The sequence below is a fragment of the Kribbella caucasensis genome (assembly GCF_004361855.1).
GTDB lineage: Bacteria > Actinomycetota > Actinomycetes > Propionibacteriales > Kribbellaceae > Kribbella > Kribbella caucasensis.
Map to the genome: position 1 here is coordinate 114,586 of NZ_SNWQ01000005.1, position 50,925 is coordinate 165,510.

Below are 50,925 nucleotides of genomic sequence, written 5' to 3' on the forward strand. Positions count from 1 at the left end.
GCAACCACGAGTGCAGCCCGACCGCGACGATCCCGGTCAAGGCGCCGGCCGACCGGACGTACGACCCGGCTGCCGCCGGCGGCACCAGCACCCTGGTGGTGGACCGGCACAACCACACCACGAGTGAGTTCGTCAGCCTCGGCGGTTCGGCGATCAACTGCTCGGGCGGTCCTTCCCCGTGGCGCACCTGGCTCACCTGCGAGGAGACCGAGCTCAAGGCCGGCCAGAGCGGCTACACCAAGGACCACGGCTTCATCTTCGAGGTCGACCCGTACGACAACCGGCGCAACGTGGACCCGACCCCACTGACGGCGATGGGCCGGTTCCAGCACGAGGCGGTCGCGATCGATCCGCACACCGGCATCGTCTACGAGACCGAGGACGCGTTCGTGGCGCCGCTGGGCAGCTTCTACCGCTTCCTGCCGAACCGCCCGCGGGGTGGCTGGGGCAGCCTGCGCGCCGGCGGCGAGCTGCAGGCGATCCGTGTGCCCGGCCTGCCCGACCTGTCCGTGGTCCAGGAGGCCGGCCCGACCTTCGGTGGCGTCGAGTGGGTGAAGGTGCCGGATCCGCTGGCCACCACCGAGTCGGTCCGGGCGCAGGACTACGGCAAGCAGATCACCGGCGGCTACAAGATCGAGGGCGCCTGGTGGGGTGCGCGCGACCGCTGCGCCTACTTCGTCTCCTCGTTCGCCCGGACCGAGCTCGGCCCGGCCCAGGACCACGACGGCCAGGTCTGGAAGTACGACCCGCGGCAGGCGACGTTGCGCCTCGAGGTGATCTTCACCAGGCCGGCCCCGGGCTCCGACAACCCGGAGTACGACGCGCCCGACAACATCACCATGTCGCCGTACGGCGGGCTGATGATGTGCGAGGACGGACTCGGCGACCAGCACATGCTCGGCACCACCGAGGACGGCCAGGTCTTCAAGTTCGCCAAGAACCGGGTGAACAACGGCACGCCCGAGGCCCCGGAGTACGGCGAGCTGGCCGGCGTCGGCTTCTCTGCCGACGGCAGGACGATGTTCTTCAACATCTACAACCCCGGCATCACCTACGCGATCACCGGCCCCTGGCGCCGCCGCCGCTGAGCTGTCGCCGGGCCGGGTGGACCCTCGCGGTCCACCCGGCCCGGCCCCTACTGGGCGACCTTGAACAGGTCGTTGAGCTGTCCGTTCAGCTTCGTCAGGGAAGTGATCGGCGAGCTGCCGATGTAGACGGCATCGAAGCGGGGAGCCATCAGCGCCGCGATGTCGGCGGCGTTCGTCGTCACGGGGAAGAGGAACGTCGTCTTCTCCTCGACCTGCTGGGTGAACGGGGTGACGTCGAGCTTGCGCTCGTTCTTGTTGAAGGCGATGGCCAGCTCCGTACCGGCGGGCCGGGCCGGGAAGACGACCCCGGACTGGCCGATGATGTTCTGGCACTCCTCATCAGAGAGGAACTTCACCCATTTCGCCGAGTTCTCGGGCTGCTTGGACAAGGTGGTGACCGAGTCGGCGAGGCCGTTGAACATCGACGCCCGTTTGCCGGTGGGTCCGATCGGGGTGGGCGCGATCCCGATGTCCAGCTTCTTGCCGCCCGCGTCGGTGAGCTTGCTGAAGGTCGAGATCATCCACGAGCCGCTCAGTCCCATCGCCGCGGTCCCGGACTGGATCTGCTTGTCCGTGCCGATCGCGTTCGCGCCGCCGATCTCCTCGTAGCTGGCCATGTAGCCCTTCTGCACGAGCCCGAAGTACCAGCTCAGGGTGTCCTGCAGTTCGGGCTGGTCCAGGTTGAACCGGGTGCCCCAGGGGTTCTTGTCGGTGGCCTGCCAGCCCGCGCTGCCGGTGAACGCCGACCACTGGGTCTGACCCCAACCACCACCGCCCGAGCCCTCCGAGGCCAGCCCATGCGTCTTGACGTTGCTCTTGTCGAAGCCCGGCTCGTCGCCACGAACACCCTTGGCGTCGATGGTGAGGTGTGCGACGAGCTTCTCGAACGTCCCGCCGTCCTGCGGGTTCCAGGTGAGGCTCTGCAGCTCGGCGGGATCCACGCCGGCCGCCTTGAGGGCCGCGCCGTCGTAGAACATGGCGATCGTGTCCCAGTCCTTCGGCGCGCCGTACCGCTTGCCGTCCTGGCCCTTCCACAGCTCTGCCAGGCCCTCCTGGTAGTCGCCATCCTGGATGTCGCTGGTCGGGCCGAGGTCGTCGAGCGGGCGGAGCACCTTCAGGTCGACGTACTGGGCGAACTTCGACAGGTGGTCGGTGAAGACGTCCGGTGCGGTGTCGGCGATGAAGCCGGCGGTGAGCTTGGACCAGTAGGCGTCCCAGCCGTACTGCGAGATGTGGATGCGCAGGCCGGGGTTGGCCTTCTCGAAGGCGTCGGCGCACTTCTGGTAACCCGGCTGCTGCGCAGAGTCCCACAGCCAGTATTCGATGGCGTCGTTGCCGCTGCCGCTGCTACCGCCGCACGCGGTCAGCGCGCTGAAGGTGAGTACGGCGACCGCCGCGGTGCGGATTCGCTGCCGGAAGGTGATCATGGCCGCCTCACTTGATCCCGCTGAAGCCGATGGAGTTGACGATGCGCTTCGCAAACAGCATGAACAGCAGCAGCATCGGGAGCGCGGCGACCAGCGTGGCCGCCATCAGGCCGGACCAGTCCGGGCCGGTCTGCGGGGTCTGTGACTTGAACACCCCGAGCGCGACGGTGAGGACGCGCGACTTGTCGGTGTAGCTGACCATCAGCGCCCAGAAGTACTCGTTCCACGCTGCGATGTAGGTAAGGATCGCCAGCGTCGTGATCGGGGCCACCGACATCGGCAGGATGAGCCGGAAGAACACCCTGACCTTGGACGCGCCGTCCATCAGCGCCGCCTCCTCCACCTCGCGGGAGATGCCGAGGAAGAACTGGCGCAGGAAGAACACCGCGAACGGCGTCATGAACATGGTCGGCAGGGCGATCCCGAGCAGCGTGTCCACCAGGCCCAGCTGCTTGATCAGCACGAAGTTCGGCAGCAGTGTGAAGATCGCCGGGATCATCAGGCCGGCCAGGAAGAAGGCGAAGACCTTCTCACGGTGCCGCCACTGCAGCCGCGCGAAGGCGTACGCCGCCATCGCGGAGAAGAACACCTGCCCGACGGTGATGAGCGTGGAGACGACGACGGAGTTGAACAGGTAACGCCAGAAGTTGATCGCCTGCCCGGCGCCGCCGGCGTCGATCGCCTCCTGCCCCGTCTGCAGGCCGAAGACACGCTCGAATCCACCGCCCGACGTCTGCACCGGCAGCAGGTTGTCGGAGCCGGCGTAGAGGGCGTTGTTGCTGGACAGGGCGGTGCGCAACATCCAGTAGAACGGGAACAGGCTGACGAGGATCACGAGGATCATGAAGGTCCAGGCGAGGACCCGGCCGAAGTTCAGCCGGTGTGGCTCGGGCGGAGCGGGTTCGCGCCGTATGAGGGTCGGCAGTGCCGTCGCGACCGGTGGGGTGGTATCGGTGGTCATTGGGTCCCTCCTCAGGCCAGGTCGGAGGACTCGGCGCGGGTGAGCCGGTACTGGATGAACGTGATGATCACCAGCACGGCGAGCAGAGCCACGGACATGGCCGACGCGTAGCCGAACTGGAAGCGCCCGAACGCGACGTCGTAGATGTAGTACTGCAGCACCCGGGAGGAATCGACCGGTCCGCCCTTGGTCGCGATGGCCACGGTGTCGAAGACCTGGAACGAGCCGACCACCGTGATGATGAGGACCAGCGAGAGGATCGGTCGCAGTAGCGGGACCGTGATGCTGCGGAACATCCGCACCTCGCTCGCGCCGTCGATGCGGCCCGCCTCGTAGACGCTGTCGGGGATCGTCTGCAGGCCGGCGAAGATCAGCAACGCGGTGTAGCCCACGTGCCGCCAGACGTTGATGAAGGCGATCGTCGGGATGACCCAGGCGCTGTCCGACAGGAACGGGATCCGGTCGAGGCCGACGGAGGCGAGGATCGTGTTGCCGATGCCCAGTTGGTAGTCGAGGATCCACAAGAAGACCATCGCGGCCACCACGTTCGAGACGAGGAACGGCGTGAGGACGATGCCGCGCAGCCAGGTCCGCTGGGTCAGGCGCTGCATCATCACCGCGATGACCAGGGCGAGGACCGTCTGGAAGCCGATGTTCAGCAGGACGTAGTAGAGCGTCACCTTCATCGCGTTCCAGAACACCGGGTCCTGCACCATCCGGATGTAGTTGTCCAGGCCGTTGAACTCCGGCGGCGTGAGCAGGTTGAACTTGGTGAAGCTGAGGTAGATCCCGCGCAGGGTCGGCCAGACCAGGAAGACTCCGAAGCCGATCAGAGCGGGGAGGATGAACAGCAGCGCCAGGCGCGTGTCATCGCGCGGGCCCTTGCGGGCGGGACCGGCCTTCACCGGTTCGATCGAGGTCGTCGTGGCCATCATCTCTCCTCCCGGCGAAGTGCTCGCAGGGGCTGCTCGAAGGCGGGGGTATTTACAGTCAGATTGAAAATAAGCCATGCTGGAGGGTGTGACAAGGCTCACTTTGTAAACTGGGTGGATGGCAGTGAGCGGTACGTCTGAACGACCGGTGAGCGAGCGGGGGCTGACTGCGGGGGAACTCGCCGTGACCCGCCAGCTGCTGATCCACGGCCCGGCGACCCGAGGAGACCTCGGCGACCGGCTCAACCTGTCCTACGCGTCGATGTCGCGGCTGGCGCGGGCCCTCATCGGCGGCGGCATCGCGTCCGAGGACCTCGAGTCGGCGGCCGCGATCGGCCGGCCGCGCCAGATCCTGGCGGCCGTGCCCAGCGCCCGCCACGTCGTCGGCGTCAAGCTCACCGCGGACACCGCCTTCGGCGTCGTCTGCGACATGTTCGGTGACGTCAAGGCGACCACCAAGGCAGCACTGCCGGAGCCCGGCGAAGACGGCGTGGTTCCGGTCGGTGCGACGGTGAAGGTCGTCACGCAACTGGCGAACCGGCTCGCCCGGAAGGTGCCCAGCCTGGACGGCATCGGCGTGGCTGTCGGAGGCGTAGTCGCCGACCGCTCAGTCGTGCGGGAGGGGACATTCCTCGGCTGGCGTGAGGTCGACCTCGCCGGCCAGTTGAAAGACCGCACCGGTCTCCCGGTCATCGTCACCAACGACGTCACCGCCCTGGCTCGCGAGCAACTGTGGTTCGGTGCCGGCCGCACCCACTCGACCTTCGGCGTCATCACCGTCGGCGCTGGGTTCGGCGTGGGCGTCGTCCGCGAGGGCGTCGCCATCGAGGAGCTGATCGACAACGGCCACCTGCTGGCCCACGCTCCCATCGACAGCAGCGGGCCTCGCTGCGGCATCGGCCACAGCGGGTGCGCGGCCGCCTACCTCAACCGGGAGGACCTCGAACGCAACGCCTCGGCCGCCGTCAACCGTCCGGTCACCCTGGACGACCTCGTCCGGGCCCGTGCCGTCGGGGACGAGGTGGCCACCCGCTGGCTGGACGGCGCCGCGCGAGCACTCGGACACGTCGTCGCCTCGTTCGCCGGGGCGCTCCAGACGACCTGCATCGTGCTGGCCGGCGAGGACGTCGCCGCGTTCGCCGATTCCGCGGCCCTGCGCGAAGTGATCGCGGATCGACTCCGGCCGGGGCCGCTGGAGACGCAGCGGTGCACGCTCGACATCGTCACCACCCCGCTGACCTTCACCGACTGGGCCCGCGGCGCCGCGGTGGCCGGCATCCAGAACGTCCTGGGCGCCTGACCCGAGGCCGCGCACTCGTAGTACAAGAACCCGGGCACGGGCGTTTGGGGGAACGTCCGTGCCCGGGGCAGGGGTCGTGCGGGCGGTTCAGCGGATGATCTGGGGGATCGGAAAGCTGAGCTGAGCGCCGCCCGGATCAGGGTTCGTCGATGACGATCGCCGCCTCCATCTCCAGGACTCGCCGGTAGTCGTCGTCGAGGGTCTGGGCATCGCTGTGGATCAGGATCACCCAGGCCAGGCAGGTGAACAGGTCGACCGTCTCGGGGACGATCGCGTCCTCTTCGTGCAGGATCTTCATCCAGTGGAACGACTTCAGTTCCTCGATCCCGTCGAAGACCTCGCGGCTGCGGAAGTAGCCGTCCCGGTAGGCGGAGATGAAGATGCCGCGCAGGTGCTGGACCAGGTCGAAGCTGTCCCGCACCTCACCGCGGACCCGGTGCGCGACGGTCCGCTTGATGTGGTTGTCGCCGGTGGCCAGCTCGCTGACCATCTGGTGACCACCACCGGCCGGCCGGGCCGCGACCTCGATCAGCCGGGGGCCGGCCGCGGTCAGCATCACCTCGGCATGTCCGCAGCCGATCCGGATCCCGACCGCGTCGAGTACCTGCTGGGTGTACGGCCAGATCGCCAGTACTTCGGGGTCGTCGGCCGCGAGGAAGTCGATCCGGTGGTAGATCCCGATCTTGTCGCCACGACTGATCTTGGTGTACCGGCACACGTCGACGAGCGAGTGCTTTCCGTCGACCGTGTAGCTGTCGACCAGGTACTCCGTACCCTCGGCGTACTCCTGGATCAGTACCGCGTCGTTGACCAGGCCCATCTTGTTGGTCCGGCCGAGCACCCGGTCGAACCGCTCCCGCCAGTCGCCGTCCTCGAAGACGACGTACACCTCGTCACCGGCGGCACTCTTCGGCGGCTTGATCACCAGCCGCCGGCCGAGCAGGTCGTTCTCCTTCAGCCAGTTCTCGGCCTCGACCGGATCGGCGGTCTTGAGCTGCCGTAGCCGGGGGACACCCGCAGCTCGCAACGCCTCGGCCATCTGCCACTTGTCCCGCCGGGCCGCCGCGAGCTCGGGCACGTTGCCGGTACCGGGCACGAGGATCTCGATCAGCTGATCACACAGCTCGGTCCCGCTCTCGGCGCCCGGGATCAGGTACTCCGGGTCGTACTGCCGTAGTTCTTCTGCCAAGGAATGAACGTCCCCGGTGAAGTAGTGGATGTGCTCGAAGACCTCCGGGTGCCAGCTCCCGGTGAACGCGGGCGGCGGCTCGAGCCCACTCAGTACGGCGACGGGAATCTGTCCTGCTTCTGTGAAGGCGGCAGGGTATTCCTGCCCAGTGGACAACGGGTCCACGATGATTGTGTATTTCGACATTGCGTCCTCCTACGAGCTTTCGCTCGGCAACGGCTCGGCGGCCGGGGTGATGTCCACTGCTGGTTCTTCCGTCTGGGCGCCGCTCGACATCCCGAAGTACGCGAGCACGATCCCGACCGCGCCGGCCAGGCCGCACCACACCCACACCTGGGTGCCGGCCGAGTTCCACAGCCACACCCCGAGGAACGGCCCGAGCGCGGAGCCGAGACCGAACATGGCGTGCGCCGACCCGACGTACCGACCGAGCAGTTGCGGCGGCGCGGCCATCCCCGGGTAGGCGAACATGGTCGGGCCGCCGATGATCTCGGCCAGCGTCCACAGCAGGGTGCCGATCACGAAGATCGCCACTCCGCCCGGCAGTGCGTAGAACGCGAGCCCACCGCCGAGCAGCACGAACCCGATCATCGCGACCATCCGGGCCGGCCAGTGCTGCACCACCTTGGTCACCAGCAACTCGCAGGTGATCACGATGAAGCCGTTCAGCGCGACCACGGCGCTGAACCACCAAGTGGACAACCCATCCGACTTCATGTGCAGCGGCAGCACGGCCAGGTACTGCATGTAGATCGCCGCGTTGATGAACATGCAGAGCAGGAACAGCACGTACTTGTAGTCCCGCAGTACGGCGACATAACCGGCGCCGCCGGTCGCCGGCTCCTCGGTGACCGCTGTCTGGACGTCCTGAACCGGGGCCGGACGACGCTGCGGCAGCGCCACGATCGCGACCGCCGCGTAGGCGAGTGCCGCCAGGGCTTCGCCGATGAACAGCAGGTTCCACGAGACGGCGACCAGGGCGGCGCCGATCAACGGGGCCGCGGTGGTGCCGAGGTTCATCGCCAGCCGGTAGACCGCGAAGATCATCACCTGGCGGTTCTTCGGTGTCAGCTCGGTCAGCAGTGCCGCCGAGGCCGGCCGGTAGAACTGCCCGACCGCACCGGCCAGCGCGACGACGACCACGACCGCCCCGTAGCTCGGCACGTAAGCGATCGCGAGCACGAACGCCGCCATACCGAACATGCTGATCATCACCGCGGCGCGCGGTCCGACCCTGTCCGACAGCGAACCGCCGATGATCAGACCGACGACCGAGCCGGCGCCGTAGATGCCGAGCGCGGTGCCCGCCTGGACGTCGGTGAATCCCTTCGAGGTGGTCAGGAAGAGCACCAGGAAGACTTGCAGGAACCAGCCGAGCTTGTTCACGAAGACGCCGACCAGCAGCGCCTTCACCGGTAGCGGGGCTTCCCTGATGGTCGCCCAGATGCCGGTGCCTTCTTCGGTGGTGGCGGTCATTGCCCGGCCTCCTCCGGCTCCTTCTCGTCCGTGGCGGGCAGCTTCACTGCACCGGACCAGTGCAGCGCCTTCTCGGCGGCGTCGAGTCCGGCGCGGCACTCGTCGACCGAGCCGGCGACCACGGTCGCGTACGCGATCCGGCCCCACAGCGTGCCGGCCGGCGGGGGACTGGTGGTCTGCCCGGCCGTCATCAGCGGGACCAGTTGGTCGATCGTCTCCGGTAGCCCGGTCCGGTCGAACTCGACCGACTCCAGCACCGTGTCGTTCTCGTCGACGTAGAAGAACCGGACTCCGCCGACCAGCGTGCGGTCCGGCGTGACGTCCGGCTTCCGCCCGCACGCGACCGCCGCGGCCGCGAGACCGGGGTCGGCGCCGGTCGCCTTGAGGCCGAGGTACGGGATCATGTCACCGCCGATGCGGGCGTTGATCTCGATCAGCTTCGGGCCGTCGGCCGTCATCATGATCTCGGTGTGCGTGACGCCGTCGGTGAACGCGATCGCCTGGTGCGCTTCCACGAGCACCCGGATCAGTTGTTCATCGGCCAGCAACGGATCGGCCGCGTCGACGAAGTGGCCGACCTCCTCGGCGTACGGCGGGTAGCCGATCTCCTTGCGGGCCAGGCAGAACGGTGTCACCTCGCCTTGGTAGACGGCCGAGTCGATGCTGATCTCGTAGCCGTCGGCGAACTCCTCGACCAGCACCTTGACGTCGTAGTGCGGCGCCTCGGGCACGGTCGTGTCGTGGGCGAAAGCCCAGTTGTCCTTCAACTCCTCGGCCGAGTTCACCTTCACCACCCCGAGGCTCGCGGCCAGCGCGCGCGGCTTGAGGATCACCGGGTAACCGAGCTTGTCGGCCGTCACGAGCGCCTCGTCCACGGTGTCCACGAGTACGGACTCCGGCTGCGGAACCCCGTGCTCGGCGAGCGCCGTACGGGTGAGGTGTTTGTCGCGGCAGCGGTTCACCATCGCGACGTCGCCGCCCGGCAGGCCGAGGGCCTGGGCCACGTGAGCCGTCTGCAGGATGCGGGCCTCGTCCCAGCAGAGCACACCGTCGATCGGCTGCTCGTCGTGCAACTTGCGCGCCGCCTCGACCAGTACGTCGGCGTCGAGCGTGGTCTCCAGTACCGTCCACGCCTCGATGTAGTCCTTCTCCCACGTCGGTTCCGTGTGCAGGAACATGTGGATCCGGTACTGCGGGGCGATCGAGCGCAGGATGTACTCCCGGAACAGCCGCATCCCGGTGGCCACGACCAGCAGGTGCGGCCGTTCGGTTGTCTCGTTCATCACGGCGTTCATCTAGGCCTCCCTGGGGTCGGGGATCTGCTGGATGTAGCTGATCCCGGTGGTGCCGTCGCTGCGGCGGAAGTGGTCGGCGATCCGGATGTTGCCCCGGGCATCGAACTCGGGGACGCTCAGGCATTCGCCGCTGACCAGGTCGCCGGCCGCCGTGAGCAGGCAGTAGACGGCCCGGATGGATCCGTCCGGCTGCAGGTAGCCGACCAGCCGGCCGCTGCGCAGGGTGCCGCCGGCGTAGAACTCGGCCCAGACCAGGTCGTCCTGCCGGTGGTACTGCCCGTACGGCGCGCCTGCGGCGGGGTCGTCGACCACGAGTTGGAACCAGAGCCCGTCGACATCAGGAGCGACGGGTTCTCCGATGGCAGCGGCGCTCACCACTGCACCGCACAGAGGTCGTCGTTGATCGGGTAGATCTCCCGGTCGAACATGGAGTTCAGCACCATCGCGGCCCGGACCGGCAGCTGGGTGAGCCCGGCGTTGGTCAGGCCGTGGCTGTACCGGCTGGCGTTGAACGAGTAGATCCGGTGCCCGTTCATCCCCTTCCAGCGAACCGAGTAGTCGGGCTCGACCAGCATGTCGCCGTCATCGTCGTAGTCGATCCGCTCCCGCAGGTCGTCGTCGAACGGCGCCTGCACGTGCTCGCGCCCGGTCGCCACCACGACATGCCGTACGTCGTACTCCTCCGGCGCCTGGGTAGTCGTGCAGCGCAGCCGCAACAGGCCGTCCGGCAACGCTTCTGACGACGTGACGTCGCGACCCGGCAGCAGGGTGACGGGGAACCGGCCCAGTTCGAACAGGCCGTCGTAGTTGCCCTGGTAGAGCGCCCGGAGTCCACCGGGAGTGATGGCGTCACCGCTGTAGCGCGCGTCGACGATCATCTCGCGCCGCTTGCCGCGGTTCAGGCCCTGCAGGTACTCGATGTGCGACGGCCGGTAGAGGTCGTTCGCCATCGGGGAGTCGTCGATACTGCGGAACCACTGGTTCCGGCCGAGCCAGCGGATGTCGGTGAACCCGGTGCCGAGCAGTCGCAGTACGCACTCCAGGCCGGTCTGGCCGCCGCCGATGACGGCGATCGGGTCCGCTTTGGACGCCTCCATCCCCGGCAGCCGGGAGCCGAGCTCGTCCGCGATGAACGCACTCGTAGGCGGCAGACCACGCAGGTACTCCGGCCATACCGGCCTGGTGCCGAGTCCGAGCACCAGGTGCTCCGAGACGGCCGCCGGCTCGCCGTCGACGGAGATCTCGAACCCGTGCTCGGTGATCGAGATCGAGTCGACCCGGGAATCGAACCGGACCACGCCGAGCCGTTCGGTGGCCCAGGCCAGGTAGCGCTCGTACTCGATCCGTGGCAGTGCGTCGAACTGGGAGTTGATCAGCGCGTAGAGCCGCCCGGAGGTGACCAGGTAGTTGAGGAACGTCAGCTCGTGCCGCGGATCGACCAGCGACACCAGGTCCTTCATCCAGCCCGTCTGCATCCGAACCCCGGGGTACAGCAGTGGCGTGTGCCAGCCGCTGCCCGGGCGGGAGTCGAACAGGGCGAGCTTCTCGGTGGTGACGTTCTTGTACAGGGCGGCCAGGGACAGGTTCGACGGACCCGCCCCGATCCCGATCGTGTGGTACCGGGTCAGGCTGCTGGTAGTGCGTTCCGTGGTGGGTTCGATGCCGGGTTCCATGATGGTCATCCGCTTGTTCTCCGTCCGCGAAGTGGTGGTGCGCGTGTCCCCACCGGTGACGAGCGGCCCGAGCAGGTCGCTCGCTGCCGTCCGGCTCGCGGCCAGCGCGGTTTTCACGCTGCCGCCGGACCCACCGGTGAAAGTGAAGAGCCGATGTGTGCTGCCGAGCACCGACCAGAGGGTCAGTACCGGCGGATCGGCATAACAGTCGGCGTTGTTGACCGTGTGCGCGGTCTCCAGCAGCCGTAGGTGTGGCAGTCGCTCGCCGGCGATCCGGACGGCCCTGGCCGCCAGATCGTCGACCGGCTCGCTGCTGCCGGGTGGGACGGACCAGCTGTGGCTGTCGACTCCCAGCAGCAGACCGCCGTCTGCCGTCGGGCGCCCGTACAGGTCACTGGTCTCGTCGACGAACATGGTCGGCAGGGCGCCGGCCACTTTGTACACGGCGACCTGGATCGCCTTGGTCCGGTACGGCTCGGCAGGCAACGAGTTGCCGGCGAGCAGTCCGGGTGTCCACGGACCGGCGGCCACCACGACCACGTCGTACCGGGTGCTGTCGCCGGGGAGGCGGCAGCTGACCGATCCGTCGGGGTGGGGGACCAGCCCGAGCACAGGGCCGGTGACGACCCTGCTGTTGTGGCCACAGGCAAGCTGGTCCATCACCAGTGCCCGCAGCTGATCAGGCCGGATGAACCCGGCCCGCTTCTCCAGGACGCCGACCGTCCCGTCGGGGAGTCCGTGCCAGCCGAGGCTGCGCAGCGTGCTCCCATCGACGAGCTCGGTGGAGCCGGGGTGCATGTGCTCCACCTCGGCAACGGCGTCCGCCAGCCCTGCCCAGGGCGCCATCAAATAGGTCGAGCCGGTCTCGGTATAGCCGGCCTGATCCAGTAGGGCAGGAGTCTCGAACAGTTCCGCCAGGCTCTCGATCGCGAGCCGGCGTTGCTCCGGGTGGCTCTCGAAGCCACGCACCCCACCACCGGAGGCGGCGGTGGCGTCGGTGCCGGGCAGCCCGGTCACCAGGTCCACCGACACGGCCGGATAGCCGCTCAGTCGCCAGGCCAGCAGCGTGCCGGCGATGCCGGCCCCGATCACGCAGACTCGCATGGCTCTACTCGCCGCCCGCCCCGGTCAGGGCCGCCTGCAGGTGACCGGTTTCCCGGACGCCACCCGCGAGCAGGGTGAGCAGACCGCGTACGGCGAGGGCGGGGTCGAACCCGGCCGGTCGCAGGGCCGCCTCCGCCCGGGCGAGTTCACGCTCGGCCAGAGCCGGGTCGAGCGATTGGGTGACCTCGTGGGTACCGGCCAGCAATGGCCCCACCTGGTCGGCGAAGGCCCGGAATGAATTCCAGGTGAAGTCGCTCTGATAACGGTCCGGCCGGTCCCAGGCGAGGAACAAACGCACGATTGACGGATCCTCTTTCGTGAGCAGTTCGTTCGCCCAGACGGCGTGATTCCGGCTGGTCGAGAACTTGCTTCCGTCGAGGGTGTAGAACTCGTTGACCACCAGCCCGGAAATTGGTAGTGGATTCACGCCGGCGGCGGCCCAGACGGCCTGCCAGTAGATTGCATACCAATACGCGTTGTCGAGTCCGAGGAAGTGCCACAGACTGCCGACCCGGCCGAGCGCGGCCCGGTAGCCGGGCAGGTCCGAGGCCGCCGGATCGACCGCCTTGGCGATGTTGTAGAGATCGGTCAGCGCGACCTCCGTGTACGGACCGATCCGCAGGCCCTCGAGTGCGTGGTCGCCCTCGATACCCCAGTTGGTCGGGTAGGCAAGTGCGATCTCGGGCAGGTCGGCGTCGAGTTGGCGCCCGATCAGGTCCCGGACCGCGGGTGGGAACTGCGCCCGCAACCAGGCGGCCGTCATCGCGTCGCGGTGATCTTCCATCCGCAGTACAGGCACGGTGGCCTGGAACGGACGGGGTTCGCCGCCGCAGCGACCGCAGACCGGATCGACCATGGTGTCGACCTGGGTGAAGCTGCCGCATTGCTCGCACGCACCACCGGCGGCCGGAGCATGGCACGTCCCGCACAACCCGGTCAGGTAGGACTCGTGCAGGGTGCGGCGGCAATCCGCGCAGGCGTGCAGGGTGACCTCGCGCATCGGGGCGACGCCGCTGGCGACCAGGTGGTTCATCAGCTCGCGGATGATCGGGGCATGGTCATCGGCGAGTGGATCGCTGAACCGGTCGTACCCGATCCGCGCTTGCTGGTAGGTGTCCTGGATGTCGGCGCGGAAGTCGGACATCATCACGCCGACCTCGACACCCTCGCGTTCGGCCCGAGTCAGCACGTAGTTCTGGTGGGCGTCCAGGCCGGTGGTGACGACGACGCGTTCGCCCCGGGCTCGCGCAGCCCGGGCGGCGACGTCGGCTGCGAGATACGGGCCGGACAGGTGCCCGACGTGCAGCGGACCGTTCGCCGTCGGCTGCGGATAGGTGAAAACGGTGACGGTTTCGGCGGCTGGGTTCGTGACCGGATCAGTCATGGCCGGCCGCCGCGGTAGCTACCTGCCTCTCGGCCGCGGCCAGTGCCGCGGCCGCCGCCTCGGCAGCTTCGGGGTACCAGTAGGCGCTGAAGACGGTCAGTACTTCGTCCTCGGAGCGGTTCTGGACGACATGGGCTTCCTTGCTGTCCAGCAGGAACGCGTTGCCGTGCCGGATCTCCTGGACGGAGTCGCCGATCAGCACGTGGGCGGTGCCCGCGACGACGATCGACAGTTCCAGCTCCGGGTGCTGGTCGACCGGGCTCTGGTCACCCGGTGGGATGGAGTACCACATGGCTTGGAACGGCAGGTTCGCGCCGAGGCCGTACTGCTCCCAGCGGACCACTCGGAGATCGTTCACATAAAGGCTTTCGCCGGTGTCTAAGTCGAATGTACGCATGCTTCACTACCCTCCGTAGCCGACGCAGGGCGCGGCTCGAGAAGTTTCGGCAAAACAAATGAAGGTACGGAACAGACGCTTTTGCTTCAGCCTTGGATCATCACCCGCGACGCCGCGGCGAATGCCCAGCGCACAGCGATCGATGCCGCTGTGGCGGGTGAAAGTCCGGCGACCCCCCAGTCTCCGTGACCGGAAATATAGGGAAGGTCACGCTCGGAGTAAAGGGGAATACGCAATGAAATCCAGAAACCCCGTAACCGCACAGGAAATTATTCGTTAGTGCAGCGATTTGGCTGCGCACGGTCCTGGCCCGGCCACGGATCGCAACCGGTCCAGACAGCTATCCGGGTCTTGAGCGCTCAGCGGTGTCAGACCTGGCCCGGCCAGCTGGCCGGCGTACCGCCCCAGCTGAGCTGGTCACGCGCGGTGGCGATCAGCGCCTGGACGGCGAAAGCGCGCACCTTGTCCTGCTCGGCCGCCTCGACCAGATCGCCATAGACGGCTCCCAGCCGGCGCTCGATCCCGAGGATCAACGCGCTCGCGGTCGCCGCGTTCGTCACGGCCTGTGGCAGGTCGTACGCCGCTTCGGCCGCCGCCGGAGTCTGGCCGGCCTCGACCAGGTACGCCGCCAGTTGATCCCGGCGTTTGCGGTGCTGTTCGTACAACGTCGTAGCCGTCCGGAATCGCGCACCGCTGAGTTTTCCGCCCGCCACGCCAACGCCGTACAAAGCAGCGTGTTCGCCGGAAATCGCCGCTTGGAGCGCGTCCGTCTCGCTCATTGGGCTGCCTTCTTCTTGACCACCAGGGTGGCGGCGAGCTGGCTCTCGCTGGCGGCCAGCATGGCCAGCAGGCGCGCGGGCTCGCCGGTCAGCTTGGTGGCGGCGGTGGCGTGGGCCACGGAGAGCTTCTGCTCGCGGCCCATCAGCTCGGCCAGGGCGGCCGCGGCGGTCTTCGGCAGCGCCGGGGGCTTGACCGGCTGCGGCGTCTCGAACCCACCGACCTCCGTCAGCTTCGCGAGGTGGGCGGCCCGGCACTTCATCGCCGTCGTGAGCTGGGTGCGCAGCGCCGGGTAGGTCTTGCTCACGCTGCCGTACCGCTGGGCGATCTGCACCACTTGCGCCGCCGCCGTCGTCAACGCGGCGACCACTGCCGGATCAGTGCTCGGCGTCGGCGACTCCACCGACCCGTCCGGCCCGGCACTGGCCCCCGGCGTACCGGCGGTCTGAGCGGGCGCGTCGTCGCAGCCGGCCACCAATACGACCCCAGCGGCGAGGGCAGCGGACTGTAGCGCGACACGGCGCGACAATAGGAGTGGAGCGTTGAGCACGGCCGAAACCCTATCCCGCCCCACCCGCTCCCGGGATCGCCGCGGTCGGCCGGATATGGTGGGCTACTGCCCTCGGCCGGACCGCCGAGTGCAACAACGGGTGCACAACTGGAGAGAGAGGCAGGTCTACCGTGAGCCGAAAGACCGACCACACGGACCCCACGAGCCTCGAGAACTTCCTGCGGCCGATCGTCGAGCAGTTCGGCTGCGACCTGGAGGCCGCCGACGTCACGCCGGCCGGCCGGCGCCGGTTGCTGCGTGTCCTGGTGGACCGCGACGGCGGGATCAGCCTGGACGACGTCGCCGACGTGACCCGCGCCATTTCCAAGGCGCTGGACGTCGAGGACATCATGGGCGGCGGCGCCTACACGCTGGAGGTCTCCAGCCCCGGAGTGGACCGGCCGCTCACCCTGCCCCGGCACTGGCGCCGCAACCGCACCCGCCTGGTCGCGGTCACGCTGGCCGACGGCGAGAAGCTGACCGGCCGGATCAAGACGGCCTCGGACGACGCCGCCGAGCTGGACGTGGACGGAGCGCCGCGCACGGTCGGGTACGCCGACGTGGCCAAGGCCAAGGTCCAGATCGAGTTCAACCGGGTTGCCGGCAACGACGAACCTGCCGCTGACGGCACGGTGGAGGAGAACTGATGGACATCGACATGGCCGTGCTGCGGTCGCTGGAGCGGGAGAAGGACATCGCCTTCGAGGTGGTGGTCGAGGCGATCGAGCAGGCGCTGCTGGTCGCCTACCACCGGACCGAGGGTGCCCAGCAGCACGCCCGGGCCGAGCTGGACCGCAAGACCGGGCACGTGACCGTCTTCGCCCGCGAGTTCGGACCGGACGGCACCCTGCTCCGCGAGTACGACGACACCCCGGCCGACTTCGGCCGGATCGCCGCCACCACCGCCAAGCAGGTGATCCTGCAGCGGCTCCGCGACGCCGAGGACGAGGTCCGGTACGGCGAGTTCTCCGGCAAGGAGGGCGACATCGTCTCGGGCATCGTCCAGCAGGGCCGCGACCCGCGCTCGGTGATGGTGGACCTGGGCAAGATCGAGGCCGTGCTGCCGGCGCCGGAACAGGTGCCGGGGGAGAAGTACGAGCACGGCTCCCGGCTCCGGGTCTACGTGGTCGGCGTCCGGAAGGGTTTCAAGGGCCCGCAGATCACCGTGTCCCGGACGCACCCGAACCTGGTGAAGAAGCTGTTCGCGCTGGAGGTCCCGGAGATCGCCGACGGCACCGTCGAGATCACCGCGATCGCCCGCGAGGCGGGGCACCGGACCAAGATCGCGGTCCGGACGCTGAACCCGTCGGTGAACGGCAAGGGCGCCTGTATCGGTCCGATGGGCCAGCGGGTGCGCAACATCATGCACGAGCTGCATGGCGAGAAGATCGACATCATCGACCACAGCGACGACCCGGCGACGTTCGTCGGGAATGCGCTGTCGCCCGCGCAGGTTTCCTCCGTAGAGGTGGTCGACGCCGCCGCACGCGCCGCGCGGGTCGTGGTACCCGACTACCAGCTGTCACTGGCGATCGGCAAAGAAGGGCAGAACGCCCGGCTGGCCGCCCGGCTCACCGGCTGGCGGATCGACATCCGGCCGGATACCGATGTGACTCGTGGAGACGAGAAGGTAGACTGATCTCTCGGTCGGTCGACTGAGTCGCAACCACACCCTGAGGATCACCTGACAGTGACGGTGGACGCGCGCCCCGGGAAGGTCCGGGAGCGTACCTGCATAGGGTGCCGGAAGCGGGACAGTCCGTCCGGCTTGCTGCGGATGACGGTTTCCGAGAGGCAGGTCCTCCCGGATCCCGAGCATCGGGCACCCGGCCGTGGGGCGCATCTGCACCCGGTGACCGAGTGTCTCGACCTCGCCGAGCGGCGCAAGGCGTTCCCACGGGCCTTCAAGGTCCAGGGGCCGCTCGATGCGGCCGCCGTGCGGAACTGGATCGAAGGATCCGGGGCCGAGCAGCGCAGCAGTGCAATTGGTAAGGAAAGTGCGGCCACCCGGCCGCCCGCAGCGGTCGAAGGATCGTCGCGACGACATGAAGGCGGGTCATCGACTCATGACCACTCGATGAGTGTCGAACGATGAGTGCAATGCGATGAGCATGTACGTCAACTAACGGTCCGCGCCCAGGCTCGGACCAGAGGGAGAGTAGTGGCAAAGGTCCGGGTCTACGAGCTCGCGAAAGAGCTCGGAGTTACCAGCAAGGTCGTACTGACCAGGCTGAACGACATGGGAGAGTTCGTCCGATCGGCGTCCTCGACGATCGAGGCACCCGTAGTCCGTAGGTTGGCGGAAGAGTTCGAGAAGAACCCGCCGAAGAAGCGCGCGGCCAAGAAGGCCGCCGCAAGTACCTCCGCTGCGCCGCAGGCGACCGCACCGGTCACCCCGGCGGAGCCCGCCGTGCGGAAGGCTCCTGCCCCCGCAGCTCCGGCCGAGCGCCCAGCTCCGGCCGAGCGCCCCGCTCCTGCCGTCGAAGCGCCGGCCGCCCGGGCCGAGTCGCCTGCCCCGCGGGCCGAGGCGCCCGTCGAGGCGCCGGCCGCTCCGAGCGGCCCCGCTGTCTCGGTGCCTGACACCGCCGGGGAAACGCCCGCGCGTGGCACCGGTTCGGCACCGTCCGGCGGCGCCCGTCCGGGCCCGCGGCCTGGTCCCAAGCCCGGCCCGCGCACGGAGACCCCCGCTCCGGCTCGTCCGGGCGACTCTGCCGGTTCCGGCACTGTCGCTCAGCCGGCGTTCGAGGCTCCGGCCGCTCGCGCCGACTCGGTGGAAGCTCCGGCCGCCAAGGCCACGCCGGCGCCCGCCAAGCCGGGTGCTACCCCGGCACAGCAGCGTCCCGCGGCAGATGGTCCGGCCAGGCCGGCGCCGCGTCCCGGCGCACCGGGTGGGTCCGCGCGGCCGGGCAGCAGCCCGCGTCCGGGTGCGCCCCGTCCGGGTGGTGGCCAGCGTCCGGGTGGTTCCGGTGATTCGCGGTCCGGGGGTCCCCGTCCGGGCGCCCCGCGTCCGGGTAACAACCCGTTCAGCTCCACTCAGGGCATGCAGCGCGGTGGCGCGCGCCCGGGTCCGGGCTCGTCCGCTCCGGCGGGCGCCAGCCCGTCCGGGATGTCGCCGCGGCCGCCGCAGGCCCGTGGCGGTGAGCGTTCCGACCGGCCGCGTCAGGGCGGCGTGCCCGGCGCGCCGCGGCCGAACCCGGCGATGATGCCGAAGTCCTCGGCCGGCACGTTCACCGGTCGTCCGTCCGGCCCCGGCGGTGGCGCCGGTGGTGGCGGAGGCGGCGGTGGCCGCGGTCGTCCAGGTGGCGGCGGTGGTACGGGTGGACCGGGTGCCGGTCCGCGCGGTGGTGGCGGAGGCGGCGGTGGCGGTTTCCGTCCCGGTGGCGCCGGTGGTGGCCCGAGCGGCCCTCCCGGTGGTGGCGGTGGCGGTCGTCCAGGTCCGGGCAACCGGGGCCGTGGTGGCACCCAGGGTGCTTTCGGTCGTCCGGGTGGCCCGGCTCGCCGTGGCCGCAAGTCGAAGCGGGCCAAGCGCCAGGAATTCGACAACATGCAGGCTCCGGCCGTCGGCGGCGTACGGGTCAAGCACGGTAACGGCGAGGTCGTCCGGCTGGCTCGCGGCGCGTCCCTGACGGACTTCGCCGAGAAGGTCGGCGCGGATCCGGCGTCGCTGGTGCAGGTGCTGTTCCACCTGGGCGAGATGGTCACCGCGACCCAGTCGGTGAACGAGGAGACCTTGCAGCTGCTCGCCACCGAGCTGGAGTACGACGTCCAGATCGTGTCCCCGGAGGACGAGGACCGCGAGCTGCTGCAGTCGTTCGACATCGACTTCGGGTCGGACGAGGGCGGCGAGGGCGACCTGGTCAAGCGGCCGCCGGTGGTGACCGTGATGGGTCACGTCGACCACGGTAAGACGAAGCTGCTGGACGCGGTCCGGGAAGCCAACGTCGTGGCCAAGGAAGCCGGTGGCATCACCCAGCACATCGGTGCGTACCAAGTGACCACCGAGGTGGACGGCGAGCAGCGGGCCATCACCTTCGTCGACACCCCGGGTCACGAGGCGTTCACCGCCATGCGGGCCCGTGGTGCGCAGGCCACCGACATCGTCATCCTGGTGGTCGCGGCCGACGACGGCGTGATGCCGCAGACGATCGAGGCGCTGAACCACGCCCGGGCGGCGAACGTCCCGATCGTGGTCGCGGTGAACAAGATCGACGTGCCGAGCGCGGACCCGGCCAAGGTGCGCGGTCAGCTGACCGAGTACGGCCTGGTGCCGGAGGAGTACGGCGGCGACACGATGTTCGTCGACGTCTCGGCGAAGTCCCGGATCAACATCGACGGGCTGCTCGAGGGCGTCGTACTGACCGCGGACGCGGCACTCGACCTGCGGGCCAACCCGAACATGCCGGCCCAGGGCATCGCGATCGAGGCGAACCTGGACAAGGGCCGTGGTCCGGTGGCGACCGTGCTGGTGCAGCGCGGCACGCTGCGGGTCGGCGACTCGATGGTGGCGGGACCGGCGTACGGCCGGGTCCGGGCCATGCTCGACGAGCACGGCGACGCTGTCGAAGAGGCGACCCCGTCGCGTCCGGTGCTGGTCCTCGGTCTGACCGCGGTACCGGGAGCGGGCGACAAGTTCCTGGTGGTCGACGACGACCGGATGGCCCGGCAGATCGCCGAGAAGCGGGAAGCCCGCGCTCGTGCGGCGGCCAACGCCAAGCGGCGCGCGCGCCGGACCCTCGAGGACTTCATGGCCTCGATGGAGAAGGGCGAGACCCAGGAACTGCTGCTCATCCTCAAGGGCGACGTGTCCGGTTCGGTCGAGGCGCTGGAAGACGCGCTGGTCCGGATCGAGGTCGGCGACGAGGTCAACCTCCGGGTCATCGACCGTGGTGTCGGTGCGATCAACGAGAACGACGTCAACCTGGCCATCGCGTCGAACGCCGTCATCATCGGCTTCAACGTGCGGCCGGCGGGCAAGGCCGGTGACCTGGCCGAGCGCGAGGGCGTGGATGTCCGGTACTACTCGGTCATCTACTCGGCGATCGACGACATCGAGGCGGCCCTGAAGGGCATGCTCAAGCCGATCTACGAAGAGGTCACGCTGGGCCAGGCGGAGATCCGGGAGATCTTCAAGTCCTCGAAGGTCGGCAACATCGCCGGTTGCTGGGTGACCAGTGGCCTGATCCGCCGCAACGCCAAGGTCCGGTTGATCCGGGACGGTGCGGTGGTGGTGGACAACACCGAGTTGTCGTCGCTGAAGAGGTTCAAGGACGACGCGTCCGAGGTCCGCGAGGGCTTCGAGTGTGGTCTGACCCTCAACGGCTACAACGACATCAAGATCGGCGACGTCGTCGAGGCGTTCGAGTTGCGCGAGAAGCCGCGCAGCTGATCGGCGCCTCAGGCCGGTGAGTGGGACACCTGCTCACCGGCGTACGGCACGCGGAGTAACGTCCGGAGTGGCGGAGCTGAACCGTCACTCCGGACGTTACGCATGAAGAGGCAAGGAACGAGGGAGTGAGCCCGGATGGGTGAAGCAAGGGCGAAGCAGCTGGCCGACCGGATCCAGGTCCTGGTCGCGGAACTGCTGGAGCGCCGGGTCAAGGATCCGCGGCTGGGCTTCGTCACGGTGACCGACGCCCGGCTGACCGGTGATCTGCGCGAGGCCAGCGTCTTCTACACGGTGTACGGCGACGAGCAGTCCCGCGCGTCCACGGCGGCGGCGCTGGAGTCGGCCCGCGGACTGATCCGCAGCGAGGTCGGCAAGGCGCTCGGCCTGCGGCACAGCCCGAGTGTGGCGTTCTTCCTGGACGCCGTCCCGGAGACCGCCGGCCACATCGAGGACCTGCTGACCAAGGCCCGGCAGGCCGACGCGGAGGTCGCCAAGACCGCCGCCGGCGCCAAACCGGCCGGCGAGGCCGACCCGTACAAGCACCGCGAGGACGATGACCCCGACGACGAGTAACCAGAACGGCGCGGACCTCGGCGCGGACCGGCCGGAGGCGGAACGGCCGGAGGCGGAACGGCCAGAGGCGACTGGGGCCGACGTGACTGGGGCCGAGGTGACGGGGGCGGACGTGGCTGGGGCCGAGGTGGCTGGGGCGGACGTGGCTGCGGCCGAGGTGACGCAGGCGGAGGGGACGAGGCCGGAGTTGGCGCGGGGTGGGGTGGTGGTTGCTGATGGCATCGTCATCGTCGACAAGCCGGCCGGGCTGACCTCGCACACGGTGGTGGCCCGGATCCGCAAGCTCGCGGGCACCCGGAAGGTCGGTCATGCGGGCACACTCGATCCGATGGCCACCGGCGTACTGGTGGTCGGCCTGAACCGGGCGACCCGGCTGCTCGGCCACCTCCAACTGGCCGACAAGTCGTACGACGCGACGATCCTGCTCGGCGCGACCACGTCCACCGACGACGCCGAGGGCGACATCCTCGACGTGGCGCCGGCCGACGCGATCGCCGGGATCACGGCCGAGGCGATCGAGGCGGCCGTGGCCGGATTCCGGGGCGAGATCTCCCAGGTCCCGTCCAAGGTCTCCGCGATCAAGGTCAACGGCCGTCGTGCGTACGAACGCGTCCGCGCCGGCGAAGAGGTAGCCCTCAAAGCCCGCAGCGTCACAGTCTCCCGCTACGAAATCACCGACGTACGCCCGCGCCCGGCCGAGGCCCACGCGCACCCGGCCGCGACCCCGGCGGCCGGGATCGAGGTCGACATCTCGGTCGACTGTTCGAGCGGCACGTACATCCGTGCGCTGGCTCGCGATCTCGGCGCCGAACTCGGCGTCGGCGGTCACCTCACCATGCTCCGCCGTACCCGTGTCGGCACCTTCGACATCAAGTCGGCGCACACCCTGGAGGAGTTCGCGGACGACTTCACCTGGCTCCCCATCGCCGACGTCGCCGCGGACACCTTCCCGCGGTACGACGCCGACGCGGACCAGTCCGCCGCCATCCGCACCGGCCGCCCCTTGCCCGGCCTCAAACTCCCCGCCGGCCAGACCGCCATGTTCGCCCCCGACGGCACCTTCCTGGCCCTCTACGAACCCCACGGCCCCCTAGCCAAACCCACCGCCGTCTTCGTCACCTAGCCCCACCACACCGCCCACCCCCACCACTCACCACCCCCCGCCCCACCCAGTCCGCCCACCGAGCCCGGTCGGGCCCCCTCCGCCCGGTCCGGCGGCGGCGTTTGGGGCGGGTTTCTGCCCGTTCCGAGCCATTTCCCCGCCCCGGTCACCGCGAAACTCTCCCCGGAGCACCCGCCAGCGCACCTGACCCCAGCCCACCCGGCCCGGTCCCCTCCGCCCGGTCCGGCGGCGGCGTTTGGGGCGGATTTCTGCCCGTTCCGAGCCCGTTCCGAGCCAATTCCCCTCCCCGGTCACCGCGAAAACCCTCCCCGGACCATCTGCCAGCGCACCTGACCCAGCCCGCGGCCGCGCTCGGATAGGCTCGCCGGCCGACGCGCCGCAGGCGACCTTGGGCACCGGCCAGCCACGTTTCACCCCACCGCCTGACTGGTGGGTGCCCAAGGCGGCTTCGCGCGGCCCGGCCCACTTCGCCCGGCCCACTTCGCCCAGCCCACTCCGCCCGGCCCACTCGCCGGGCCCGGCCGCGCATCTCGTGGGCTAGCCTCCCGGGTGAGTGGCCGCCCCCTCGGATTCTGGATGGGCAACGATGCATCTCGGAGGTTGGTCCACGAGATTCGGCGTGGCCGGGCGGTTCCGCGGCGGGCGGATTTTGTCGGTGGCGGTGATTAGGGTGCGGGGCATGAAGTACGGGTTCGTGATGGCGTATGGGGATGCGCGGGCGGCGGCTGAGTTGGCGGCGCTGGCTGAGGAGCACGGCTGGGACGGGTTCTTCGTCTGGGAGTCGATCTGGGGGATCGACGCGTGGGCGATGCTGGCCGCGGCCGCGATGACGACCGAGCGGATCAGGCTTGGCACGATGCTGACCCCGCTGCCGCGCCGAAAACCGTGGGACGTGGCCGGCCAAGCCTCGACCGTCGACAACCTCAGCAACGGCCGGGTGATCCTGTCCGTCGGTCTCGGCGTCACCGGTGAGGACCGGTTCTGGATCTTCGAGGACGACCCGGGTCGCAAGGTCCGCGCCGAACTGATGGACGAGTCCCTGGAGATGCTGCAGCACCTCTGGCGCGACCAGCCGTTCGCCTTCGACGGCAAGCATTACCGCTCCCGGAAGCTCGAGTCCCTCGTACCACCCGCGCCACCGCCCCCGGTCCAGCAGCCGCGCATCCCGACCTGGGTGGTGGGAGCCTGGCCGCGGACGAAATCCATGCGCCGCGCCGCACTACAGGACGGCTGGCTGCCGCACTACGCGCCGATCACGGCACCACGCCAGCAGACAGGTGAGTCGCACGGCGAGCCGACGGGGGAGCAGCCGGGCGCGTCTCTGGGCGCGCAGGTGGGCGAGTCGAGCGGTGCGCAGGTGGGCGAGTCGACGGGTGGGCAAGCGGGGGAGCAGACGAGCGAGTCGCCTGGGGAGCTGACGCCGGAGTTGCTGGCCGAGGGCGTCGAGTGGATCCGCCGGGAACGTGCCGCCCACGGCCTGACCATGGACGGCTACGAAATCGCCACCGAAGGCACCACCTCGGCCGACGACCCGAACGCGGCCGAGCAGGTCAGGCCCTGGGCAGACGCCGGCGCCACCTGGTGGATCGACGCCGACTGGTCTTCCCTCGACCCGATAGTCGTCCGCGAACAAGCTGAACGCCGCCTCACCGCAGGCCCACCCCGCATCGACCCGTGAACCAAGAATTCGGGACCGTGAACAAGAAGTAGGGACCGTGAACAAGAAGTGGGGACCGTGAACAAGAAGTGGGGACCGTGAACAAGAAAGTGGGGACCGTCAACAAGGCACGGCCCAAGCTGGCTAGCTCCCGCTTTCTTGTTCACGGTCCCCACTTCTTGTTCACAGCCCGGCCCGTGGCGAAGGTGCAGCCGGTGCTCACGGTCCACGCTGGTGTTCACGGGTCCCAGGCGGTGGTCATGGTCCGGTCGGTGTTCACGGCAGATGGTCACGGCGAAGGCGGTGTTCGCGGTTCACGGCTGGTAGTCGTGGTCCGGCCGGTTTCAAGGTTCACGGCAGATGATCACGGCGAAGGCGCTGTTCGCGGTTCGCGGCTTGTGGTCACGGTCCGGCCGGTTTCATGGCTCGCGGCAGGTGGTCACGGCGTGGGCGGGGTTGACGGTCCGAGGTCTTGTTCGCGCTTGCCGGGCGGGTGGGCCGTACGCTGGAGGGGTGCGTTCGCGGCCTACGTTGAGTTGGACTCCGGGTCCTGAGGTGCTTGCGCTTGAGCCTGGTACGACGGATGTGGGGCCGGTGGCCGACGTGGTTGCCGGTGGGGGAGTGGTGGTGCTCAGCGGGGCGGGGATCTCGACCGAGTCGGGGATCCCGGACTACCGCGGCGAGACCGGCAGCCTGCGGACCCACACGCCGATGACGTACGGCGATTTCGTGGGGAGCGAATCCGGGCGGCGACGGTACTGGGCACGCAGCCATCTCGGCTGGCGCACGATCGCCCGCGCCAACCCGAACGACGGGCACCACGCGGTCGCCGTACTCCAGGCCCACGGCTACCTGAGCGGCGTGATCACACAGAACGTCGACGGTCTCCACCAGGCCGCCGGCGCCCGCGACGTGATCGAACTCCACGGCAACCTGGATCGGGTGATCTGCCTGGTCTGCCGCCGCACCTCGGCCCGCGAAGAGCTGGATCGGCGGCTGCGCAAAGCCAACCCGGTGTTCGCCGCGGAGGCGACGCGGATCAACCCGGACGGCGACGTCGAGCTGGCGGAGGACGCGGTGACCGGCTTCCGGCTGGTCGACTGCAGTTCGTGTGAGGACGGGATCCTCAAGCCCGACGTGGTCTTCTTCGGCGAGAACGTCCCCAAGTCACGGGTCGAACGCTGCTACCGCCTGATCGAGGACAGCAACGCCGTCCTGGTCCTGGGCTCGTCCCTGACCGTCATGTCCGGCTTCCGCTTCGTCCGGCACGCGGCGAAGGCCGGTAAACCGATCCTGATCGTCAATCAGGGCCTGACCCGAGGCGACCCGTACGCAACGCATCGGGTGAGCCTGCCGCTCGGACAGGCGCTGACCGAGCTGACCGACGCCCTGGCCTGAAAAGCACCGGGCCGGCCCACGCGTGAAGTGGGCCGGCCCGGCGTCCGCCGTACGGGTTGGAAAGGGTCAGCGTTGCGCGCTGGTCCGTAGGCGGTCCATGGAGGCCTCGTAGGCCTGGGGGAGATTGGCCTTGACAGCCTGCCGGCTCAGCTCGCGACCCTGCCGGGCGAAGCCGATCTGCTCAGCAGCGGAGATCGTCTCCGGCAGACCGGTCAGCTTCTTGAAGGTCAGCGCCGCCACCCCGGCCTGGCCCTCGAACCGCGGGTGATAGCTCAACGCCCGCAGCAGATTGATGTCCTTCCCCTGGATCCACGCCTGACCGTCCGGAGCGCAGGCATCGTGCCCGGTCGACGGTCCGAACGTGTCCAGGTAGAGCACACCCGCCGCCTCGGCAGCCGTCTCGATCGCCAGGTTCAGCTCCTGCTCGATCGAGTAGAGATACGCGTAATCGCCGTCCGCGAACGGCAGGATCGCCGGACAAGTCCCTTGCGCAGGCGCGATCTTCGGGTAGCCGATCAGTACGACCGTCGCGGAGGGTGCCCGCTGCTTGATGCCCTGGGCAACTTCCGCGATCCGCATCCGGGTCTTCGCGATGTCGGCCTTCAACGTGTCGACCCCGTCCACCGTGAACTTCTTCTTGCACGGCGCACCGGTGGGGTCCTCCGCCCGCACCGCCGGACAGGTCTCGATGATCCGGCCGAACACCCCGAAGTCGTTCCCGCCGATCCCGACCGTCACCAGATCGGTGTCCGGCGTCAGCGCGCTGAACTGCGGCGGGAACACTCCGAGCGGCGTGCTCTGCGGCTGAGTCATGTTGGTCGTATCCGCGCCACCACAGCTCACATCGGTGAACCGCGACACCCGGAGCAGCCCCGCGAGCAGCTTCGGATAGTTGCTCGTCGACCGGACACACCCCAGCGACAGCAGCTCGGGCAACGGCACCAGCGGCGCGGAGGAGTACGAGTCGCCCAACGCGACGTACATCCCGTACGCCGGTCCCGAGGCAGTCCCGTACGTCGATCCCCATGCACTCTCGTATGCCGATCCCGTGGCGGGCGCGGTCTCGACGGCAGCCGGCGCGGTAGCGGTGCTCGCGACCGACAGCAGGCCGACCAAAGCCGACGCGATGAGTGCCGCGACAACGCGATGCAGCTTCACAGGACCTCCCATGGGCGAAGTTGCGCGGCCTCACCCTGAGTTGTGTCACCAACCGATTACAAGGGGTGATCGTGGACCTGATGCAACGGCCCGACCGGAGACATGGAATCCTGCTCCCATGCGTGTCTGGCACGGTTTGACCGAGGTGGGCCCCGATTTCGGCCCCTCGGTCGTCACCATCGGCAACTTCGACGGCGTCCACCGCGGTCACCAGGAGGTACTGGCCCACGCCCGCGCCCGGGCCGCCGAGCTGGGCGGGCTGCCGGTGGTCGCGCTCACCTTCGACCCACACCCGATGGCCGTACTCCGTCCGGACCGGGCACCGGCACCCATCACCGCGCCGGAGGAACGCGCCGAGCTGCTCGGTCAAGCGGGCGCGGACGCGGTACTGATCCTCCCGTTCGACAAGGACGTCTCGAACTGGTCGCCGCAGGAGTTCATCGACCGAGTCCTCGTCGGCACGCTGCACGCCAAGGCCGTTGTAGTCGGCGAGAATTTCCGCTTCGGCCACAAAGCCGCCGGCCATGTGGACACCTTGGTCGAGGCCGGCGCAGCGGCCGGATTCCAGGTGGAAGGCCTTGCCCTGCAGGGCGATGCGCAACCTTGGTCGTCGACCTTGGTCCGCGAACTCATCGCGGCCGGTGACGTCGAGGGCGCCGCCACGATCCTCGGCCGGCCGTTGCGAGTCACCGGGATCGTCGTCGAGGGCGACAAGCGCGGCCGCGAGCTGGGGTACCCAACGGCCAACATCCCCGCGGATCCCGGGGCCGCCATCCCGCTGGACGGTGTCTACGCCGGCCGGCTGACCGTGCTGGAACCCGCACCCGGCGCCCCGCAGTACGGCGAACCGTTGCCAGCCGCCATCAGTGTGGGCAGCAACCCCACCTTCGACGGCGTCGACCGCCGGGTGGAGTCGTATGTGCTGGACCGCGACGACCTGGAGCTGTACGGAGCCCGGATCGCGGTCGACTTCGTGGCCCGACTCCGCGGCACCCAGATCCGCTTCGACACCATCGACGAACTCCTCGTCCAGATGAAGGCCGACGTAGACGCGGCACGCCGCATCCTGACCGAGTGATCCCTCGACGACACCCCGCAGCGTCACGAATTAGCTCTGGTTGTCCACAGGCTGATACTCTTGGCGCTGCCGTCTGAACGGCCGCGGATCGAGAGTGCCCGGGTGACAAATGCCCCGGTGCGCCGCGCAACGGAAATCGAGAGGAACTCCGTGTCATCTGTTGATGCTGCGACGAAGAAGAAGATCATGGGTGAGTACGCCCTGACCGAGGGTGACACTGGTTCTCCCGAGGTCCAGGTGGCGCTCCTGACACACCGGATCGCTCACCTGACCGAGCACCTGAAGGAGCACAAGCACGACCACCACAGCCGTCGTGGTCTGCTTCTCCTGGTCGGTCAGCGCCGCCGGCTGCTGAACTACCTGTCGAAGAAGGACATCAACCGCTACCGGTCCCTGATCGAGCGGCTCGGCCTTCGCCGATGACGTCGCGAGGAGCGGCCTCCCGAACTCCGGGTGGCCGCTCCTCAGCGTATCCACCGGTTCGCAAGAACAACTGAACCGGAACAACTGAACAGAGCACGTAAAGCACGACAAACGAGACGACGCGGAGCGCGTTGCGGGCCGACGACCGGTCCTCGGTAGTGGCTTTCGGGTGCAGGCACCACAGCACCCGCGGGCCTCGATCGAAGACCGGCACCCCGGAAGCTCGCGCCTCGCAGTCGTCGACAGTGGAACAGTCAACGAGACTGTGAGAAAGGGGTATCCCGTGTCGGGATCCACCAGCACGCCCATGGAGGGCGCAGATTTCGCCGAGGCCGTGATCGACAACGGCAGCTTCGGCACCCGCACCATTCGCTTCGAGACGGGCCGGTTGGCCCAGCAGGCCGCCGGTTCGGCCGCCGCGTACCTCGACGGCGACACGATGGTGCTGTCGGCCACCACGGCCAGCAAGAAGCCCAAGGACCAGTTCGACTTCTTCCCGTTGACGGTTGACGTCGAGGAGCGGATGTACGCCGCGGGCCGCATCCCCGGTTCGTTCTTCCGCCGCGAGGGTCGTCCCTCGGAAGAGGCGATCCTGACCTGCCGGCTGATCGACCGCCCGCTGCGGCCGTCGTTCGTGTCCGGTCTGCGGAACGAGATCCAGGTCGTCATCACCGTCCTGGCGCTCAACCCGGACAAGCTGTACGACGTACTCGCGATCAACGCCGCGTCGATGTCCACCCAGCTCGCCGGGCTGCCGTTCTCCGGTCCGATCGGCGGCGTCCGCGTCGCGCTGATCGAGGGCCAGTGGGTGGCGTTCCCGACCCACACCGAGCTCGAGGACGCCGTCTTCGACATGGTGGTGGCCGGCCGGGTGACCGACTCCGGTGATGTCGCGATCATGATGGTCGAGGCCGAGTCGACTCCGGGCACGTTCGAGAAGGTCGCGTCCGGCGTACAGGCGCCGACCGAGGAGATCGTCGCCGAGGGCCTCGAGGCCTCCAAGGCGTTCATCAAGGCGCTGGTCGAGGCGCAGGCCGACCTGGCCTCCCGGGCCGCGAAGCCGACCGGCGAGTTCCCGGTCTTCCCGGACTACGCCGACGACGCGTTCGCCGCGGTCGAGGCCGCCGCGACCGAGGAGCTGGCCCAGGCGCTGACCATCGCCGGCAAGCACGAGCGCGAGGACGCCACCGACGCGGTCAAGGCCGCCGTGGTGGACAAGCTGGCCGCCGACTTCGAGGGTCGCGAGAAGGAGCTGTCCGCAGCCTTCCGTTCGCTGACCAAGAAGCTGGTCCGGCAGCGGGTGCTCAAGGACAAGGTCCGCATCGACGGTCGCGGCCTGGCCGACATCCGGCCGCTCAAGGCGCAGGTCAAGGTGCTCCCGCGGGTGCACGGCTCGGCTCTGTTCGAGCGCGGCGAGACCCAGATCATGGGTGTCACCACGCTGAACATGCTCCGGATGGAGCAGCAGCTGGACACGCTGTCGCCGGAGACCCGCAAGCGCTACATGCACAACTACAACTTCCCGCCCTACTCGACCGGTGAGACCGGCCGGGTGGGTTCGCCGAAGCGCCGCGAGATCGGTCACGGCGCGCTGGCCGAGCGGGCCCTGGTGCCGGTGCTGCCGTCCCGCGAGGACTTCCCGTACGCGCTGCGCCAGGTGTCCGAGGCGCTCGGCTCGAACGGGTCCACCTCGATGGGTTCGGTCTGCGCCTCCACCCTTTCGCTGCTGTCCGCCGGTGTGCCGCTGAAGGCCCCGGTCGCCGGTATCGCGATGGGTCTGATCTCCGGTGAGGTCGACGGCGAGACCGAGTACGTCGCGCTGACCGACATCCTGGGCGCGGAGGACGCGTTCGGCGACATGGACTTCAAGGTCGCCGGTACGAAGGACTTCGTCACCGCTCTGCAGCTGGACACCAAGCTGGACGGCATCCCGGCCAGCGTGCTCGCGGGCGCGCTGACCCAGGCCAGGGACGCCCGGCTCACCATCCTGGACGTGATGGCCAAGGCCATCGACGCGCCTGGTGAGATGAGCGAGTTCGCGCCGCGGGTGATCTCGGTGAAGGTGCCGGTCGACAAGATCGGCGAGGTGATCGGGCCCAAGGGCAAGATGATCAACCAGATCACCGAGGACACCGGCGCCGACATCTCGATCGAGGACGACGGCACCGTCTACATCGGCGCCACCGACGGTCCCTCGGCCGAGGCGGCCCGGGCCGCGATCAACGCGATCGCGAACCCGACCATGCCGGAGAAGGGCGAGCGCTACCTGGGCACGGTCGTGAAGACGACCAACTTCGGTGCGTTCATCAGCCTGCTGCCCGGTAAGGACGGCCTGCTGCACATCTCGAAGCTGCGCCCGCTGGCCGGCGGCAAGCGGGTCGAGGCGGTCGAGGACATCCTGTCCGTCGGCCAGAAGCTGCAGGTCGAGATCGCCGAGATCGACGACCGTGGCAAGCTCTCGCTGATCCCGGTGGTCGAGGGTGAAGAAAAAGACGCTGCAAAGGGCGACGCCGACACGGCTGAGGCCGCAGCCGCCGAGTGACCCGAGCGATCACCAGCACACTGCTGAGCCCGGAGCAGGGCGGTCCGGTGAAACGGACCGTCCTTCCCTCCGGGCTTCGTGTGCTCACCCAGTCCGTTCCGGGCTTCCGCTCGGTCACTTTCGGCGTCTGGGTCGGCGTCGGTTCCCGCGACGAGCCGGTCCACCTGTCCGGTGCGACGCATTTCCTCGAACACCTGCTGTTCAAGGGCACCGAGCGCCGCGACGCACTCGAGATCTCCGCCTCTCTGGACGCGGTCGGTGGCGAGATGAACGCGTTCACCGGCAAGGAGTACACCTGCTACTACGCCCGGGTGCTCGACTCCGACCTGCCGCTCGCGGTGGACGTCATCTGCGACATGATCACCTCGGCCACGCTGACCGAGGAGGACGTCGAGAGCGAGCGGGACGTGATCGACGAAGAGATCGCGATGCACGCCGACGAGACGTCGGACCACATCCACGACCTGTTCGCCGAACAACTCTGGGGCCCGACCCCACTCGGCCGCTCGATCACCGGTACGCCGGAGTCGGTGGCCGGCCTGACCCGTCGCCAGGTGGCCGGCTGGTACCGCCGTCGCTATCTGCCCGCGAACATGGTCGTCTCGGTGGCAGGCAACGTGGAGCACTCCGACGTAGTTCGCCTGGTCCGCAAGGCATTCGAGCGGCACTGGGTCAGCACTGACGCGGAGCCGGCTCCGGTACGACGAGGCTCGCGGCGCCGCGTCCCGACGTACGGGGGAGTGCGGGTGCATCACCGGGACGCCGAGCAGGCACATCTGGTGCTGGGCATGCCCGGACTGGTCCGGAGTGACAATCGCCGATTCGTGGCCGGTGTGTTGCACGGGATCGTCGGTGGCGGCATGTCGTCCCGGTTGTTCCAGGAGGTGCGGGAGAAGCGCGGGCTGGCGTACTCGGTGTTCACCTTCGGCTCGGCGTACGCGGACTCCGGCATGGTCGGGGTGTACGCGGGCTGTCTGCCGAAGAAGGCTCCCGAGGTGCTGGACGTGATCCGGACCGAGCTGGAGTCGATTGCCAGCGGCAACATCACCCCGGACGAACTGCTCCGCGGCAAGGGCCAGATGCGTGGCTCGGTGGTGATGGGCCTGGAGGACACCGGTGCCAAGATGACCCGGATCGCCAAGGCCGAACTCGTGTACGGCGAACTCCCCACCGTCGACACCCTGCTGCACCGCATCGACGCCGTCACCCTCGACGACGTCCGCACCCTGGCCGCCGACCTCTACGCCGGCGCCCCCGCCTTGACCGTGATGGGTCCCTTCGACGAAGACACCACGACCTTCGCGCTCTGAGGTCCTCTCCTCGACAGGCCTGGTGCGCAGGCGCACACTGTCGAAGTGGGAGGACCTGGGGGAGGGGGAGGTCAGCCATGGGCACCATCACTTGGGACACGAACGCAGTCAACGATCTCGCGCTGGACTTTCGGGGCGATCTCGTCCACCCGGGCGATGCGTCGTACGACGAGTTGCGCCGAGTCTGGAACGGGTCGATCGATCGTCGGCCGGGCCTGATCGCCCGCTGCACCGGCGTCGCCGACATCCGGTCCGCGCTCGCGTTCGCCCGCCGTACCGGTGGGCCGGTGGCGGTCCGCGGCGGCGGCCACAGCTTCCCCGGTCACTCGACCTGCGACGGGGGTGTTCTGCTGGACCTGGCGCTTCTGAAGGGCATCCGGGTCGACCCCGTACGACGTACCGCGCGGGCTCAGGCCGGCGTGCTGCTCGGGGAACTCGATCGCGAGACGCAGGCGTTCGGGCTCGCCACACCGTCCGGCATCGTCACCCACACCGGTCTCGCCGGTCTCACGTTGGGCGGCGGGATCGGCTGGTTGATGCGCAAGTACGGGCTGAGCATCGACAACCTGATCTCGGTCGACGTGGTGACCGCCGAGGGCGAGCTGGTGACCGCGAGCGAAGACGCCAACGCCGATCTGTTCTGGGGGATCCGGGGTGGCGGCGGGAACTTCGGCATCGTCACTGAGTTCGAGTTCCGGCTGCATCCGGTCGGGCCGATCGTTTATGCCCGCCCGGTGATGTGGCCGATGGAGCGGTCGGCGGAGTTGCTGCGCTTCTACCGTGACTGGATCACCGACATTCCGGACGAGCTGACCACCGCGGTGATCCACCGATGGATTCCGGCCCTGCCGACGATCCCGACCGAGTTCCACGGCCGCCCCGTCGTCGTGATTGTCGCCTGTTACGCCGGTGCGGTCGAGGACGGCGAGCAGGTGATCGCGCCGCTGAAGGCCTTCGCACCACCGCTGCTGGATCTTTGCCTGCCGAAGCCGTTCGTGGCCCATCAGGCGATGTTCGACCCCAGCTTCCCGCACGGCTGGTGGTACTACATGCGGGCCTGCGATGTCGCCGAACTGTCCGACGAGGTCGTCGACATCGCCGCCGCGCGCGGTCTGGCGATCAACTCACCGCTGACGTCGTACCCGATCTTCCACCTCGGTGGCGCGATCTCCCGGGTGCCTGCGGACAGTACGGCGTTCGGCGACCGATCGAGCGGCCACACCTTCAACTTCGTCGGTGCGACCACGGGCCCGGACGGATTCCCCGCGGAGCGCGAATGGGTCCGGGACTCCTGGCGGGCGATCGAACCGCACCAGTCCGGCGCCTACGTCAACTTCCTCACCGACGAGGGCGAGGACCGGATCCGGTCCGCGTACGGCGCCTCGACGTACGACAAACTGCAGGACCTGAAGCGAAAGTACGACCCGGACAACCTCTTCCACCTCAACCAGAACATCCCACCTCACTGAGCCGGGCCGCTGGCGCATCCCTACCGCCGACGATGCGCGGCTGCGTTCCGGCGGCGAGCCCGATGGGTCGGAAGGGAACGAGTCGGCGTGACGGGTGACGGGCGGGTGTACCCGGGTTTACCGCCTGGGCTCGGCGTGGGTTCTCCGGCGTGTGGTAACCGCCTGTCGACTTTGCCGCCGGTCAGGCGTCGGCGGGTTCGGCGTGGATGGTGTCGCGGGTTACCGGCTGGCCACAGTGGTGACAGAGCAGGTCGACTTCGAGCGGCTGGCCGCAGGAGTGCCGACGGGTGAGGGCCGGGGTGTCCACCGCCCACCTGTCGCCCCACTGGGAGAGAGCGAGCATGACCGGGAAGAGTTCCCGGCCGGCCTCGGTGAAATGGTATTCGTGGCGGGGCGGGTGTTCGCTGTACGGCCGGCGTTCGATGACGCCGGCAGCCTCCAGCTTGCGGAGTCGGTCGGCGAGGATGTCGCGGGACACCCCGGTGTAGCCGGCGATACGGGCGAAGCGGTGCACGCCGTAGCCGATCTCCCGCAGGGCCAGGAGCGACCACCGCTCGCCAAGGACGTCCAGAGCGCCTGCGAGTGAGCAGGGACGGACCTCCAAGGGTTGCTCGGCCATGCGGATGCTGGGGCGTGGGTCGGGATCGGTCATCACCTCACGTTAGCCCGGTGTGTTGCGATTTCCAACTCACTGGTCTACCGTTACGACCTGTCGGTAGGAAATCACAACACACCACTTCTTCTTTGAGATCCGGAGTTCATGATGACGACAGCTCGCCCGGTGGCACTCGTGACAGGTGCGTCCTCCGGCATCGGGAAGGAAGCCGCGCTCGCGCTGGTCAAAGCGGGTTACGACGTGGTCGGCACCAGCCGCGACACCTCGCGCGTCACCCCGCTGGAAGGGGTGACGTTCCTCGACCTCGACGTGGCCAGCGACACCTCGGCCACCGCCACAGTCCAGCAGATGATCGAGCGGTTCGGGCGGATCGACGTCCTCGTCAACAACGCCGGCATCGGCTCGATCGGCGCGGCCGAGGAAAGCTCCATCGCGCAGGCCCAAGCGGTCTTCGACATCAACGTCTTCGGAGTCATGCGCATGGTGAAGGAGGTCCTGCCACACATGCGAGCCCGGGGACGCGGGCGCATCATCAACCTCTCGTCCGTACAGGGATTCATCCCCGCGCCCTTCATGGCCGTCTACGGCGCCTCCAAACACGCGATCGAGGGCTACTCCCAGTCCCTGGACCACGAGGTCCGGGAGTACGGCATCCGAGCACTGCTCGTCGAACCTGCCTACACCAGGACCGGATTCGAGGCCAACAGCACGCAGCCCGACATGCCGCTGCAGGTGTACGCACAGCAGCGGCAGACCTTCGGCCGCGTGATGGCGGCGGCGATCAAGGACGGCGACGACCCCGCCATCGTCGCCAAGGTGATCGTCGCGGCGGCGACGGACCCGAAGCCGAAGCTGCGCTACACCGCGGGCACCTTGGCCGGACGCGCCAGCACATTGCGCCGCTTCGTTCCCGCCTGGGCCTTCGACAGTCAGATCCGCAAGCTCAACCAACTGGCCGGCTGAACACACGCCTACCCCGAACCCCAGCACTCCGTTCAGACCGGGAGAGGCTCATGCCAGAAACCACCAACACCGCCGCCGCGACCGTCGCGCGCTGGTCCGCCGCCGCGGAAAACGGTGACGCCGACGCCGCCGTCGCCTGCTTGAGCCCGGATATCGTCCTCAGCTCGCCGCTCACGGAGCAGTTCCGCCTCGAGGGATCTGACCAGCTACGCGACTTCCTGGACTCGGCGTTCACCGCGATCGAGGACATTCGCTTCCACACCCAGATCGGCCAGGGCGACACGTACGCGCTGGCCTACCGGGCGCAGGTAGGGACCCAGCCGTTCGAGGAGGCGCAATAGCTGCGGCTCGACGACAAGGCACAGATCAGGGAGATCACACTCTTCGGGCGTCCGATGCCGGCCCTCACCGCCCTGATGATCACCCTCGGGCCGGAACTCGCCCGCCGGCAGGGCCGCCGCGGCCTCGCGGCGCTCATGCGCGCCAGTACCACACCGGTGCACGCGATGGTCACCTTCGGGGACCGCCGCATTGTCCCCCTGACCCGGCCCCCCCAGCCCTGAACGGCACAAGGACGAATGAGGCGATTCGCCGTACCGGGTTCTCCGGACACCCTCGTTCAGTGGCTTCCCGTCAGAAGACGATCTCGTTCACACCCCGATCCTGGAACGGCACAGATTGCCTCCACATAGCTCTCCAGCCCGATGGTCCCGAACTCGTTCAGCAGCATGTCGGGGGTCTTCGAGGCCCTTTCACGAGCTCCAGAGACGCCCGGCCGACGATGTCCTGTCGCGATCGGCGACGACGGAGAACTGTGGAGATTCGTGATTATGGCCGCGAACGCCATCCTGGTCGGAGTGGTTGGCGGGCTCGTCTTCATGTCCGTGAGTGCTCCGACCAGTCCGCGGTTTGTCGCCAGCACCTGCGGGTGCGGGTGGCGAGGTCGTGTTCGACGGCATGATTTCAGGTGTCGTAGTCGACGGTGACCGACGGCGTGATGGGGTGGGCTTGGCAGGTGAGCACGTAGCCGGCTTCCACAACGGCCGGCGGTAGGGCGAAGTTTTGTTCCATCGCGACCGACCCCAGCAGTACCTTCGCCTTGCAGGTGCCGCAGGCTCCGCCGAGGCAGGCGTAGGGCGCCTCCAGTCCGGCCTTCAGCGCGGACTCGAGGACGGTGTCGCCGGCTGACAGCGAGACCTCGTGCTGACGGCCGCGCAGGCTGACCGCGACCGTCGCCGGGGCGAAGCCGTCGGCGACCTTGGGCTTCTGGTAGCCGTGGAAGAGCTCCACGTGGACGCGGTCCGGCTCGGCGCCGCGCTCGATGAGCAGTCCGCGCAGGTCGGTCACCATCTCGACCGGTCCACACAGGAACCATTCGTCCACCGAGGCCGCGGCCAGGTCGGAGCCGAGCCATTGTTCGAGCTTCGGGCGGTCGACGCGACCGCGAAGATGTGCCGGGTGTCGCGGATCGCGCGAGCGCACGTGGATGATCCGGAGCCGGTCGGCGTAACGCGCCTCGAGGTCGTCCAGCACGTCGCGGAACATCGTGCTGTCCGCGTCCCGGTTGCCGTAGAGCAGGGTGAAGCAGCTTTCGGTCTCGACGACAAGTGCTGTCTGCAGGATCGAGAGCACTGGGGTGATGCCGCTGCCAGCGGCAATCGCCACGTAGTTCTTCCTGGCGAGTGGGTGGAGCGGTGTGCCGAACGAACCGGACGGTGTCATCAGATCGAGGGTGTCGCCGGCCCGGAGTTGCTCCATCGCGAAGGTGGAGAAGGCCCCGCCAGGAATGTGCTTGACGGCGATCGCCAGCGTGTCGGAGGTGGCCGAGGAGCAGATGGAGTAGTTGCGCCGTACGCCCTCGCCTCCGAGGTCGGTGCGGACGCTGACGTGCTGACCGGGCTCGAAGGAGAACTGGTCGCCCAGGTCGACGGGCACCCCGAAGCGGATCAGCACGCTGTCATCGGTCAACCGGTCGACGCTGGCGACCCGGACCGGGTGGAACACCGCGGCACGGGCGGAGGAACGCTTCGGCATCCGCACTGGGAGGATCCGGGCCAGTTTGCCGTTCAGCCGCTTCCACTCGCGGTACTCATTCGGGTCGAGCTGCTGGCCGAAGACGGTGCCGATCGCGGCATCACGCTCGAGGTAGGCCTCCTCGTTGCGTCGCCAGGCTGCGACGTAGCGGTGGAACGGGATCGAGGGGTGCAGGTGGTGGACGAGGTGGTAGTTCTGCGAGAGGAGCAGAGGTGTGAGGATCCACTCAGAGCCGACGCGGTTGCGGGTGGCGCGGTAGCGGTTCTCCTGCTGAGTGTCCTCAAGGTCGTGGTGCGGCAACCAGTCGAACCACCACGCCAGGACGAACATGGCGACCCGCTCGGGGATCAGGTACAGAACCGCCAGCGTCCACAGGTGTCCGGTGAACGCAGAGGTGACGATCACGGCGACACTCATCACCAGCAGGAACGAGGTCTCCAACACCTCTGCCCGGGGACGGCGCCTCACGTTGCGCACCAGAAGGGCCAGGTACGGCACGTCCATCAGCGCGAACCGAACGGGGACCTGCCACAACGGCGCGCCGCTGACGAAGTGGTCGGGGTCGTTCTCGTCGTCGTTGGTGTTGCGGTGGTGCTCGATATGGATGAACGCGAACGACTTGAACGAGATCAGCGGCGAGACGAAGAGCATGGCGACCCGGCCGAAGGCCACGTCGACCCAGCGGTGGGTGCTCACCGAGTAATGCGCGGCGTCGTGCAGCACGGTGAACAACACGAAGATCGCGGTCGCGCTGAGCAAGACCGTCGCCGGGGCGGGAAGCCTGTCGGCCAGCGCCGCCCACGTGGAGACAGCGAAGACCGCGATGGCACCGGAGAAGATGCCAACAATGGGCCACGAGATCGCCGGGACCCCAACGCCGGGGTCAGGAAGCGCGTGTGGCGAGGCTGCGGGCGCGGGTTGCTCCGTGGTTCCTGACATGCTCCGCAACATACGAACCGCGAGCTACCCATGCCAGGGGTACCGAGCCCACGCCGGTGTGCGCACAGCACATACCGGTCAGGTTCGGCCGGGTTCCGAGGTGAGCACCACTGGGCCGAGCACATGGACCAGCCGCAGCGCTGCATGCAGCTCGGCAACACGCTCCGTAGCGGGACGCCCTCGATGTTCCTCTGCCCGGCGCATGCGCTGCAGCACAGTGTTGCGGTGTACCCCCAACTCCGCGGCGGCGGCTGCCAGCCCTCCCTGTGCGTCGAGCACTGCCAGCAGCGCCCGTCGTTCCTCGTCCTCCCGGCGCCCCTTGACCGCCAGGGCACCGAGCTCGCTCGCGACGAAGGCACGGGCAAGGTCCAGGTCGCCGCTCATCGTGTCCACGAGCGCCACCTCGGCGTACGACGTCACCGGAGCTCCCCGGCCGGAGAGCTCGATAATCCGACAGCCGCGCTGCGCCTGGGCGTGGGAGTCGCGGAAGCCGCCGGGGCCCTGCGCCGGCGTGCCGATGGAGATCCGGACCATATTGGGGATCTGGTCGGCCAATGCCGCCAGGTCCGCTGGCGCCACATCGGGAGCGCGCGTGGTGGAGACCCAGCCCCACAGCGCCTGGGAGCCGTCCGGGACGAGCAGGGGATGAAGGGAACCGAAGTGAGCACCGACCGCTGTACCAACGCGCGCGAGGTCGGCGTCATCGCGATCGGTCCAGCAGACGAAGGCGGTCTGCCATCCGGTGAGCCGGTGGGACAAGGTGTGCTCGGCACGCCCGAGGTCGATCTGGTCGCCGGCGATCAACCTGCGGACCGCGTCAGTCCTGGCCGCGCGGACTCGGTTCTGCATGCGGTCGAGCTCGGCGATGTACTCGGCGGCGACCTCGCTGGAGATGCGGTCGACGTATGCGAAGGCGTAGCGCTGCAGGTTGGCCACCACCGCAAGGGTGAGGGTCGGGTCGGGCACCACGTCGGCGATCCCGGTGAGAATGCGCGCGCTGAAGTAGGCGTGGCCGAGCCGGTAGAAGCGCAGCATCACATCGACGCTGTAGCCGCGGGCCGCCATGGCGCGCGCATGCTCGAGGGCGGTGACCGGCGCCGTCGCGGCGCTCACATCGATACCGTGCCGGACCATCGACAGCGCTGCCTCAAGGTTCGACGAGCACGACCCGAGCGTCAGGCCGCGGAGATCGTCATCGGCACGGGCCTCGGGGATACGTTCGAGGATGTAGTCGAGCATGTCATCGGCGTGCGACGACACGTTCCCCAGCAGTTCAGCGGCAGTGCGGCGCAACTCGACCACTGCCGACTCGGGAAGGTCTGCCGACTCACCCGCCCTCTCACCCATGCCGGAAGACTATCGACTGGCCGGCTGACACCCGCCTACCCCAAACCCCACCCGGCGCGCGTCACTGTACGGGGTATGCGGTACACGCGGACCGTCGAAAGGCCGGTATGCGCGTGGCCTGCGGCGATGGGGAACTGGCTGACGACTCGCTCCCGCGGTGGGTGGATGACGCGCGAACCACTTCCGGTTTCGTCTCCGTTGAGGACGCGCGCGGTTGCTCGGCCCGGCTCGAGTTCGACCACCTGCTCGATGCACACACGTACGGCGGGATCGGCACCGTCAATGACAGCGTGGAAGCCTCGCCCGGCGATGGCGAAGGTGTCGTCGCCCAGGTCGAGGATGATGCCGTATCCGTGCGAGCCGGCGTCGTCCACGCCGAATCCTGATGCCCGATTGACATCGATGCGTACGTCGCCGAAGTCGAACGTGACCGCGGTCCGGTCATCGGTGAGGTGGAACCCCCGCGTCGGCACCCGCGTGCCGTCCGCTGCGGTCATCATCTCTGCGACGCCTTCGAGGATCCGGTACGCGTCGGCGAGCGCCGCGACCTCGGTCTCACTTCGGGAGTCGACTCCGAACGGCGAGACGCCGATCGCCTGATACTCCCCGAACGCCAGGAAGGCGGCACCGACACCGTCCTCCCCGCTGCGCTGTTCGGGGATGAACAGTCCGCCGGACATCGCGGAGAAGGATGCATAGATCGCCTCGGTGTCGCCGAAGTACACGTCCGGCGCGAACAGGTCGACGTCCGTGGCGACGGTCGTCCACACGTCGGCAACCCGTGGAAGCGGGCCGCCGCTGGGGTACATCCCCGGCAGCTGCCCACCGGCGACTGTGAATCCGGGGATGTTGAGGTCGATGTCACTGTCGAGCCAGGCGTTGACGAACAACGGCAGCGACGAGTGCGCGCGGGCGGCGGCCGCGAGTTTCTGCACGTGAGCGGCGTACCCCCACGCCATGAACGCCTCGTCCCGGCCGAGCGGGTCGTCTTCCACATCGGTCCATCGCAGGTGCGGGATGCCGGTCGAGAAGCCGGCCCGCGCTCCGAGGGGGCCTCGCAGCGACGGCGGGATCGGCTGCTCGAAGGCGACGGAGGCCGGTGTGGAGTGGTCGCGGGATGAGCCGAGTAGCCCGACCTCGTTCTCGATCTGGATCATCAGCACGGTGCGGTCGTCGGCGTCGAACTCTTCCACGAACCGGACGAGCGCGACGAACGCGTCCCGGTCGAGGTCGGTGTCGCCGAAGGGCGTCAGGGTGTCGGAGATGCTTCCGTCCTCGAGTACGCAGCGGGCGAAGCGGCGCCAGTCCCGCTTGACCCATGCCGGTGCGTAGCTCGACGTCCCGTTCTTCCATGCGCCGAACCAGAGCAGGACGAGGCGTGTCCCGGCGGCACGGGCGTCGAGGATGAGGCGCTCGACGGACGTGAAATCGAATCGGTTCGCCTCCGGTTGAAGGCCTTCCCACGTGACACTGGCGAGGACTGTGTTCGCGTGCACGGCGGCCGCAGTGGCAAGGCCGTTCCTGAACGCGGCGGAGGATGACGACGACGAGTTGTGGAGCTCGACTCCGCGCACGTGGTACGGCGAGCCGTCGACGATGAGACGGGCTGGTCCGGAAGAACGGTCGATGGTCGGCACTGGCCGTCTCGCCGTGGACACAGTGGTGGAAGGCAGGTGGGGAAGCGTGGTCACATTCGTCCGTTCGCAGATCGATGGGCCGACTACTTGATGCCGGTGCTGGCGATGCCCTGAATGAAGTAGCGCTGCAGGCAGAGGAAGACGGTCACGATCGGGAGGACAACGGCGACGGAGCCGGCGAGCAAGAGGCCGTAGTTGGTCCCGTTCGCCCCGACCGCGAAGAGCGCGAGCGCGACCGGCAAGGTGTACATGTTGTCGGTCTGCGCGATCACCAGTGGCCAGAGGAAGTTGTTCCACTGGAAGAGGAACGTGAGGATCGCGAGGGTCGCCAGGGCGGGTCCGGACAGCGGCAGGATGATCCGGAGGAAGATGCGCACCTCGCTCGCCCCGTCCAGTCGCGCCGCTTCGAGTAGTGAGTCGGGGATCTCGCCGATGAACTGCCGCATGAGGAACACCCCGAGCGGCGTCACGAGGTACGGCATGATCAGACCGAGGTAGCTGTTGGCCAACCCGAGGTTGCTGACCTGGACGAACAACGGCACGAACGTGGCGATACCGGGAACGACCAGCATCACGAGCACCAGGCTGAACAGGATCCGCTGACCGGCAAAGTCGATCTTTGCGAGGGCGTAGCCCGCCATCGAGCAGAACAGCACATTGCCGACCACGCAGGCGCCCGCCACCAGGATGCTGTTGACGAAGTACAGGCCGAAGTTCTGCCGTGACAACAGGTCGGCGAAGTTGCCGAGGGTGGGGCTCTTCGGCAGCCAGGCCGTTGGGTCGGCGATGATTTCGCCGGTCGGTTTGAGCGCTCCGAGCATCATCCACGCGAATGGGGCGAGGGTGACGACGAGGCCGAGGACGAGCAGCACGTACGTGCCGATGCGTAGTGCGACGCGCTGACGTGCAGCGCTGGGAGCGATTACCGTCGTCATCTCAACTCCGGGTGCGGAAGAGTCGGAACTGGAGGAAGCTGAGCAGCGCGATCACGAGGACCAGCACGTAGGACGCGGCGGATGCCAGGCCGTAGAGGCCGAAGCCGAACTGCTCGTAGGCGTAATAGCCGATCGAGATGGTGCTGTCGAGCGGGCCGCCCCCGGTCATCACGAACGGCTCCTCGAAGAACTGCAGGTACGAGATGCTCAGCAGTACGGCGACGACGAGTGTGGTCGGCCGCAGCAGCGGGAGGGTGATGCTCCGGAAGGACCTCCAGCGCGAGGCACCGTCGACGCTCGCGGCTTCATGGAGCTCGGGGGCAACCCCCTGCAGTCCGGCGAGGAAGATGACCATGGGGATGCCGAAGTTTCGCCACACCGCCATCACGATCATCGCCGGCATCGCCCAGACCGGGTCGTTCAGCCAGTCCGGCCCGTGGATGCCGACGAACGCGAGCGCGCCGTTGATCAGCCCGTCGCCCTGGTACATGTAGCGCCACACGACGGCGACCGCGATGATGCTCGTCACGACGGGAGCGAAGTACCCGACACGGAAGAAGCCCTTGAGACGCTGGATTCCGGAGTTGAGGGCGACCGCGATGACGAGCGAGATGACCATCGTGACCGGGATGCCGACGACGACGAAGTACAAGGTGTTCAGGAGGGCACGGACGAACGTCGGGTCGTCGAACAGCGTGACGTAGTTCTCGAGCCCGACGAAGCCCACATTGACTGGTGTCCGCAGATCCCTGCTGCGGATGTCGGTGAAGCTCATCAGGAGCGAGGCGAGCACCGGCCAGAGCCCGAAGGCGAGGAAGAACACCATGAACGGAAGGCAGAACGACCAGGCGACGAGGGTACGCCGCCGCCTGGCCGGATCTCCTCCGCGGTTCGCAACGATGGATGTCATGCGTCAGTTTCCTGTCCCGATCTTGGCGGCACCTGCCTGAATTGCCGCCAAAGCCTCTTGAGGAGTCGAGACACGCTTCGCGACCTTCTCGGCTTCGGAGTCGACCAGGGCACCGACCTGGGTCCATGTCGTGACGGCCGGCGCGTTCTGGGCGTTCTTCAGCTGCTCACGGAAGACAGCGAGATTCGGATCCGCGCTCAGCACATCGGACTCCCAGGCGGACTGCGCTGCGGGGAGATCGCCGGAGATGGTGAACCAGTCTGTCTGGGTCTTCGGCTTGGACAGCCAGCGGATCAGCTTCCACGCGCCGTCGCGGTTCTTCGCATCCTTGAACACCGAGAAATGCCCACCACCGATGTAGGAGGTGTTCGCGTGCGGCCCGGCCGGGATCTTCGCGACTCCGACGTTGGCGAGGAACTTCTTACCCCCTGCCTGGTTCAGCAGCCCGATCTCCCACGGACCGGAGATGAACGAGCCCACCTCGCCCGAGACGAACTTCGGCTCGACCTCCCCGAGGTTCACCGGGCCGTTGGGGCTGGCGATTCCGTCGGTGAACAGCGACTGGTAGCGCGTCAGGCCTTCGAGCCCTTGCTTGCTGTCGAAGGTGAACTTCGAGCGCTCGGCATCTGTCAGTTCGGCGCCGGCCTGCCACAGGTACGGCAGTACGCCCTGCCAGGTGTACGGCGCCCCCGTCGCGACGGAGAAGCCCCACTTGGCACCCTGCGCTTGCAGCGCCTTCGCGAACGGCGTGAACTCGTCCCAGGTCGTCGGCGCTTTCGCTCCGGCCGCTTGCGCAAGGTCCTTGCGGTAGAAGAGCACACGCGTTTCGACGTACCACGGCACGGCGTAGGTAGCGCCGTCGATCTCGGTGCTCGACCGAGCGCCGGGGTAGAACGAGTCCACATCGACCAGCCCGGCGGGGACCGGCTCCAGCCCGCCGCCGGCTACGAACGAGGCGAGGTCGGAGGAACCGACCAGTGTGGCGTCCGGTGTGGAGCCTGAGGCGACCGCCGTCTCGATCTTCTTCGCATAGTCCTGCCAGGGCACCGCGGTGACCTTCACGTCGGCGTCGGGGTTCTCCTTCTCGAACTTGGCAACCAGTTCGGGGAGTTTCTCCCCCTCTGTCCCCATCGCCCACACATCGACCGTTCCCGTGGCGGGACCGTTGTCGACGGGAGCTCCTGCTTCCACTGCTCCACCGCTCGTAGCGGCACGTCCGCATCCGGTCAGGACGAACGCGGTGATGACGCCGCCGGCGATGGCGGCTAGCACTGTCTTCCGCGACATGGCGCTCTCCTCTTTCGAGTCCACTCTGGTCGGGGCGGCCCGAAATGAACCGTAATCCGAAAACGCACCAGTTGCAACATTTTGGGACCTGGCAATCGGTACGATGTCTTCATGACCTCGGCGCACACCACAACACCGGCAAGGCGGGGGCCGTACGCGAAATCTGCTCAGCGCAGGGCCGAGATCATCGAGGTTGCGACGAGGGTCTTCGCGTCACGCGGATACCACGGCGGCTCGCTTCGCGACATCGCGCGTCAGCTCGGTGTCAGCCTGAGGGGCGTTGTTCACCACTTCCCGTCGAAGAGCGAGTTGCTCGAGGCCGTGCTCGAGCACGCCGACCAGACCGCCGAGCCATGGTTCTCAGAGCACGCCGACGAGCGGGGGATCAGGAGCGCGATCGTCGAGCTCGTCGAGGTGAACTTCACGCGCACTGAACTGCTGCGCCTGCTCGCGATCGTGTCGTCGGAGGCCTCGGCGCCAGACCACCCGGCCCACACATGGTTCGTCAAGCGGTACGAGAAGCTCACCCGCAACTTGACGACGATGATCGACAGAGATGTCTCAGCCGGCCGGATCCAGCCCCCGGCCGATCCGGAAGCCGTGGCACAGGCCATCGTCGCAGCCTGGGACGGCCTGCAGCTGCAATGGCTCCTCGCCCCGCACACCGACATGGTCGGCCGCATGACTCTCGTCCTCGACAGCCTGCTCCCAGCAACAGACGACTGACCCTGGACCGGTACTCGGGTACGGCGCTCCGACCGAGCACGCGTGGCCGGGAACACTCAGTGCACTCGTCGCCGCACTCAGAGCTAGCAGTGATTGAGCATTTGTGCGCACAAATGGATCCGACCAAGATCTGCGGTTTCGTCTGATGACTGGGCGTGGTTATCGGATTAATGTCAGGCGGTTGTGCCGTTCGGGTCCGATGGTCGTCTGAGGTCTTGGGAAGTTACGCCTGAGTTACGCGCCGCCGCTTTGCGCCTGACAACGTTGACATGCGCAGTTATGACCAGCGACCATGGCGCTTGATCCGCCCGCCTAGCGGCCCTCCCGCCGAGGAAGTTGGTTCGACCGTGCGACGTCTGACTGGGGTTCTGGGGGTGACGCTCAGCCTCGCGCTGGTGCTCTCCTCGTGTGGTGACGGGAACGGCGACGGGAGTGGCTCCGGCACCGGCGCGAAGAGCGAGATCATCGCCATCGCCGCCGACCCGCTGGAGTACATCAACCCGCTGAACGACAACGGCAGTCCGGGGATCCAGGTCGCGATGGCGATGTTCTCGCCCCTGGTGACCACCGACCCGAACACCGGCAAGACCGTCAACGTGATGGCCGAATCGGTCACGCCGGACAAGACCAGCCAGACCTGGACGGTCAAGCTGAAGGCCGGCAACACCTTCCAGAACGGCCAGCCGCTGACCGCGAAGGACTACGTGGACAGCTGGAACCTGACCGCGCAGGGCTCGAACGCCTGGAAGAACAACGGCTTCTTCTCCAAGGTCGACGGGTACGACGAACTGAACCCGCCGACCCCGGACGGCGCGACGCCGAAGCCGACCGCGGTGAAGGCGATGAGCGGGCTGAAACTGATCGACGACCTGACCTTCTCGGTCAAGCTCAAGGTGCCGTTCTCCCAGTTCGGCCTGACCCTGCAGTACCTCGGTCTGGCCCCGCTGCCGGAGGAGGTACGGAAGAACCCGGACGCGTACAAGCGCAAGCCGATCGGCAACGGCGCCTACAAGCTCGACGGTGAGTGGAACGCGGGCGAGGACATCAAGCTGGTCAAGTGGGACGGCTACAAGGGTCCGAACGCACCCGAGGCGGACTCCATCACGTACCGGTTCATCCCGAACGCGGACACGGCGTACAACGAGTTCCTGGCCGGCACGGTGGACTTCGTCGATGTGCCGCCGACCAAGATCAAGACGTTCAAGACCGACGCGCCCGACGGCTGGGTGACCGGGGTGAGTTCCGGTGCCAACTACCTGGTGATGCCGGCCTGGGACCAGCGGTTCAAGAATCCCAAGCTGCGGCACGCGTTCTCGATGGCGATCGACCGGAAGGCGTTCGCCGACCTGGTCGGCCTGGCCACCCCGGCCAGCGGCCTGATCGCGCCGGACATGAACGGCTACCGCGAAGGCGCCTGCAAGTACTGCTCCTTCGACGCCGCCAAGGCCAAGCAACTGCTGCAGGAGGCCGGTGGGTTCTCCGGGCCGCTGAACATCAACTACAACACCAGCTCGGCGACCGGCCAGATCTTCGCCGAGGCGATCGGCAACATGCTCCGGCAGAACCTCGGCCTCGAGGTCAAGTACACCGGCAAGCAGGGCTCGGAGATCGGCGAGCTGGCCGACACCCGCAAGCTGGACGGGCTGCGGTTCAGCGGCTGGGGCCACGACTACCCGTCGATCGAGGACTACCTGACCCCGATGTTCAAGTCCAACGGTGACGCGAACTTCTCCGGCTACAGCAACCCGGCGCTGGACAAGGTGCTGGCCCAGGGCGATGCCGAACCGGACCCGGAGAAGGCGATCGCGATCTACCAGCAGGCCGAGGACATCGCGCTCGAGGACATGCCGCTGATCCCGCTGTACACCAAGTCGAACGCGTACCTGCACTCGGCCAAGATCGAGCCGCGGGTGTCGAAGTACGTCGGGGTGTCGGCGCTCTACGCGACCTTCAAGTGATCCGATTCGTCGCCCGCCGCGTGCTCGCGGCGATCCCGATCGGCCTGATCGTCACGCTGGGGGTCTTCGCGCTCGTCTTCGCGATGCCCGGAGACCCCCTGCGGGAACTGGCCGGCGACAAGCCGATCCCGGCCGCCGTGCTGGCCGCGAAGCGGGCGCAGTACCACCTGGACGATCCGTTCATCGTGCAGTACCTGCTGTCGATGAAGGACATCCTGACCGGCAACTTCGGTACGACGTTCGCCGGGGCCGACATCGCCGATCAACTGCGGTTGCGGATCCCGGTGACGCTGAAGCTGACCCTGCTGGCGAACGCGTTCCAGTGGACGCTCGGGTTGTTCTTCGGGATCTACGCCGGCTTCAAGCGCAACGGCCTGGTGGACAAGTCGTTGCTGCTGGCAACCCTGGTGCTGCTGGCCGTGCCGGGGCTGGTGGCGTACTTCGCCGCGCAGTACCTGTTCGGCGTCGAGCTGAAGTGGTTCCCGGTGTCGGGGGTGCTCGAAGGGTTCCCCCGGTCGTACCTGCTGCCGGCGTTGGTGATCGGCCTGCTCGGGTTCGCCGGGCTGGCCCGGCTGATGCGGACGTCGATCGTGGAGACGGTGAACGCCGACTTCGTGAAGACCGCCCGGGCCAAGGGGCTGGGTGAGCAGCGGGTGCTCTGGCGGCACATCCTGCCGAACGCGTTGCTGCCGGTGGTGACCTTCATCGGTATCGACCTGGCCGGCATGTTCGGCGGCGCGATCATCACCGAGTCGATCTTCAACCTGCCCGGGCTCGGCCAGTTCATGTTCCAGGCGATCAAGCTCAAGGAGGGTGGTGTCGTGGTGCTGCTGTCGACCCTCGCGTTCGTGTCCTTCATCCTGATCAACCTGGCCGTCGACATCCTGTACGGCGTACTGGATCCGCGGGTGCGCCATGTCTGAGGTGCAAGCGGTGGTCGGGGCCGAAGCGCAGGAACTCGGTGACGGCCGGACACTGTACAATCGCGAACTACTGCGGGCGTTGCTGCGAAAACCCCAGTTCGTGGCCTGCTCGGTACTGCTGCTCGTGTTCTTCACGATGGCGGCGTTTCCGAAGCTCTTCACCTCGGCCGATCCACGGTTCTGCGAGCTGACCAAGAGCCGGCAGAGCGCGGCCGACGGGCACCCGTTCGGGTTCGACATCCAGGGCTGCGACTACTTCGCGAACGTGATCTATGGCGCCCGCCCGTCGGTCCTGGTCAGCATCGTCGCGAGCTTCGGGATCTTCCTGCTGGCCGGGACGTTCGGGCTCATGGCCGGGTACTTCCCAGGGGCCGTCGACGCGCTGATCTCGCGGACCGCGGACGTGCTGTTCGCCGTCCCGGGGATCGTGCTGCTGATCGTCATCCTGAACTCGGTGCCGAACCGCAGCATCTGGGTGATCGTCGGGGTGATCCTGGTGATCGGCTGGCCGGCCGGGATGCGGTTGATGCGCTCGACCGTGTTCTCGGTCCGCAACCGCGAGTACGTGCTCGCGGCCCGGTCGATCGGGGTGCCGCCGCTGCGGATCCTGCGCAAACACGTGTTCCCGAACGCGATGGCGCCGCTGCTCGCGATGACCACGCTCGGCATCGGCGGCATGGTCGGCCTGGAGGCGGCGTTGACCTTCCTCGGGGTCGGGTTGCAGCCGCCGTCGATCTCCTGGGGGTCCCAGTTCGGCGTAGCCGCGCAGTACCGGGACACCCCGCACCTGTTCATCTGGCCGGCGCTGTTCATCTCGACGATGACGATCTCGTTCATGATCATCGGCGACTCGATCCGCGACGCCCTGGACCCGAAGTTGATGCGATGAGCGACATACTGCTGAAGGTCGAGAATCTGAGTGTCGAGTTCGACACGCCGCGTGGTCCGGTGCGGGCCGTTGACGGGGTGTCGTGGCAGGTCCGGGCGGGGGAGACGCTGGCGATTCTGGGTGAATCCGGGTCCGGGAAGAGCGTGTCGACGCAGGCGCTGACCGGGATCCTGGAGATGCCGCCGGGGCGGATCGTGTCGGGGACGGCCTCCTATCGTGGTGAGGATCTGATCGCGATGTCGGTCAAGGAACGGCGTCGCATCGTCGGCGACCGGATCACGATGGTCTTCCAGGATTCGTTGTCGGCGTTGAATCCGGTGCAGTCGGTCGGCAAGCAGATCGCCGAGTGCTATCGGGTGCATCGCGGGCTGTCGAGGTCCGAGGCGATGAAGCGGGCCGCGGAGATGCTCGACCGGGTACGGATCCCGGCCGCCGCGAAACGGGTGAACGACTACCCGCACGAGTTCTCCGGCGGGATGCGGCAACGGGTGATGCTGGCGATGGCGCTCGCGCTCGATCCCGACGTACTGATCGCGGACGAGCCGACGACCGCGCTCGACGTGACCGTGCAGGCGCGGATCCTGGAGCTGATCGAGGAGTTGCAGGCTGAGCGGGACATGGGTGTCGTCCTGATCACCCACGACCTCGGCGTGGTCGCGGATGTGGCCGACAACGTGGTGGTGATGTATGCCGGTCACGTGGTCGAGCGGGCCGCGACGGCCGACGCGTTGGAGCATCCCGTTCATCCTTATACGGAAGGGCTTCTGGGGTCGATGCCGTCGGCCGATCTGAAGGGGCAGGAGCTGCCGACGATCCCGGGTACGCCGCCGTCGCTCCGGTCGATCCCGTCGGGCTGCGCCTTCCGGACGCGGTGTCCTCACGTTGTGGAGGAGTGCGCGGACGAGGTGCCGCCGTTGCTGACGGTCGCGCCCGGACGTGATGCCGCCTGCATCCGGCGTACGACGATGCCCGCGAAGGAGGCGGTCTGATGGCCGACGAGTTGCTGGTGGCAACGAATCTGGTGAAGTACTACGACATCAGTCCGGCGCTGTCGTTCGGGACCAAGACCCTGGTCCGTGCGGTGGACGGCGTCGACCTGGTGCTGCGGAAGGGCGAGTCGCTCGGCATCGTTGGCGAGTCGGGCTGCGGCAAGTCCACCTTGGTCCGGCTGCTCGCCGCACTGGAGAAGCCGACCTCGGGGGAGATCCGGTACGGCGGGGTCGACGTGTCCAAGTTGAAGGCACGGGAGCTGCGTCGATGGCGGCGGAATGTCCAAGTGGTGTTCCAGGACCCGTACTCCAGCCTCAATCCGCGGATGCGCGTCGGCGAGGTCGTCGCGGAACCGCTCGAGGTGCATCCCGACGTGTCCCGTGGCGTGGACATCCGGGCCCGCGTCCGCGAACTGCTCGAACTCGTCGGGCTGCGGGAGGAGGACGAGACGAAGTTCCCGCACCAGTTCTCCGGTGGCCAGCGGCAACGGATCGGGATCGCGCGCGCGATCGCCTTGAACCCGGACGTCCTGCTCTGCGACGAACCCGTGTCGGCGCTGGACCTGTCCGTCCAGGCGCAGGTGGTCAACCTGCTGATGCGCCTGCAACGTGAACTCGGCCTCAGCATCATCTTCGTCGCCCACGACCTGTCCGTGGTCCGTCACGTGTCGGACCGGGTCGCCGTCATGTACCTCGGCCGAGTCGCCGAACTCGGCGAACACCACCAGGTGTACGACGTACCGGCCCACCCCTACACCCAGGCGCTCCTGTCAGCCGAGCCGGGTCTCGCTCGCAAAGGCCGTCGCCGAATCGTCCTCGCCGGCGACCCGCCCTCCCCGGTATCACCACCCTCCGGCTGCCGCTTCCACACCCGCTGCCTGCACGCCGAGTCCCGCTGCACCACCGACGAACCCGAGCTCCGCCTCCTCGACTCAGGCCAACACACCGCCTGCCACTACGCCGAATCCACCCAAACCACCTACACCACCCCCACCCCCACCCACTCCTAGACCCCGCACACCCCGCCCAACACGACCCCCACCCAACCCGCACGGCGTGCTCGGGGCCGATCGGGTGCGCACGTTGGGCACCCACCGGGCGC

The 50,925-nt window shown here is 68.1% G+C and carries 43 protein-coding genes (1 of these 43 only partly in view); 23 read left to right on the plus strand and 20 right to left on the minus strand.

Going from position 1 to position 50,925, the window contains the following annotated elements; translation table 11 throughout:
• Positions 1–1,088 carry the 3' portion of an alkaline phosphatase PhoX gene (locus EV643_RS12340; protein WP_238165533.1) on the plus strand. 244 nt of this gene lie to the left of the window's left edge, so only the last 1,088 of its 1,332 coding nucleotides appear in the window; its start codon lies off the left edge, out of view; it ends in the stop codon at positions 1,086–1,088.
• Positions 1,089–1,135: 47 nt separating this feature from the next.
• On the opposite strand, the gene EV643_RS12345 is transcribed toward EV643_RS12340, so the two are convergent.
• From EV643_RS12345 to EV643_RS12355, 3 genes are read right to left on the minus strand one after another with little or no spacing between them, the layout of a single operon-like run.
• Positions 1,136–2,515 (minus strand): ABC transporter substrate-binding protein, encoded by a 1,380-nt coding sequence (locus EV643_RS12345; RefSeq protein WP_133800167.1) that lies wholly within the window; start codon positions 2,513–2,515, stop codon positions 1,136–1,138.
• A 7-nt stretch (positions 2,516–2,522) separates the two neighbouring features.
• Positions 2,523–3,476: a carbohydrate ABC transporter permease gene (locus EV643_RS12350; protein ID WP_133800168.1), complete on the minus strand. Its 954-nt coding sequence runs from the start codon at positions 3,474–3,476 to the stop codon at positions 2,523–2,525.
• An 11-nt stretch (positions 3,477–3,487) separates the two neighbouring features.
• Positions 3,488–4,408: a carbohydrate ABC transporter permease gene (locus EV643_RS12355; RefSeq protein WP_133800169.1), complete on the minus strand. Its 921-nt coding sequence runs from the start codon at positions 4,406–4,408 to the stop codon at positions 3,488–3,490.
• A 118-nt stretch (positions 4,409–4,526) separates the two neighbouring features.
• Here EV643_RS12355 and EV643_RS12360 point away from each other — a divergent pair, with 118 nt between their 5' ends.
• A complete protein-coding gene (locus tag EV643_RS12360) occupies positions 4,527–5,708 on the plus strand; it encodes an ROK family transcriptional regulator (RefSeq protein ID WP_133800170.1) in 1,182 nt (393 codons plus the stop codon).
• 136 nt (positions 5,709–5,844) lie between these two features.
• On the opposite strand, the gene EV643_RS12365 is transcribed toward EV643_RS12360, so the two are convergent.
• From EV643_RS12365 to EV643_RS12405, 9 genes are all read right to left on the minus strand, one after another.
• Entirely contained in the window at positions 5,845–7,083 is a 1,239-nt protein-coding gene (locus EV643_RS12365) for an ATP-grasp domain-containing protein (protein WP_133800171.1), read from the minus strand.
• A 9-nt stretch (positions 7,084–7,092) separates the two neighbouring features.
• Entirely contained in the window at positions 7,093–8,373 is a 1,281-nt protein-coding gene (locus EV643_RS12370) for an MFS transporter (RefSeq protein ID WP_133800172.1), read from the minus strand.
• Positions 8,370–9,668, minus strand: a complete 1,299-nt coding sequence (locus EV643_RS12375; protein ID WP_238165534.1) for an ATP-grasp domain-containing protein — start codon at positions 9,666–9,668, stop codon at positions 8,370–8,372. Before EV643_RS12375 ends, EV643_RS12370 begins: the two co-directional genes overlap by 4 nt.
• Positions 9,669–10,043: an avidin-fold protein gene (locus EV643_RS12380; RefSeq protein WP_133800173.1), complete on the minus strand. Its 375-nt coding sequence runs from the start codon at positions 10,041–10,043 to the stop codon at positions 9,669–9,671.
• Positions 10,040–12,445 (minus strand): FAD-dependent oxidoreductase, encoded by a 2,406-nt coding sequence (locus EV643_RS12385; protein ID WP_133800174.1) that lies wholly within the window; start codon positions 12,443–12,445, stop codon positions 10,040–10,042. Before EV643_RS12385 ends, EV643_RS12380 begins: the two co-directional genes overlap by 4 nt.
• A gap of 4 nt (positions 12,446–12,449) precedes the next feature.
• On the minus strand, positions 12,450–13,829 hold the full coding sequence (locus EV643_RS12390; RefSeq protein ID WP_133800175.1) for a class I tRNA ligase family protein: 1,380 nt from the start codon (positions 13,827–13,829) through the stop codon (positions 12,450–12,452).
• Positions 13,822–14,226 carry a cupin domain-containing protein gene (locus EV643_RS12395; RefSeq protein ID WP_133800176.1) on the minus strand — a complete coding sequence of 135 codons (405 nt, stop codon included), beginning with the start codon at positions 14,224–14,226 and terminating at the stop codon, positions 13,822–13,824. The genes EV643_RS12390 and EV643_RS12395 overlap by 8 nt, the downstream gene beginning before the upstream one ends.
• Before the next feature lie 368 nt (positions 14,227–14,594).
• Positions 14,595–15,005 carry a ferritin-like domain-containing protein gene (locus tag EV643_RS12400; RefSeq protein WP_133800177.1) on the minus strand — a complete coding sequence of 137 codons (411 nt, stop codon included), beginning with the start codon at positions 15,003–15,005 and terminating at the stop codon, positions 14,595–14,597.
• Complete coding sequence (locus EV643_RS12405) at positions 15,002–15,553, minus strand: cell division protein FtsK (RefSeq protein WP_133800178.1); 552 nt, start codon at positions 15,551–15,553, stop codon at positions 15,002–15,004. Before EV643_RS12405 ends, EV643_RS12400 begins: the two co-directional genes overlap by 4 nt.
• Before the next feature lie 131 nt (positions 15,554–15,684).
• Here EV643_RS12405 and rimP point away from each other — a divergent pair, with 131 nt between their 5' ends.
• The 8 genes from rimP (at position 15,685) to EV643_RS12445 (ending at position 25,690) form a co-directional block, all read left to right on the plus strand.
• Positions 15,685–16,200, plus strand: coding sequence for a ribosome maturation factor RimP (rimP, locus tag EV643_RS12410; protein ID WP_133800179.1), 516 nt, complete (start codon positions 15,685–15,687; stop codon positions 16,198–16,200).
• A complete protein-coding gene (gene nusA, locus EV643_RS12415) occupies positions 16,200–17,192 on the plus strand; it encodes a transcription termination factor NusA (RefSeq protein ID WP_133800180.1) in 993 nt (330 codons plus the stop codon). Before rimP ends, nusA begins: the two co-directional genes overlap by 1 nt.
• A 57-nt stretch (positions 17,193–17,249) precedes the next feature.
• Positions 17,250–17,648, plus strand: coding sequence for a YlxR family protein (locus EV643_RS12420; RefSeq protein ID WP_255512966.1), 399 nt, complete (start codon positions 17,250–17,252; stop codon positions 17,646–17,648).
• A gap of 66 nt (positions 17,649–17,714) precedes the next feature.
• Entirely contained in the window at positions 17,715–20,939 is a 3,225-nt protein-coding gene (infB, locus tag EV643_RS12425) for a translation initiation factor IF-2 (protein WP_133800181.1), read from the plus strand.
• Positions 20,940–21,074: 135 nt separating this feature from the next.
• Positions 21,075–21,512 carry a 30S ribosome-binding factor RbfA gene (rbfA, locus tag EV643_RS12430; RefSeq protein WP_133800182.1) on the plus strand — a complete coding sequence of 146 codons (438 nt, stop codon included), beginning with the start codon at positions 21,075–21,077 and terminating at the stop codon, positions 21,510–21,512.
• On the plus strand, positions 21,493–22,635 hold the full coding sequence (truB, locus tag EV643_RS12435) for a tRNA pseudouridine(55) synthase TruB (protein WP_238165536.1): 1,143 nt from the start codon (positions 21,493–21,495) through the stop codon (positions 22,633–22,635). The genes rbfA and truB overlap by 20 nt, the downstream gene beginning before the upstream one ends.
• Positions 22,636–23,314: 679 nt before the next feature.
• A complete protein-coding gene (locus EV643_RS45565) occupies positions 23,315–24,313 on the plus strand; it encodes an LLM class flavin-dependent oxidoreductase (RefSeq protein WP_238165537.1) in 999 nt (332 codons plus the stop codon).
• 492 nt (positions 24,314–24,805) lie between these two features.
• A complete protein-coding gene (locus tag EV643_RS12445; protein WP_133800183.1) occupies positions 24,806–25,690 on the plus strand; it encodes an NAD-dependent protein deacetylase in 885 nt (294 codons plus the stop codon).
• Positions 25,691–25,756: 66 nt separating this feature from the next.
• On the opposite strand, the gene EV643_RS12450 is transcribed toward EV643_RS12445, so the two are convergent.
• Positions 25,757–26,848: an SGNH/GDSL hydrolase family protein gene (locus tag EV643_RS12450; RefSeq protein WP_238165538.1), complete on the minus strand. Its 1,092-nt coding sequence runs from the start codon at positions 26,846–26,848 to the stop codon at positions 25,757–25,759.
• Between the two features lie 118 nt (positions 26,849–26,966).
• Between EV643_RS12450 and EV643_RS12455 the strand changes: the two genes are divergently transcribed.
• The 5 genes from EV643_RS12455 to EV643_RS12475 all read left to right on the plus strand — a co-directional run bounded on the left by EV643_RS12455 (position 26,967) and on the right by EV643_RS12475 (position 33,670).
• Positions 26,967–27,926 carry a bifunctional riboflavin kinase/FAD synthetase gene (locus tag EV643_RS12455; protein WP_133800185.1) on the plus strand — a complete coding sequence of 320 codons (960 nt, stop codon included), beginning with the start codon at positions 26,967–26,969 and terminating at the stop codon, positions 27,924–27,926.
• A gap of 150 nt (positions 27,927–28,076) precedes the next feature.
• Complete coding sequence (gene rpsO / locus EV643_RS12460) at positions 28,077–28,349, plus strand: 30S ribosomal protein S15 (RefSeq protein WP_133800186.1); 273 nt, start codon at positions 28,077–28,079, stop codon at positions 28,347–28,349.
• A gap of 307 nt (positions 28,350–28,656) precedes the next feature.
• Positions 28,657–30,891, plus strand: coding sequence for a polyribonucleotide nucleotidyltransferase (locus EV643_RS12465; RefSeq protein ID WP_133800187.1), 2,235 nt, complete (start codon positions 28,657–28,659; stop codon positions 30,889–30,891).
• Between the two features lie 47 nt (positions 30,892–30,938).
• Complete coding sequence (locus tag EV643_RS12470; RefSeq protein WP_238165539.1) at positions 30,939–32,201, plus strand: M16 family metallopeptidase; 1,263 nt, start codon at positions 30,939–30,941, stop codon at positions 32,199–32,201.
• Positions 32,202–32,278: 77 nt separating this feature from the next.
• Positions 32,279–33,670, plus strand: a complete 1,392-nt coding sequence (locus tag EV643_RS12475; protein ID WP_133800189.1) for an FAD-binding oxidoreductase — start codon at positions 32,279–32,281, stop codon at positions 33,668–33,670.
• A 181-nt stretch (positions 33,671–33,851) separates the two neighbouring features.
• On the opposite strand, the gene EV643_RS12480 is transcribed toward EV643_RS12475, so the two are convergent.
• Positions 33,852–34,322 (minus strand): winged helix-turn-helix transcriptional regulator, encoded by a 471-nt coding sequence (locus tag EV643_RS12480; RefSeq protein WP_238165540.1) that lies wholly within the window; start codon positions 34,320–34,322, stop codon positions 33,852–33,854.
• A gap of 111 nt (positions 34,323–34,433) precedes the next feature.
• On the opposite strand from EV643_RS12480, the gene EV643_RS12485 reads away from it, so the two are divergent.
• Both EV643_RS12485 and EV643_RS12490 read left to right on the plus strand, forming a co-directional pair.
• The gene (locus EV643_RS12485; RefSeq protein ID WP_166665428.1) at positions 34,434–35,249 is read left to right on the plus strand and encodes an oxidoreductase; all 816 of its coding nucleotides are present in this window, start codon (positions 34,434–34,436) and stop codon (positions 35,247–35,249) included.
• Between the two features lie 50 nt (positions 35,250–35,299).
• Positions 35,300–35,590, plus strand: coding sequence for a nuclear transport factor 2 family protein (locus tag EV643_RS12490; protein ID WP_133800191.1), 291 nt, complete (start codon positions 35,300–35,302; stop codon positions 35,588–35,590).
• Between the two features lie 622 nt (positions 35,591–36,212).
• Here the strand turns inward: EV643_RS12490 and EV643_RS12495 are convergent.
• The 6 genes from EV643_RS12495 to EV643_RS12520 all read right to left on the minus strand — a co-directional run bounded on the left by EV643_RS12495 (position 36,213) and on the right by EV643_RS12520 (position 44,338).
• Positions 36,213–38,222 (minus strand): fatty acid desaturase, encoded by a 2,010-nt coding sequence (locus EV643_RS12495; RefSeq protein WP_133800192.1) that lies wholly within the window; start codon positions 38,220–38,222, stop codon positions 36,213–36,215.
• A gap of 78 nt (positions 38,223–38,300) precedes the next feature.
• Complete coding sequence (locus EV643_RS12500) at positions 38,301–39,524, minus strand: RsbRD N-terminal domain-containing protein (protein WP_202869530.1); 1,224 nt, start codon at positions 39,522–39,524, stop codon at positions 38,301–38,303.
• A gap of 80 nt (positions 39,525–39,604) precedes the next feature.
• Positions 39,605–41,206, minus strand: a complete 1,602-nt coding sequence (locus EV643_RS12505; protein ID WP_133800194.1) for a DUF5597 domain-containing protein — start codon at positions 41,204–41,206, stop codon at positions 39,605–39,607.
• 83 nt (positions 41,207–41,289) lie between these two features.
• A complete protein-coding gene (locus tag EV643_RS12510) occupies positions 41,290–42,141 on the minus strand; it encodes a carbohydrate ABC transporter permease (RefSeq protein ID WP_133800195.1) in 852 nt (283 codons plus the stop codon).
• Between the two features lies 1 nt (position 42,142).
• Positions 42,143–43,051, minus strand: coding sequence for a carbohydrate ABC transporter permease (locus EV643_RS12515; protein WP_133800196.1), 909 nt, complete (start codon positions 43,049–43,051; stop codon positions 42,143–42,145).
• Positions 43,052–43,054: 3 nt separating this feature from the next.
• Positions 43,055–44,338 (minus strand): sugar ABC transporter substrate-binding protein, encoded by a 1,284-nt coding sequence (locus tag EV643_RS12520; protein ID WP_133800197.1) that lies wholly within the window; start codon positions 44,336–44,338, stop codon positions 43,055–43,057.
• A 111-nt stretch (positions 44,339–44,449) separates the two neighbouring features.
• On the opposite strand from EV643_RS12520, the gene EV643_RS12525 reads away from it, so the two are divergent.
• From EV643_RS12525 to EV643_RS12550, 6 genes are all read left to right on the plus strand, one after another.
• The gene (locus EV643_RS12525; protein WP_133800198.1) at positions 44,450–45,064 is read left to right on the plus strand and encodes a TetR/AcrR family transcriptional regulator; all 615 of its coding nucleotides are present in this window, start codon (positions 44,450–44,452) and stop codon (positions 45,062–45,064) included.
• 347 nt (positions 45,065–45,411) lie between these two features.
• On the plus strand, positions 45,412–47,022 hold the full coding sequence (locus EV643_RS12530; RefSeq protein WP_133800199.1) for a peptide ABC transporter substrate-binding protein: 1,611 nt from the start codon (positions 45,412–45,414) through the stop codon (positions 47,020–47,022).
• Positions 47,019–47,945 (plus strand): ABC transporter permease, encoded by a 927-nt coding sequence (locus EV643_RS12535; protein WP_133800200.1) that lies wholly within the window; start codon positions 47,019–47,021, stop codon positions 47,943–47,945. Before EV643_RS12530 ends, EV643_RS12535 begins: the two co-directional genes overlap by 4 nt.
• On the plus strand, positions 47,938–48,834 hold the full coding sequence (locus tag EV643_RS12540) for an ABC transporter permease (protein WP_133800201.1): 897 nt from the start codon (positions 47,938–47,940) through the stop codon (positions 48,832–48,834). The genes EV643_RS12535 and EV643_RS12540 overlap by 8 nt, the downstream gene beginning before the upstream one ends.
• A complete protein-coding gene (locus EV643_RS12545; RefSeq protein ID WP_133800202.1) occupies positions 48,831–49,823 on the plus strand; it encodes an ABC transporter ATP-binding protein in 993 nt (330 codons plus the stop codon). The genes EV643_RS12540 and EV643_RS12545 overlap by 4 nt, the downstream gene beginning before the upstream one ends.
• A complete protein-coding gene (locus tag EV643_RS12550) occupies positions 49,823–50,833 on the plus strand; it encodes an ABC transporter ATP-binding protein (RefSeq protein ID WP_133800203.1) in 1,011 nt (336 codons plus the stop codon). The genes EV643_RS12545 and EV643_RS12550 overlap by 1 nt, the downstream gene beginning before the upstream one ends.
• Positions 50,834–50,925: the final 92 nt, after the last annotated feature.

Excerpts from the sequence above, each read along its gene's own strand:
- EV643_RS12345 (WP_133800167.1), bottom strand. The coding sequence starts at position 2,515 with ATGATCACCTTCCGGCAGCGAATCCGCACCGCGGCGGTCGCCGTACTC.
- EV643_RS12350 (WP_133800168.1), bottom strand. The coding sequence starts at position 3,476 with ATGACCACCGATACCACCCCACCGGTCGCGACGGCACTGCCGACCCTC.
- EV643_RS12355 (WP_133800169.1), bottom strand. The coding sequence starts at position 4,408 with ATGGCCACGACGACCTCGATCGAACCGGTGAAGGCCGGTCCCGCCCGC.
- EV643_RS12360 (WP_133800170.1), top strand. The coding sequence starts at position 4,527 with ATGGCAGTGAGCGGTACGTCTGAACGACCGGTGAGCGAGCGGGGGCTG.
- EV643_RS12365 (WP_133800171.1), bottom strand. The coding sequence starts at position 7,083 with ATGTCGAAATACACAATCATCGTGGACCCGTTGTCCACTGGGCAGGAA.
- EV643_RS12370 (WP_133800172.1), bottom strand. The coding sequence starts at position 8,373 with ATGACCGCCACCACCGAAGAAGGCACCGGCATCTGGGCGACCATCAGG.
- EV643_RS12375 (WP_238165534.1), bottom strand. The coding sequence starts at position 9,668 with ATGAACGCCGTGATGAACGAGACAACCGAACGGCCGCACCTGCTGGTC.
- EV643_RS12385 (WP_133800174.1), bottom strand. The coding sequence starts at position 12,445 with ATGCGAGTCTGCGTGATCGGGGCCGGCATCGCCGGCACGCTGCTGGCC.
- EV643_RS12390 (WP_133800175.1), bottom strand. The coding sequence starts at position 13,829 with ATGACTGATCCGGTCACGAACCCAGCCGCCGAAACCGTCACCGTTTTC.
- EV643_RS12395 (WP_133800176.1), bottom strand. The coding sequence starts at position 14,226 with ATGCGTACATTCGACTTAGACACCGGCGAAAGCCTTTATGTGAACGAT.
- EV643_RS12400 (WP_133800177.1), bottom strand. The coding sequence starts at position 15,005 with ATGAGCGAGACGGACGCGCTCCAAGCGGCGATTTCCGGCGAACACGCT.
- nusA (WP_133800180.1), top strand. The coding sequence starts at position 16,200 with ATGGACATCGACATGGCCGTGCTGCGGTCGCTGGAGCGGGAGAAGGAC.
- rbfA (WP_133800182.1), top strand. The coding sequence starts at position 21,075 with ATGGGTGAAGCAAGGGCGAAGCAGCTGGCCGACCGGATCCAGGTCCTG.
- truB (WP_238165536.1), top strand. The coding sequence starts at position 21,493 with ATGACCCCGACGACGAGTAACCAGAACGGCGCGGACCTCGGCGCGGAC.
- EV643_RS45565 (WP_238165537.1), top strand. The coding sequence starts at position 23,315 with ATGAAGTACGGGTTCGTGATGGCGTATGGGGATGCGCGGGCGGCGGCT.
- EV643_RS12455 (WP_133800185.1), top strand. The coding sequence starts at position 26,967 with ATGCGTGTCTGGCACGGTTTGACCGAGGTGGGCCCCGATTTCGGCCCC.
- EV643_RS12465 (WP_133800187.1), top strand. The coding sequence starts at position 28,657 with ATGGAGGGCGCAGATTTCGCCGAGGCCGTGATCGACAACGGCAGCTTC.
- EV643_RS12475 (WP_133800189.1), top strand. The coding sequence starts at position 32,279 with ATGGGCACCATCACTTGGGACACGAACGCAGTCAACGATCTCGCGCTG.
- EV643_RS12480 (WP_238165540.1), bottom strand. The coding sequence starts at position 34,322 with ATGACCGATCCCGACCCACGCCCCAGCATCCGCATGGCCGAGCAACCC.
- EV643_RS12485 (WP_166665428.1), top strand. The coding sequence starts at position 34,434 with ATGACGACAGCTCGCCCGGTGGCACTCGTGACAGGTGCGTCCTCCGGC.
- EV643_RS12490 (WP_133800191.1), top strand. The coding sequence starts at position 35,300 with ATGCCAGAAACCACCAACACCGCCGCCGCGACCGTCGCGCGCTGGTCC.
- EV643_RS12495 (WP_133800192.1), bottom strand. The coding sequence starts at position 38,222 with ATGTCAGGAACCACGGAGCAACCCGCGCCCGCAGCCTCGCCACACGCG.
- EV643_RS12510 (WP_133800195.1), bottom strand. The coding sequence starts at position 42,141 with ATGACGACGGTAATCGCTCCCAGCGCTGCACGTCAGCGCGTCGCACTA.
- EV643_RS12515 (WP_133800196.1), bottom strand. The coding sequence starts at position 43,051 with ATGACATCCATCGTTGCGAACCGCGGAGGAGATCCGGCCAGGCGGCGG.
- EV643_RS12520 (WP_133800197.1), bottom strand. The coding sequence starts at position 44,338 with ATGTCGCGGAAGACAGTGCTAGCCGCCATCGCCGGCGGCGTCATCACC.
- EV643_RS12525 (WP_133800198.1), top strand. The coding sequence starts at position 44,450 with ATGACCTCGGCGCACACCACAACACCGGCAAGGCGGGGGCCGTACGCG.
- EV643_RS12540 (WP_133800201.1), top strand. The coding sequence starts at position 47,938 with ATGTCTGAGGTGCAAGCGGTGGTCGGGGCCGAAGCGCAGGAACTCGGT.
- EV643_RS12545 (WP_133800202.1), top strand. The coding sequence starts at position 48,831 with ATGAGCGACATACTGCTGAAGGTCGAGAATCTGAGTGTCGAGTTCGAC.
- EV643_RS12550 (WP_133800203.1), top strand. The coding sequence starts at position 49,823 with ATGGCCGACGAGTTGCTGGTGGCAACGAATCTGGTGAAGTACTACGAC.